General features: G+C 64.3%; 53 protein-coding genes and 1 pseudogene (2 of these 54 running past the window's edge). 43 read left to right on the top strand and 11 right to left on the bottom strand.

The features are described from left to right. From surE to rlmD, 4 genes are all read left to right on the top strand, one after another. Positions 1-477, top strand: the 3' portion of a protein-coding gene (surE, locus tag ACLBKS_RS04950) for a 5'/3'-nucleotidase SurE (RefSeq protein WP_410191685.1). It extends 324 nt beyond the left edge of the window; only the last 477 of its 801 coding nucleotides appear in the window; the start codon falls outside the window, past its left edge; its stop codon occupies positions 475-477. Next, complete coding sequence (locus ACLBKS_RS04945; RefSeq protein WP_410191684.1) at positions 474-1,373, top strand: protein-L-isoaspartate O-methyltransferase family protein; 900 nt, start codon at positions 474-476, stop codon at positions 1,371-1,373. The genes surE and ACLBKS_RS04945 overlap by 4 nt, the downstream gene beginning before the upstream one ends. A gap of 98 nt (positions 1,374-1,471) precedes the next feature. Next, complete coding sequence (locus ACLBKS_RS04940) at positions 1,472-2,452, top strand: peptidoglycan DD-metalloendopeptidase family protein (protein ID WP_410191683.1); 981 nt, start codon at positions 1,472-1,474, stop codon at positions 2,450-2,452. Positions 2,453-2,459: 7 nt separating this feature from the next. Further along, positions 2,460-3,941: a 23S rRNA (uracil(1939)-C(5))-methyltransferase RlmD gene (rlmD, locus tag ACLBKS_RS04935; RefSeq protein WP_410191682.1), complete on the top strand. Its 1,482-nt coding sequence runs from the start codon at positions 2,460-2,462 to the stop codon at positions 3,939-3,941. A gap of 177 nt (positions 3,942-4,118) precedes the next feature. Here the strand turns inward: rlmD and ACLBKS_RS04930 are convergent, their stop codons facing one another. After that, entirely contained in the window at positions 4,119-4,535 is a 417-nt protein-coding gene (locus ACLBKS_RS04930; RefSeq protein ID WP_410191681.1) for a hypothetical protein, read from the bottom strand. An 81-nt stretch (positions 4,536-4,616) separates the two neighbouring features. Further along, positions 4,617-5,303: a Bax inhibitor-1/YccA family protein gene (locus ACLBKS_RS04925; protein ID WP_410191680.1), complete on the bottom strand. Its 687-nt coding sequence runs from the start codon at positions 5,301-5,303 to the stop codon at positions 4,617-4,619. Positions 5,304-5,577: 274 nt separating this feature from the next. Here ACLBKS_RS04925 and ACLBKS_RS04920 point away from each other — a divergent pair, with 274 nt between their 5' ends. From ACLBKS_RS04920 to ACLBKS_RS04880, 9 genes and pseudogenes are all read left to right on the top strand, one after another. Next, the gene (locus ACLBKS_RS04920) at positions 5,578-5,985 is read left to right on the top strand and encodes a GlcG/HbpS family heme-binding protein (RefSeq protein ID WP_410191679.1); all 408 of its coding nucleotides are present in this window, start codon (positions 5,578-5,580) and stop codon (positions 5,983-5,985) included. A 168-nt stretch (positions 5,986-6,153) separates the two neighbouring features. Then, positions 6,154-8,088: a threonine--tRNA ligase gene (thrS, locus tag ACLBKS_RS04915; RefSeq protein ID WP_410191678.1), complete on the top strand. Its 1,935-nt coding sequence runs from the start codon at positions 6,154-6,156 to the stop codon at positions 8,086-8,088. A 97-nt stretch (positions 8,089-8,185) separates the two neighbouring features. Beyond that, a complete protein-coding gene (gene infC, locus ACLBKS_RS04910; protein WP_410191928.1) occupies positions 8,186-8,794 on the top strand; it encodes a translation initiation factor IF-3 in 609 nt (202 codons plus the stop codon). A 221-nt stretch (positions 8,795-9,015) separates the two neighbouring features. Continuing rightward, positions 9,016-9,219 carry a 50S ribosomal protein L35 gene (gene rpmI, locus ACLBKS_RS04905; RefSeq protein WP_006296830.1) on the top strand — a complete coding sequence of 68 codons (204 nt, stop codon included), beginning with the start codon at positions 9,016-9,018 and terminating at the stop codon, positions 9,217-9,219. A 25-nt stretch (positions 9,220-9,244) separates the two neighbouring features. Further along, on the top strand, positions 9,245-9,604 hold the full coding sequence (gene rplT, locus ACLBKS_RS04900; RefSeq protein ID WP_006296828.1) for a 50S ribosomal protein L20: 360 nt from the start codon (positions 9,245-9,247) through the stop codon (positions 9,602-9,604). Positions 9,605-9,727: 123 nt separating this feature from the next. Further along, positions 9,728-10,837 carry a phenylalanine--tRNA ligase subunit alpha gene (gene pheS / locus ACLBKS_RS04895; RefSeq protein WP_410191677.1) on the top strand — a complete coding sequence of 370 codons (1,110 nt, stop codon included), beginning with the start codon at positions 9,728-9,730 and terminating at the stop codon, positions 10,835-10,837. 35 nt (positions 10,838-10,872) lie between these two features. Then, the gene (gene pheT, locus ACLBKS_RS04890) at positions 10,873-13,332 is read left to right on the top strand and encodes a phenylalanine--tRNA ligase subunit beta (protein ID WP_410191676.1); all 2,460 of its coding nucleotides are present in this window, start codon (positions 10,873-10,875) and stop codon (positions 13,330-13,332) included. A 41-nt stretch (positions 13,333-13,373) separates the two neighbouring features. Beyond that, positions 13,374-13,697, top strand: coding sequence for an integration host factor subunit alpha (locus tag ACLBKS_RS04885; protein ID WP_410191675.1), 324 nt, complete (start codon positions 13,374-13,376; stop codon positions 13,695-13,697). A 106-nt stretch (positions 13,698-13,803) separates the two neighbouring features. Then, positions 13,804-14,077 (top strand): annotated as a pseudogene (locus ACLBKS_RS04880) (MerR family transcriptional regulator); the annotation flags it as partial. 375 nt (positions 14,078-14,452) lie between these two features. Here the strand turns inward: ACLBKS_RS04880 and ACLBKS_RS04875 are convergent. From ACLBKS_RS04875 to ACLBKS_RS04865, 3 genes are all read right to left on the bottom strand, one after another. Beyond that, positions 14,453-14,659, bottom strand: coding sequence for a hypothetical protein (locus ACLBKS_RS04875; RefSeq protein ID WP_410191674.1), 207 nt, complete (start codon positions 14,657-14,659; stop codon positions 14,453-14,455). A 72-nt stretch (positions 14,660-14,731) separates the two neighbouring features. Further along, positions 14,732-14,914: a hypothetical protein gene (locus ACLBKS_RS04870; protein WP_410191673.1), complete on the bottom strand. Its 183-nt coding sequence runs from the start codon at positions 14,912-14,914 to the stop codon at positions 14,732-14,734. A 182-nt stretch (positions 14,915-15,096) separates the two neighbouring features. Beyond that, entirely contained in the window at positions 15,097-15,663 is a 567-nt protein-coding gene (locus ACLBKS_RS04865; RefSeq protein ID WP_410191672.1) for an NUDIX hydrolase, read from the bottom strand. 93 nt (positions 15,664-15,756) lie between these two features. On the opposite strand from ACLBKS_RS04865, the gene ACLBKS_RS04860 reads away from it, so the two are divergent. The 7 genes from ACLBKS_RS04860 (at position 15,757) to ACLBKS_RS04830 (ending at position 23,857) form a co-directional block, all read left to right on the top strand. Then, positions 15,757-17,697, top strand: a complete 1,941-nt coding sequence (locus ACLBKS_RS04860) for a propionate--CoA ligase (protein WP_410191671.1) — start codon at positions 15,757-15,759, stop codon at positions 17,695-17,697. 143 nt (positions 17,698-17,840) lie between these two features. Continuing rightward, positions 17,841-18,302, top strand: a complete 462-nt coding sequence (locus ACLBKS_RS04855) for a (2Fe-2S)-binding protein (RefSeq protein ID WP_410191670.1) — start codon at positions 17,841-17,843, stop codon at positions 18,300-18,302. Next, positions 18,299-20,548 carry a molybdopterin cofactor-binding domain-containing protein gene (locus ACLBKS_RS04850; protein ID WP_410191669.1) on the top strand — a complete coding sequence of 750 codons (2,250 nt, stop codon included), beginning with the start codon at positions 18,299-18,301 and terminating at the stop codon, positions 20,546-20,548. Before ACLBKS_RS04855 ends, ACLBKS_RS04850 begins: the two co-directional genes overlap by 4 nt. A gap of 57 nt (positions 20,549-20,605) precedes the next feature. Further along, positions 20,606-21,592: a helix-turn-helix transcriptional regulator gene (locus ACLBKS_RS04845; protein ID WP_410191668.1), complete on the top strand. Its 987-nt coding sequence runs from the start codon at positions 20,606-20,608 to the stop codon at positions 21,590-21,592. 286 nt (positions 21,593-21,878) lie between these two features. Then, complete coding sequence (locus ACLBKS_RS04840) at positions 21,879-22,739, top strand: TIR domain-containing protein (RefSeq protein WP_410191667.1); 861 nt, start codon at positions 21,879-21,881, stop codon at positions 22,737-22,739. 300 nt (positions 22,740-23,039) lie between these two features. After that, positions 23,040-23,453 (top strand): hypothetical protein, encoded by a 414-nt coding sequence (locus ACLBKS_RS04835; RefSeq protein WP_410191666.1) that lies wholly within the window; start codon positions 23,040-23,042, stop codon positions 23,451-23,453. Positions 23,454-23,497: 44 nt separating this feature from the next. Further along, positions 23,498-23,857 (top strand): ASCH domain-containing protein, encoded by a 360-nt coding sequence (locus ACLBKS_RS04830; protein WP_410191665.1) that lies wholly within the window; start codon positions 23,498-23,500, stop codon positions 23,855-23,857. A 204-nt stretch (positions 23,858-24,061) separates the two neighbouring features. Here the strand turns inward: ACLBKS_RS04830 and ACLBKS_RS04825 are convergent, their stop codons facing one another. After that, positions 24,062-24,469 (bottom strand): hypothetical protein, encoded by a 408-nt coding sequence (locus ACLBKS_RS04825; RefSeq protein WP_410191664.1) that lies wholly within the window; start codon positions 24,467-24,469, stop codon positions 24,062-24,064. Positions 24,470-24,768: 299 nt separating this feature from the next. Here ACLBKS_RS04825 and ACLBKS_RS04820 point away from each other — a divergent pair, with 299 nt between their 5' ends. Then, complete coding sequence (locus ACLBKS_RS04820; protein WP_410191663.1) at positions 24,769-25,161, top strand: YciI family protein; 393 nt, start codon at positions 24,769-24,771, stop codon at positions 25,159-25,161. Positions 25,162-25,182: 21 nt separating this feature from the next. On the opposite strand, the gene ACLBKS_RS04815 is transcribed toward ACLBKS_RS04820, so the two are convergent. From ACLBKS_RS04815 to ACLBKS_RS04800, 4 genes are read right to left on the bottom strand one after another with little or no spacing between them, the layout of a single operon-like run. Next, complete coding sequence (locus tag ACLBKS_RS04815) at positions 25,183-26,019, bottom strand: GntR family transcriptional regulator (protein ID WP_410191662.1); 837 nt, start codon at positions 26,017-26,019, stop codon at positions 25,183-25,185. Continuing rightward, positions 26,003-27,205, bottom strand: a complete 1,203-nt coding sequence (locus ACLBKS_RS04810; protein WP_410191661.1) for an amidase — start codon at positions 27,203-27,205, stop codon at positions 26,003-26,005. Before ACLBKS_RS04810 ends, ACLBKS_RS04815 begins: the two co-directional genes overlap by 17 nt. After that, positions 27,202-28,125, bottom strand: a complete 924-nt coding sequence (locus tag ACLBKS_RS04805; RefSeq protein WP_410191660.1) for a polysaccharide deacetylase family protein — start codon at positions 28,123-28,125, stop codon at positions 27,202-27,204. Before ACLBKS_RS04805 ends, ACLBKS_RS04810 begins: the two co-directional genes overlap by 4 nt. An 11-nt stretch (positions 28,126-28,136) precedes the next feature. Next, complete coding sequence (locus ACLBKS_RS04800; RefSeq protein WP_410191659.1) at positions 28,137-28,541, bottom strand: nuclear transport factor 2 family protein; 405 nt, start codon at positions 28,539-28,541, stop codon at positions 28,137-28,139. Positions 28,542-28,765: 224 nt separating this feature from the next. Here ACLBKS_RS04800 and ACLBKS_RS04795 point away from each other — a divergent pair, with 224 nt between their 5' ends. From ACLBKS_RS04795 to ACLBKS_RS04745, 11 genes are all read left to right on the top strand, one after another. Then, on the top strand, positions 28,766-29,965 hold the full coding sequence (locus tag ACLBKS_RS04795; RefSeq protein WP_410191658.1) for an ABC transporter substrate-binding protein: 1,200 nt from the start codon (positions 28,766-28,768) through the stop codon (positions 29,963-29,965). A 98-nt stretch (positions 29,966-30,063) separates the two neighbouring features. Then, positions 30,064-30,942 carry a branched-chain amino acid ABC transporter permease gene (locus ACLBKS_RS04790; RefSeq protein ID WP_410191657.1) on the top strand — a complete coding sequence of 293 codons (879 nt, stop codon included), beginning with the start codon at positions 30,064-30,066 and terminating at the stop codon, positions 30,940-30,942. Between the two features lie 67 nt (positions 30,943-31,009). Next, positions 31,010-33,685, top strand: coding sequence for an ATP-binding cassette domain-containing protein (locus tag ACLBKS_RS04785; protein WP_410191656.1), 2,676 nt, complete (start codon positions 31,010-31,012; stop codon positions 33,683-33,685). 314 nt (positions 33,686-33,999) lie between these two features. Further along, a complete protein-coding gene (locus ACLBKS_RS04780; protein WP_410191655.1) occupies positions 34,000-36,888 on the top strand; it encodes a 2-oxoglutarate dehydrogenase E1 component in 2,889 nt (962 codons plus the stop codon). Positions 36,889-36,985: 97 nt separating this feature from the next. Further along, positions 36,986-38,248, top strand: coding sequence for a 2-oxoglutarate dehydrogenase complex dihydrolipoyllysine-residue succinyltransferase (gene odhB / locus ACLBKS_RS04775; RefSeq protein ID WP_410191654.1), 1,263 nt, complete (start codon positions 36,986-36,988; stop codon positions 38,246-38,248). Between the two features lie 20 nt (positions 38,249-38,268). After that, the gene (locus tag ACLBKS_RS04770; protein ID WP_410191653.1) at positions 38,269-38,583 is read left to right on the top strand and encodes a PspC domain-containing protein; all 315 of its coding nucleotides are present in this window, start codon (positions 38,269-38,271) and stop codon (positions 38,581-38,583) included. 25 nt (positions 38,584-38,608) lie between these two features. Then, a complete protein-coding gene (lpdA, locus tag ACLBKS_RS04765; RefSeq protein WP_410191652.1) occupies positions 38,609-40,036 on the top strand; it encodes a dihydrolipoyl dehydrogenase in 1,428 nt (475 codons plus the stop codon). A gap of 138 nt (positions 40,037-40,174) precedes the next feature. Further along, positions 40,175-41,275, top strand: a complete 1,101-nt coding sequence (gene zapE, locus ACLBKS_RS04760) for a cell division protein ZapE (protein ID WP_410191651.1) — start codon at positions 40,175-40,177, stop codon at positions 41,273-41,275. Positions 41,276-41,295: 20 nt separating this feature from the next. After that, positions 41,296-41,826, top strand: a complete 531-nt coding sequence (locus ACLBKS_RS04755) for a hypothetical protein (protein WP_410191650.1) — start codon at positions 41,296-41,298, stop codon at positions 41,824-41,826. A gap of 11 nt (positions 41,827-41,837) precedes the next feature. Next, the gene (locus ACLBKS_RS04750) at positions 41,838-42,053 is read left to right on the top strand and encodes a YdcH family protein (protein WP_410191649.1); all 216 of its coding nucleotides are present in this window, start codon (positions 41,838-41,840) and stop codon (positions 42,051-42,053) included. A gap of 43 nt (positions 42,054-42,096) precedes the next feature. Next, the gene (locus ACLBKS_RS04745) at positions 42,097-44,193 is read left to right on the top strand and encodes an ATP-dependent DNA helicase (RefSeq protein WP_410191927.1); all 2,097 of its coding nucleotides are present in this window, start codon (positions 42,097-42,099) and stop codon (positions 44,191-44,193) included. A 60-nt stretch (positions 44,194-44,253) separates the two neighbouring features. On the opposite strand, the gene ACLBKS_RS04740 is transcribed toward ACLBKS_RS04745, so the two are convergent. Further along, positions 44,254-45,084, bottom strand: a complete 831-nt coding sequence (locus tag ACLBKS_RS04740) for an outer membrane protein assembly factor BamD (protein ID WP_410191648.1) — start codon at positions 45,082-45,084, stop codon at positions 44,254-44,256. An 81-nt stretch (positions 45,085-45,165) separates the two neighbouring features. Between ACLBKS_RS04740 and ACLBKS_RS04735 the strand changes: the two genes are divergently transcribed. The 11 genes from ACLBKS_RS04735 to ACLBKS_RS04685 form a co-directional block, all read left to right on the top strand. Next, positions 45,166-46,281, top strand: a complete 1,116-nt coding sequence (locus tag ACLBKS_RS04735) for an RluA family pseudouridine synthase (RefSeq protein ID WP_410191647.1) — start codon at positions 45,166-45,168, stop codon at positions 46,279-46,281. Positions 46,282-46,392: 111 nt separating this feature from the next. Beyond that, entirely contained in the window at positions 46,393-47,115 is a 723-nt protein-coding gene (gene scpB, locus ACLBKS_RS04730; protein WP_410191646.1) for an SMC-Scp complex subunit ScpB, read from the top strand. Next, on the top strand, positions 47,112-48,470 hold the full coding sequence (locus tag ACLBKS_RS04725) for a pseudouridine synthase (RefSeq protein WP_410191645.1): 1,359 nt from the start codon (positions 47,112-47,114) through the stop codon (positions 48,468-48,470). The genes scpB and ACLBKS_RS04725 overlap by 4 nt, the downstream gene beginning before the upstream one ends. A gap of 165 nt (positions 48,471-48,635) precedes the next feature. Continuing rightward, the gene (gene ndk / locus ACLBKS_RS04720; protein ID WP_006298357.1) at positions 48,636-49,061 is read left to right on the top strand and encodes a nucleoside-diphosphate kinase; all 426 of its coding nucleotides are present in this window, start codon (positions 48,636-48,638) and stop codon (positions 49,059-49,061) included. A 35-nt stretch (positions 49,062-49,096) separates the two neighbouring features. Next, positions 49,097-50,302 (top strand): 23S rRNA (adenine(2503)-C(2))-methyltransferase RlmN, encoded by a 1,206-nt coding sequence (rlmN, locus tag ACLBKS_RS04715; protein ID WP_410191644.1) that lies wholly within the window; start codon positions 49,097-49,099, stop codon positions 50,300-50,302. Next, positions 50,299-51,141: a type IV pilus biogenesis/stability protein PilW gene (pilW, locus tag ACLBKS_RS04710; protein ID WP_410191643.1), complete on the top strand. Its 843-nt coding sequence runs from the start codon at positions 50,299-50,301 to the stop codon at positions 51,139-51,141. Before rlmN ends, pilW begins: the two co-directional genes overlap by 4 nt. Then, positions 51,134-52,399 (top strand): helix-turn-helix domain-containing protein, encoded by a 1,266-nt coding sequence (locus ACLBKS_RS04705; protein WP_410191642.1) that lies wholly within the window; start codon positions 51,134-51,136, stop codon positions 52,397-52,399. Before pilW ends, ACLBKS_RS04705 begins: the two co-directional genes overlap by 8 nt. Beyond that, entirely contained in the window at positions 52,399-53,706 is a 1,308-nt protein-coding gene (gene ispG, locus ACLBKS_RS04700; protein WP_410191641.1) for a flavodoxin-dependent (E)-4-hydroxy-3-methylbut-2-enyl-diphosphate synthase, read from the top strand. The genes ACLBKS_RS04705 and ispG overlap by 1 nt, the downstream gene beginning before the upstream one ends. Positions 53,707-53,718: 12 nt before the next feature. After that, positions 53,719-55,059, top strand: a complete 1,341-nt coding sequence (gene hisS / locus ACLBKS_RS04695; protein ID WP_410191640.1) for a histidine--tRNA ligase — start codon at positions 53,719-53,721, stop codon at positions 55,057-55,059. 13 nt (positions 55,060-55,072) lie between these two features. Continuing rightward, positions 55,073-55,786 (top strand): YfgM family protein, encoded by a 714-nt coding sequence (locus tag ACLBKS_RS04690; protein WP_410191639.1) that lies wholly within the window; start codon positions 55,073-55,075, stop codon positions 55,784-55,786. Then, on the top strand, positions 55,786-55,830 hold the start of the coding sequence (locus ACLBKS_RS04685; RefSeq protein ID WP_410191638.1) for a PQQ-binding-like beta-propeller repeat protein. Its footprint extends 1,314 nt past the window's final position; the window shows 45 of its 1,359 coding nt (coding positions 1-45); the start codon lies at positions 55,786-55,788; the stop codon falls past the right edge of the window. Before ACLBKS_RS04690 ends, ACLBKS_RS04685 begins: the two co-directional genes overlap by 1 nt.

Raw genomic sequence — 55,830 nt, 5'->3', positions numbered from 1 at the left:
GCGATGGAAGGCTATCTGTTCGGCATTCCCGCGATCGCCTTCTCCCAAGTGCAAAAAGGCTGGAAACACCTCGACGCTGCGGCAGAGCGAGCACGCAAGCTGGTGCAACAACTGCTTGCGCACCAAACGCCAAAGATCAAACCGTGGTTGCTCAACGTCAATCTGCCCAATTTGCCGCGAGAGGAGCTCAAATCCGCGAAGGTTTGCCGTTTGGGGCGTCGACACGCGGCCGAATCTGTCATCACGCAGACCAACCCGCGCGGTGAAACCATGTACTGGATCGGCGGTGCTGGCCCCGCACTGGACGACAGTGAGGGAACGGACTTCCACGCTGCGGCGCAAGGCCACGTCACGATCACGCCACTGAAGGTGGACTTGTCCGACCACGAGGCGCTGAGCTATTGGGCGCAATCGATCGGGCATCTTTCCGCCGCCACCGATGCGCCCGCATCGCCCGCGCTCGGGGCGGGCGCATGAGTCGCGCGCGCCCCGGATTTCCTGTGCGTCTGGACCGCGCGGTTGGCACTCCGGCGGTCGGTGGTCTGTCCGGCGCAGATCTGGCGCGTGGGGCGCAGTCTGCCCAAGCCCAACCTTCGGTGGGCCATTTGACCCGCGCCGCTCGGGCAGCATCTTCCACTCACGGCTTGGATTCCCAAGCTGTGCGCCAGGCCATGGTCAAGAAGCTCGCTGCCCAGGGCATCCGCGATGCACGGGTGCTCCAGGCCATGGGCCGGGTGGAGCGGCACCGCTTCGTGGACACGGCATTGGCGCCCCAAGCCTACGAAGACACCAGCCTGCCCATCGGCTTGGGGCAGACAATTTCCAAACCGAATGTCGTCGCGCGCATGATCGAGCTGCTGCTGGACTGCCCGGCATTGGCGGATGCAATAGCCAAGTCCGCGCAAGACAACGAGCGCAGCCATGGTCCCAAGCTCGGGGTCGGGGCGGGGCGTGTGCTGGAGATCGGTACGGGCTGCGGCTACCAAGCAGCCGTGCTGTCCTGCGTGGCGCGTGAGGTTTACAGCATCGAGCGCTTGCGTGGCCTGCACGAAAAAGCCCGCGAGAACCTGCGCGGCTTGCGCTTGCCCAATGTGCACCTGTTGTTTGGTGATGGCATGGCCGGGTATCCGGCTGGCGCGCCCTATGCAGGCATCATCGCCGCGGCGGGTGGGGAGGCCGTGCCGCAAGCCTGGGTGGATCAGTTGGCCGAGGGAGGCCGCCTGGTCGCGCCCGTGCTGGCCACGGCAGGGCACGGCGGAGTCAGCGGGGCTTCCGCGCAGGCCCTGCTGGTGCTCGACAAGACCGCCGATGGGTTGCGTCAAACCCTGTTGGAGGCGGTGCATTTCGTCCCCCTAAAATCGGGGATCGCTTGAATCGTGGTCCCGAGCGGTGGCGATTGCCTCCCGGGGGCACTCTCTTACATCGGGTTTGCTTGTTGCAATCCATCCATTTCTCGAAGGATTTTGAACTGATGACCTCTGCGGATGCCATGCCAACGCGACCCTATCCCACTCAGTTTGTGTTTTGCAAGCACCGCGTGGGGCTCATGGTTGTCATGGCGATGGTCGCGGGATTGGCCGCTTGCGCTACGGGCAACGGTCGCGCTCCCGTGGAGGCCCGAGAGGTGGCCGTCAATCGCCCCACTGTTGAATCGCCCAGCTATCCGCAGCGGGCCACTGGCGCGTCCAATCCTGCCCGCGCCTCGACCGGCAACGGTGGCGCTCGCCCTGCCGCCAGCAACAGCGCCAGTCCAGCGGCCGTGGTGACGCCTGTGCCCTCGTCTGCGATTGAGGCCGCAGGCGGTACCGACAAGCCTGGGTACTACACGGTGAAGCAGGGCGACAACCTTTACCGCATTGGTCTGGAGACGGGGCAGCATTGGAAAGATTTGGCGCGTTGGAATGGCCTGCCCGATGGTCATCAGATCGCCGTCGGTCAGGTGCTGCGCGTGATTCCTCCCGGCGAGACACCGCAGCCGGATGACGATGCGGGCGACAAGACCCCGAGCGCACCGCCAGCAACTGGCACACCAACTTCGCGTCCGGTCACCAGTGTGGTGGTGGGCGGCGACGCAGCCTCGTCGGGCGGCTTGACGTGGATCTGGCCGGTGTCCGGCCCGGTGATCGCCAGCTTTGACGGTTTGAAGAACAAGGGCCTGGACCTCGGTGGCGCGGCGGGCGAGCCCGTGCTTGCTGCAGCGGATGGTCGCGTGGTCTATGCCGGGTCCGGCCTGCGTGGATACGGCAATCTGATCATCATCAAACACAACAACACCTACCTCACGGCCTACGCGCACAACCGCGCGCTGATGGTCAAGGAAGACCAAGCCGTCAAGCGCGGCCAAAAAATCGCCGAGATGGGCAATAGCGATGCCGACCGCGTGAAGTTGCACTTCGAAGTGCGCCGTCAGGGCAAGCCGGTCAATCCGGCCCAGTACTTGCCCAAGCGCTGAAGCTGTCATGTCCACCCTGTTCATTTCCGAGGCCGAGTCCTCGTCGGCCAGTTCGGTGTCGCCGGATTTTCCCGCCGACGCCTTGCACATCGAATCACTGGACATCGAAGCCCAGGGCATCGCCCATCGCCGCGACGGTGATGTTGGTCCCGATGCCAAGGGCAAGGTGGTGTTCGTCGATGGCGCACTCCCGTTCGAAGTCGTCAGTGCCAACATTCACCGCCGCAAGAACAACTGGGAGCAGGGCGTCGTCACGGCCATCCACCGCGAGTCGTCCCAGCGCGTGCGGCCCGCTTGCCCGCATTTCGGTCTGCATGCCGAGGCTTGTGGCGGCTGCAAGATGCAGCACCTTGAGCCTTCGGCCCAGGTAGCGGTGAAGCAACGCGTGTTGGAAGACAACCTTTGGCATCTGGGCAAGGTACGCCCCGAAGTGTTGTTGCGGCCCATTGAGGGGCCCGCTTGGGGTTACCGTTATCGTGCGCGCCTGTCGGTGCGCCACGTGCGCAAGAAGGGTGAGGTGCTGGTGGGTTTCCACGAGCGCAAGAGCCGCTACGTCGCCGACATCAAGACCTGCGCCGTGCTCCCGCCGCATGTCAGCGCCATGCTGGTGCCTTTGCGCGGGTTGATCGCGTCGATGGAGGCGATTGAAACTTGCCCGCAGATCGAATTGGCCTGCGGCCTCAACTTGGTTGGCGAATTGGTGACCGCGCTGGTGTTGCGACATCTGGAGCCATTGAGTCAGGGAGATTTGAACAAGCTGCGTACGTTCGCCAGCGCGCACGGTGTGCAGTGGTGGTTGCAGCCCAAGGGGCCTGATACGGTGCATCGGCTGGATGAGCAGGATGGCACAGCGTCCTTGGCCTATGGCTTGCCTGAATTCGGCATCGAGATGCCTTTCAGGCCCACAGATTTCACCCAGGTCAACCCGCACATCAATCGTGTCTTGGTGACGCGAGCCTTGCGGCTGCTGAATGTGCAATCGGATGAGCGCGTGATCGACTGGTTCTGCGGCCTGGGCAATTTCACCTTGCCTTTGGCCACTCAGGCGCGCGAGGTGCTGGGCATCGAGGGCAGTGAAGCGCTTGTCGCGCGTTCTCGAGAAAACGCTGTCTACAACGCACAGCGGCGGGCGGCGCCTTGGGCGCCGCTGGCGCCAACCCGATTTGAAGCCCGCAATCTGTTCGAATTGGATCCAGCGGACCTGATGCGCTACGGCGCAGCTCAAAAGTGGCTGGTCGATCCACCCCGAGAGGGTGCGTTTGCCCTGGCCAAAGCCTTGGCTGACTGCGTCCAAATGCCTGAACGCGCGCCGGGCTACGTCCTGCCGCGGCGCATCGTCTACGTCAGCTGCAATCCCGCGACACTCGCGCGCGATGCGGGCTTGCTGGTGCACCAAGCAGGCTATCGCTGCACGGCTGCGGGGGTGGTGAACATGTTCCCGCACACTGCGCATGTGGAGAGCATCGCTGTTTTTGACGTGCAGGCGTAAGTGCCTCGGCGCGGGACCTGAGCCATCCGCGTTCGTGCTTGTCGAAATACTCCTTGCCCGGCGTGCTTGAGCGAGTCGAGAACGGTATCGAGGGGTTGCGGTTTCATCCGCCCATGAAAAAACGCACCCACGGGTGCGTTTTTCTCAAAGAAGCGCTCGGTGCTTCAGAGTGGGGGCTCAGAGCCTGATGCCAGACTTTTTGTCCGCCGCAGCCTTGCTCTTGCTGCCTTCGGTGTTCTTGACCTCCGGACCTGTCTGACCTTGCGGGTGCAGAGGTGCCTTGGCCTGAGCTTCGGCCGGTGCGCCAGCTTGACCTTTGATGTCGTTTTCACGCATGTATTGGTCCATCTCGCGCCAACCTTCCAGGATGGCCGTCTTCAGGGCCTTGGGGTTGTTCGCGTAGCACTCTTCCAGGCCGCGCAAAGCGTAACGGCAGGCATTGCCGATGGCCTTGCTGTCCGCTTCCCGCATGGCAATGCGCGGATCGGGTGCGACGCCCGGGATGTCGCAGGCCGCGAGCAGCAGGGCTGCGGTCGAAATGGCCAGGACGCGTAAGGAAAAGCGCAGCTTCATGACGGGGGCGATACGTGACATTGTTTCTTGTATCGGCAGAAGCTGCGCTGGCTTGAGTAGGAAATCGCAGGCGCTTGAAAGCCAGCCCGCGATTCCATGCCCTTATTCGCGTTCGCCGCCCATCAGGCCGAGCAAGGCCAGCAAGCTTTGGAACACGTTGACGATGTCCAGGTACAGAGCCAGGGTGGCGCTGATGTAATTGGTTTCACCGCCGTCGATGATGCGCTTCAAGTCGTAGAGCATGAAGGCGCTGAAGATGCCGATGGCCAGCACGGAAATGGCCATCATGCCCGCGGACGATCCGACGAAGACATTGATGATGGAGCCCACCATCAGCACGATGGCGCCGATGAAGAGCCATTTGCCCATGCCCGACAGGTCACGCTTGATGACCGTGGCCAGGCTGGCCATCACGAAGAACACGCCCGCAGTGCCCGCGAAGGCGGTCATCACCAGATCGGCACCGTTCTTGAAGCCCAGCACCATGGCGATCAGGCGTGACAGCATCAAGCCCATGAAGAACGTGAAGCCCAGCAGCACGGGCACGCCCGCGGCGGAATTCTTGGTCTTCTCGATTGCATAGATGAAGCCAAAGGCGCCACCGAGGAACACGACCAGGCCCAGGATGCCGTTGAGGTACATCGTGATACCCGTAGCCACGCCGATCCAGGCACCGGCCACCGTGGGCAGCAGACTGAGCGCAAGCAGCCAGTACGTGTTGCGCAACACCTTGTTGCGCTCGACGGCGGGCAGGGCCGCGCCGTAATAGCTGGGGACGCGTTCGTTCATGGTCAGCTCCTTCAAATGTTCTGTGAGGTTTAAATGGGTCTCGATGGCCGGAATTCTAGGGTCAAACCCACGAGCGCATCCCAATCCATCACGGTGCCTGTTGGTATTGGAGCCTGGATGCCCATGTCCGATTCCGTGCATTTTTCTCAAGGCTGTTTTGCCGGAAGGCATGGGTCGAGAGCGGGATGGCTCGCTTCAAAACACCGGCTCGCGCGTTATGCTGCGGACTGTTGTTTTTTCATCATCATTCTTTTCTGCTTTTCAAGGCCTAGCCATGCAAACCCGATCCGCACTCGAACTGGAAGACATCAAGAAAATCGCCGCCGCCGCCGAGGCCGAAGCGCGCAAGAACAATTGGGCTGTGACCATCTCCATCGTGGACGAGGGCGGGCATTTGTTGTGGTTGCAGCGTTTGGATGGTGCCGCGCCGGTCTCAGCCCATATTTCCCCTGCCAAGGCGAGAACCGCTGCCCTGGGGCGGCGCGAAAGCAAGGTCTACGAAGAGGTGATCAACGGCGGGCGCCATTCGTTCCTGAGCGCTCCGACGCTGGAGGGCATGCTCGAAGGCGGCGTGCCCATCCTCAAGGATGGCCACTGCCTGGGGGCGGTGGGCGTCAGTGGCGTGAAGTCGACGGAAGACGCGCAGATCGCTCACGCTGGCATCGCGGCCATTGGGCTTTGAGTGCTGAGGGCGTCGCCGCTCGCGCAATCTGAGTGCGGCAAAGGTTGGTTTCGGCGGTCAGGGCCGTTGCCCGCCGTCGTCAGGCCCTAGAATCGAGCGCAGTTTCATCCCCACGAAAACAAGGCGCGGTGAATTTCACCGCGCCTTGTTGATTTTCAAGACGACAACATGGTCCAGATCACGCTTCCAGACGCTTCGCAACGCCAGTTCCCCGGCCCGGTGACCGTGGCCGAGGTGGCTGCCTCCATTGGGCCGGGCCTGCTCAAGAACACCGTGGCGGGCAAGGTCGACGGCCGCTTGGTGGACGCCAGCGATCTGATTGACCATGACGCCAAGCTCCAGATCATCACCCCCAAGGACCCCGAGGGCGTCGAGATCATTCGTCATTCCTGCGCTCACCTGGTGGGGCATGCGGTGAAGCAGCTGTATCCGACGGCACGGATGGTCATTGGTCCGGTCATCGACGAAGGCTTCTATTACGACATCTCCTACGAGCGACCCTTCACGCCCGAGGATGTGGCAGCCATCGAAGCGCGCATGAAGGCGTTGATCGCCCAGGACTACGACGTGGTCAAGAAGATGACACCTCGCGCCGAGGTCATCGAGGTGTTCAAGAAGCGAGGCGAAGACTACAAGCTGCGCCTGATCGAAGACATGCCCAACGAGACCGCCATGGGCTTGTACTACCACCAGGAGTACGTGGACATGTGCCGTGGTCCCCACGTGCCGAACACGCGCTTCCTCAAGGCCTTCAAGCTGACCAAGCTGGCCGGTGCCTACTGGCGCGGTGACTCGAAGAACGAGCAATTGCAGCGCATCTACGGTACCGCCTGGGCGGACAAGAAGGATCTGGACGCGTACATCCTGCGCATGGAAGAGGCCGAGAAGCGTGACCACCGCCGTCTCGGGCGCGAGCTGGACCTGTTTCATCTTGACGAGCATTCGCCCGGCACCGTGTTCTGGCATCCCAAGGGCTGGACCGTCTGGCAGGAGGTCGAGCAATACATGCGACGTGTTTACAGAGACAACGGGTACCAGGAAGTCAAAGGCCCTCAGATCCTGGACAAGAGTCTCTGGGAGAAAACCGGCCATTGGGACAAGTACCGCGAGAACATGTTCACGACGGAAAGCGAAAAGCGCGACTACGCGCTCAAGCCCATGAACTGTCCTGGCCACATCCTGATCTACAAGCAAGGGGTCAAGAGCTATCGGGATCTTCCGCTGCGTTACGGTGAGTTTGGCGCCTGTCACCGCAACGAGCCGACCGGTGGCTTGCACGGCATCATGCGCGTGCGCGCCTTCACGCAGGATGATGGCCACATCTTCTGCACGGAAGATCAGATTCAAGGCGAGGTGAAAGCGTTCACGTCGTTGCTGCAAAAGGTCTACAAAGACTTCGGCTTCACGGAGATCATCTACAAGCTCTCGACCCGGCCGGAGAAACGCATCGGCTCCGAGGAGAGCTGGGACAGGGCGGAGAGCGCATTGGCCGAAGGGCTGCGGGCCAGCGGTTGCGAATTCGAATACCTGCCAGGCGAAGGTGCGTTCTATGGTCCGAAGATCGAGTACACGCTCAAAGATGCGCTAGGCCGCCAATGGCAGTGCGGCACGATACAGGTGGACCCCAACTTGCCCGAACGGCTGGATGCGGAGTTCGTCGGCGAGGACGGCAGCCGCCATCGCCCCATCATGCTGCATCGCGCGATTGTGGGCAGTTTGGAGCGTTTCATTGGCATTCTGATCGAGCAGCATGGCGGCGCGTTGCCTGTCTGGCTCGCGCCGACACAGGTCGCTGTGCTGAATATCACCGACGCCCAGGCCGATTACTGCCAGGAAATTGCTCAAAAACTGCGCAAAGCGCTGCCGAATCAAGAACTTAGGGTCGAGACCGATCTGCGCAACGAGAAAATTACGTATAAAATACGGGAGCATTCGATGCAGAAGCTGCCTTTCATCCTGGTCGCGGGCGACAAGGAAAAGGCGGCAGGTGCCGTCGCGGTGCGCGCCCGAGGTAACAAAGACCTCGGCGTGATGTCGCTGGAAGCGTTCATTCAGTTGATCGCTCAAGACATTGCCCACAAGACTGCCGATCACGCCGTGTGACGTTTCGCGTTGTGCCAGGTGTGCTGAGTTGATTTGTGCGCGCGTGCCGAGACGGTTGAGTCGTTTTTGACGACGATTTTTGTGAAGGATTTGAGCCATCGCTACTGAATTTCGTGATCGCCGCCAGCGCGAGGAGCGTAAGCACCGCCTGAACCGTGAAATCATGGCCCCCGAGGTTCGCATCTCCGGGCCGGACAATGAGCCGATGGGGGTGGTGAGCTTGGCGGAGGCCTTGCGCCTAGCTGGGGAAATGGACGTTGACTTGGTGGAAATAGTTCCCACCGCCTCTCCTCCAGTGTGTCGTCTGGTGGACTACGGCAAGTTCAAGTACCAAGAGCAGAAGAAGGCCGCTGAAGCGAAATCGAAGCAGACGGTGATCGAGGTCAAGGAAGTCAAATTCCGCCCGGGTACCGATGATGGTGACTACAACATCAAGCTTCGCAACATCAAGCGCTTCCTTGAGGAGGGTGATAAGGTCAAGATCACCTTGCGCTTCCGGGGGCGCGAGATAACGCACCAAGAGTTGGGCATGGCCATGCTGGATCGCATGCGTGCCGATCTCGCCGACCTCATCGTGGTCGAACAGATGCCCAAGCTAGAAGGCCGGCAAATGATCATGATGATTGCCCCAGGCAAGAAAAAGGTCGGCGGTGGCGATAAGGCTGCTGCGCCTAAGCCTGCAGCCGAAGCGGCAGTGCAGGGTTGAGGAGTTTCACCGCCGGTTGAAAAACCTGTGGGAAATGTTGGGAGATTGAGTTCTCCCGGCGTGATGGGTGGCTTCAAGCCGCCCATCTCGACAGCGACGGGTCGCAAGGTCTGTCGTGTCAAAGTGGAGGGTTCATCCTTCCGCACAAGTGGCTCGGGGCCATCAAGTCCGCGATCGGTTTTCGCGGCGCCTCACGAGCACAAAGCAATAGGAGCATGAAAATGCCCAAGATGAAGACCAAGAGCGCGGCGAAGAAACGCTTCCGCGTTCGTCCCGGTGGTACCGTCAAGCGCGGTCAAGCCTTCAAGCGTCACATCCTGACCAAGAAGACCACGAAGAACAAGCGCCACCTGCGCGGTGCGGTGAATGTGCATGCGACCAACATGGGTCACATGGCGCAGATGCTGCCCGGCCAAGGCCTGTAATCAACGACGAACAAGGAGTTAGAACATGCCTCGCGTCAAACGTGGTGTAACGGCCCGTGCCCGTCACAAGAAAGTCCTGAACCTCGCCAAGGGTTTCCGCGGTCGCCGCGGCAATGTGTTCCGCATTGCCAAGGAAGCGGTGATGAAGGCGGGCCAGTACGCCTACCGTGACCGCCGTGCCAAGAAGCGCGTCTTCCGTCAGCTGTGGATCGCCCGTATCAACGCCGCTGCGCGTCAATGCGGTCTGACCTACAGCCAGTTCGCCAATGGCCTGAAGAAGGCCCAGATCGAGATCGACCGCAAGGTGCTGGCCGACATCGCCGTCAATGACATGGCGGCTTTTGCCGGCATCGTGGAGAAAGTCAAGGCCAAGCTGGCTGCTTGATCTGCATGCGCCGTGCGTGCCCGGTTCCAGACCGGGCCGCGCGGTTCAGGAAACAAGGGCTGGAGCTTGAACAAGCTTTGGCCCTTTTTCTTTTCTGTTTCCCCCTAGCTTTAAAACCCCATCATGAGCGACATTCCGGCTGACCTTGACGCCATCGTTGGCAGCGCGCGAGACGCCTTCGCGCAGGCCATCACCCCCGCCGATCTGGAGAACGCCAAGGCGCGTTTTCTTGGCAAGGCTGGCCAGATCACCGAATTGATGAAGGGCATGGCCGCATTGTCCGTCGACGAGAAGAAGACTCGCGGCGCTGCCATCAACCAAGCCAAGCAGGCCATCGAGACCGCGCTCAATGCCCGTCGCCAGGCCCTCGCCGATGCCGAACTCGCCGCGCAGCTCAAGGCCGATGCGCTGGACGTCACCTTGCCCGGTCGCGTGCGCGGCGGCGGCGCCAACGGCATGGGCGGCGGCCTGCACCCGGTGTCGCTCACGACTGAACGCATCGAGTCCATCTTTGCCTCCATGGGTTTTGCCGTGGCCCAGGGCCCGGAAATCGAGGCCGACTGGTACAACTTCACCGCGCTCAACACGCCCGAGGACCATCCCGCGCGTTCCATGCATGACACCTTCTACGTGGAAGGTGCGAACGGCGTGACGGATGCCAAGGCGCCCAATCTGTTGCGCACCCACACAAGCCCGGTGCAGGTGCGCCATGCGCTGCAGCATGTGGCTGCCCAGGAGGCCGCGAAGCAGGCGGGGCGACGCGCCGCCGATCAGCCTATGCCCGAAATCCGCGTCATCGCCCCGGGCCGCACGTATCGGGTCGACAGCGACGCCACCCACTCGCCCATGTTCCACCAGTGCGAAGGCCTGTGGATCGGCGAGAACGTGAGCTTCAAGGACCTCAAGTACCTATTCACTGAGTTCTGTCGTACCTTCTTCGAAAGCGATGACCTGGTGCTGCGCTTCCGGCCCAGCTTCTTCCCCTTCACCGAACCCAGCGCGGAGATTGACATCCAGTTCCAACACGGCCCCTTGGCGGGTCGTTGGCTGGAAGTGGCGGGTTCGGGTCAAGTGCATCCGAACGTGGTGCGCAACATGGGCCTGGACCCCGAGCGCTACATCGGCTTTGCCTTTGGGATGGGCTTGGACCGCTTCACCATGCTGCGGTACGGCGTGAATGACCTGCGCCTGTTCTTCGACGGTGACCTGCGCTTCCTGCGCCAGTTCCAATGAAGCCGCTCGTTCCCGCCCACGATTGAGATAAGTCCATGCAATTCCCCGAATCCTGGTTGCGCGAGTTCTGCAACCCGCCGCTTTCCACCCAACAACTGGCCGACACGCTGACCATGGCCGGTCTGGAAGTGGAGGAACTGACCCCCGTCGCGCCGCCTTTCACCAAGGTGGTGGTGGCCGAGATCAAGGAGGCAGTGCAACATCCCAATGCCGACCGTCTGCGCGTGTGCCAAGTGGACATTGGGGCTGCTGGGCAGGGCACGCTTCTGAACATCGTCTGCGGTGCGCCCAACGCTCGCCCTGGCATCAAGATTCCCTGCGCTCTCGTTGGCGCTGAACTTCCGCCCGCTGATGACGGCGATGGCAAACCTTTCCAGATCAAGCTGGGCAAGCTGCGTGGCGTGGAAAGCCAGGGCATGCTGTGCTCCGCCCGTGAGCTCAAGCTTTCGCAGGATCACGGGGGCTTGCTGGAGTTGCCGGCCGACGCGCCCCTGGGCCAAGACATCCGTGACTACCTGAAGCTGGACGACATGCTGTTCACGCTGAAGCTCACGCCGAATCTTGCACATTGCCTCAGCATCTACGGCGTCGCACGTGAAGTTGCCGCCTTGACCGGCGCGCCGCTCAAGACCCCAGCCATTCCTGCCGTGGTGCCGAAAATCCAAGACGTGCAGCCGGTGAAGGTGAGCGCGCCCGACCTGTGCGGCCGCTTCTCGGGACGCATCGTGCGCAACCTCAACACCCGGGCTGCCACGCCGCAGTGGATGGTGGACCGCCTCGCGCGTTGCGGGCAGCGCAGCGTCACGGCCCTGGTGGACATCTCGAACTATGTGATGTTCGAATACGGTCGTCCCAGCCACATCTTCGACTTGGACAAGATCCACGGCACCATGGACGTGCGCTGGGGCAAGCCAGGCGAACAGCTCAAGCTGCTCAACGGCAATACCGTCACCGTGGATGGCGACGTCGGTGTGATCGCCGACGACCGTGCGTTGGAATCCTTGGCCGGCATCATGGGCGGTGACGCCACCGCCGTGTCCGACGACACGAAGAATGTCTACGTGGAGGCGGCCTTCTGGTGGCCGCGTTCAATAGCAGGCCGTTCGCGCCGCTACAACTTCGCCACCGACGCCGGACATCGTTTTGAGCGCGGCGTGGACCCTGAGTTGACCGTCGCGCACATTGAGCGCATCACTCAGCTCATTCTCGAGATCTGTGGCACTTCCGAAACTGTCTGCGGCCCGATCGACGATCAGCAACCCCGCATGCCCGTGGCTCAGCCCGTCAGATTGCGCGTGGCGCGCGCGGCCAAGGTGATTGGTATGCCGCTGACCCAGGCGCAATGCGTGGATGCTTTGAGGCGCCTTGGCTTATCCCTGGTGGAAGGCGAGGGCGTCATCACGGTGACTCCCCCGCTGTACCGCTTTGACTTGCAGATCGAGGAAGATTTGATCGAGGAGGTGGCTCGACTGATTGGCTATGAGCGGCTGCCGCACACGCCGCCGCTGGCACCCGTGACACCGCAGTTGCGCCCCGAGGCGCAGCGCAGTCCGCATGCGGTGCGTCGTCTGTTGGCGGCCCTGGGTTACCAGGAGACCATCAACTACAGCTTCGTCGAGGAACGCTGGGAGCATGAACTGGCAGGCCAAGTCCAACCCATCAAGCTGCTCAATCCCATTGCCAGCCAGATGAGCGTGATGCGCTCCTCGCTGCTGGGTTCGCTGCTGCAGGTGCTCAAGTTCAACCTGGACCGCAAAGCCCCGCGCGTGCGCGTGTTCGAGTTGGGCCGCGTCTTCCTGCGCGACGCCAGCGTGCAGGACAGCCACGTCAGCGTGGCCGGCTTCGACCAGCCCATGCGCTTGGCTGGCCTGGCCGCCGGCCCGGTCGATGGTCTGCAGTGGAATGGCACCACGCGCGCCGTTGATTTCTATGACATGAAAGGCGACGTGGAGGCCTTGTTGGCGCCGCGCCAGGCCGTGTTCGAGCCTGCCGAGCATCCGGCCTTGCACCCCGGTCGCAGCGCGCGCGTGCTGCTTCAGGGGGCCCAGGGTCTTGAGTCGATCGGCTTCATCGGAGAACTGCACCCGCGCTGGAAGCAGGCGTACGAGCTGTCCATGACACCGGTGCTGTTCGAGCTGTCGCTCGACGCCGTGCAAGCCCGTGACGTGCCGGCGCTCAGGCCCATGAGCAAATTCCAGGCGGTGGAGCGCGATTTGGCCTTCATCGTTGCGCAGGACGTGACGCATGCCGCCTTGATGCGCGCCATCCAGGCCGCGTCCACGGCTGGATTGCTGCGCGATGCGGTATTGTTCGACGTCTACCGCGCCAAGGCGGGTCAAGTGTCCGCCGGACTGGCCGAGAATGAGAAGAGCCTGGCCGTGCGCCTGACCTTCAACGGCATGGAGGCCACGCTCACCGACGAGCAGGTCGACACCGCCGTGCAGGCCGTGTTGGCTTCCTTGCAGCAACAGGTGGGCGCACGCCTGAGGGCGTGAGATGGGTCACTGATTGGTAGTAGAAGCGCGAAAGATCGACCATGGACATTGCCGTCGAAAGCCTGGAAAGCCCCGCCTTGACCAAGGCGCATCTGGCCGAGTTGCTGTTCGAGCAGATTGGCCTGAACAAGCGCGAGTCCAAGGACATGGTCGATGCCTTCTTCGATCTGGTGGCCGAGCGCCTCACGCAGGGCCACGATGTGAAGATTTCAGGCTTCGGCAACTTTCAGATCCGCACCAAGGCGGCGCGGCCCGGTCGCAACCCGCGCACTGGCGAGGCGATTCCGATTGAGGCGCGCAAGGTGGTCACCTTCCACGCCAGCCACAAACTCAAGGAACAGATCCAGGCTTGGACTGACAGCTGAAGCCGAGGCGTGAAGTTCGGTGGCCCCAAGCTTGGAAAGCTGCGGGATTTGGGGTACCTTCACGTTTCGCGCCTTTTCACACATTCAGTCACCGACCTGCGATTTCATGGAGTCCCCGCTACCGCCCATTCCCGCCAAGCGCTACTTCACCATCGGCGAAGTCGGCGAGTTGTGCGGGGTGAAGCCGCATGTGCTGCGCTATTGGGAGCAGGAGTTCACGCAGCTGCGCCCTATGAAACGGCGCGGCAACCGCCGCTACTACCAGCACCACGAGGTGCTGATGATTCGCCGCATTCGGGACCTGCTCTATGACCAAGGCTTCACCATCAGCGGCGCACGCAACAAGATGCAAGAGCTGCTGGCGGTCGAGCGCGACAAGAAGCGCGGTGCCGATCTCGCTTTCGACCTCACAGAAGGTGATCCCAGCTTGGACTCTGAGGACGCGCCTGTCCAAGCATCTGCCACTGAAGCATCCGGGGGATCGGTGGGTGACGGGCCTGGCACGGCGGTCGTGGTTGCGGCGCCTGCCCATTCTGCGCGCACTGGCGCGCCGACATCGATGGGCGTGGGCCCTACAAACTCGATCGACCTCTTGAAGGACCCGCTGGCCCCTGTGGGCGTGCCTGCATCGGCGCAAATGCATCAAGTTCGGCGCGAACTGATCGCGATCCGCGAGTTGCTCTCAGGAGATTGGTGAGAAAGGCCTGCCAAGGCAGCAGGTTGGCCAGGGCCATCAGCCCGGCACCAGAGCTCGGTCAGTGCGTGCGACTGAGCGGAATGCGGGTCGGCTCCAGCTCAACCTTGTCGGCATTCACCGAAATATTGGCTTCTTTGAGGTGAACCAGCAAGTCGTAGCGCTGGATGATGATGTGATCCACCACCTCGGGCTTGCCGTGGTACATCACTGGGGTGCCTGGGCGAAAGAGCGGCAGGACAGCGGCGGGTTGTTCAGCGTTGGACACTTTGGAGCACGCAAAAACAAGGTTGATGACTGTGCGCTGGGCCGACCTCTGCCCTTGCGCACCCGGCTTGACTCAGAAATTGATCGTCGGGAAGCCTGCAAGATACCACAGAACCAAGACCGAGATAAAGAGGGGCAGGCCAATGCCAAGGAAGGTGACGGCCATCAGCACAAACAGGCCAATCTGCGCGAACCAGTCCTTGAACAGGACGACCAGGTCGACATCCCAAAAATGCTCTTCGTATTTCTTGTTCATGGCGGTCTCCGTCAGTAACGGTCAATGGGGCAACAAGCCTCCACTGGCGCCGCGCTCGCATCGCCTGCGCATGGCCCATGCGTGCGGCGTGAGAAGCAATCTACTCCGATTTCCCGGTTTGTAAAGTCGGGGGAAACATAGGCCAGACGGGAGTCATGGACTCGCCGTCCTCCACTCAGAGCTCAGCCCAGGCTGAAATCGCGCACCGGATAGGGTGTGGCGCTGGGGCTGCTGGCTTGTGCCTGGCTGTCCGCGAAATAAAGCTTCAGCGTTTCGCTGACGGTGCGGAAGGCGATCTCGTCCCAGGGAATCTCGTGCTCGGCGAACAGGCGCGCTTCCACGGTTTCCGGTCCGGGTGCAAGGTGCGTGCTCAAAAGACGCGCTCGGTAGAACAGATGCACCTGCCCAACACGGGGCACGCTGATGATGGTGTACAGCCCCTGCATCTCGATCTGCGCCCCAGCTTCCTCGTCCGTTTCGCGCGCCGCGCCTTCAGCCGCTGTTTCCCCCAGTTCCAGAAAACCCGCAGGCAAGGTCCACTTGTTGCGGCGAGGTTCGATGTTGCGCTTGCACAGCAGCACCTTGCCGTCCATCACGGGAATCGTCCCGACGACGTTGAGGGGGTTTTCGTAGTGGATGGTGCCGCAGGCGGGGCAGACCGCGCGTTCGCGCGTGTCGCCGTCGTCGGGAATGCGGTAGACCACGAGGGTGCCGCAGTGGCGGCAATGCTTGATGGGGCTGCGCAGCATGGGTTAGGGCGATGGAGTGTCAGTCTGCTGCAAGTCCTGGACCAATAATTATCAGCCGAATTGCCAACCATAAATATTCGAGGAGATACCACCATGTCCAGCACGCGCAGTCATGCCCCATCCAGCTACGCGGCCTTCCACCAGCGCTCCATCACTCAGCGCGATGCCTTCTGGGCCGAGCAGGCCAGCCTGATTGACTGGCAAACCCCGCCCCAGCAGATCTGCGACTACAGCAACCCGCCATTCGCCAAGTGGTTTGTCGGCGGAACGACCAACCTCTGCCACAACGCGGTGGACCGCCACCTGAAGGACCGTGCCCAGCAGCCCGCCTTGATCGCCGTCAGCACCGAAACCGGTCGGGAACAGGTCTACACCTTCGCCGACCTGCACCTCGAAGTGCAGCGCATGGCCGCCGCCCTGTTGAGCCTGGGCGTGGCCCAGGGCGACCGGGTGCTGATCTACATGCCCATGATCCCCGAGGCGGTCTTCGCCATGCTGGCGTGCGCGCGCATCGGCGCGATCCACTCGGTGGTCTTCGGCGGCTTCGCTTCTGGCTCGCTGGCCACGCGCATTGATGACGCCGAACCCAAGGTCATCGTCAGCGCGGACGCCGGCTCGCGTGGCGGCAAAGTCACGGCCTACAAGCCGCTGCTGGACGAGGCCCTGCGCCTGTCCCGCCACCAGCCCGCCTCGGTGCTGCTGGTGGACCGGCAACTGGCGCCCATGCCCCTGGTGCCGGGGCGTGACCAGCTCTGGAGCGCGCTGCGTGAAGCGCACCTGTACACCCCCGTGCCCGTGGTCTGGCTCGACGCCACCCACACCAGCTACACGCTCTACACCAGCGGCACCACGGGCAAACCCAAGGGTGTGCAACGCGACACGGGCGGTTACGCCATGGCCCTGGCGGCGAGCATGAAATACATCTACGAAGGCCAGGCGGGCGAGACCTATTTTTCGACCAGCGACATTGGCTGGGTCGTGGGCCACAGCTACATCGTCTATGGACCGCTGATCGCGGGCATGGCCACCATCCTCTACGAAGGCCTGCCCATCCGCGGCATGGATGGGCAGCCGGACCCGGGCATCTGGTGGCGCCTGGTCGAGAAATACAAGGTCACGCGCATGTTCTCCGCGCCCACGGCCGTGCGTGTGCTCAAGAAGCAGGACCCGGCCTACCTCAAGCGCCACAACCTCTCCAGCCTCAAAGCGCTCTACCTCGCGGGCGAGCCGCTGGACGAGCCCACCGCGCAGTGGATCAGCGACGCCTTGAATGTGCCCATCATCGACAACTACTGGCAGACCGAAACCGGCTGGCCCATCTTGAGCATCGCCAACGGCGTCGAAAAGGCATCGAGCAAGTTCGGCAGCCCGGGCCTGCCCATGTACGGCTACGACGTCAAACTCATCAGCGAAAGCACGGGCGAGGAACTGACCGGGCCGGACCAGAAAGGCGTGGTCGCCATCGAAGGCCCGCTGCCGCCCGGTTGCATGCAAACCGTCTGGCGCGACGATGCGCGTTTCGTCAACACCTACTGGAAGAGCATTCCGGATCGGCTGATCTACAGCACCTTCGACTGGGGCGTGCGCGACCAGGACGGCTACTTCTTTATCCTGGGTCGCACCGACGATGTGATCAATGTCGCCGGGCACCGCCTGGGTACGCGCGAGATCGAGGAATGCATCGCCAGCCACGCCAACGTGGCCGAGGTGGCCGTGGTCGGCGTGGCCGACGCGCTCAAGGGCCAAGTGGCCCTGGCCTTCGTGGTCGCCCGCGACGCCAGCGCACTCGACGAAGCCCAAGCCCGCCTGCGCTTCGAGGGCGAGCTGATGCAGGTGGTGGACCGGCAGCTCGGCGCGGTGGCTCGCCCATCGCGCGTGCTGATCGTGCAACTGCTGCCCAAGACCCGCAGCGGCAAGCTGCTGCGTCGCGCCCTCCAGGCCGTGGCCGAAGGGCGCGACCCGGGCGACCTGACCACGTTGGACGACCCAGGGGCGCTGCAGCAGGTGCGGGAGTTGTTGGCGGTGAAGGCCTGAGGGGAGGGCGCCTGCGACTGCGTTGACGCCAGCGTCAAGCGCGCGCAGGTTCAGCCGCGACGGGTCACGCGCCCCATCTGGCGCATTCGTTCTATACACCGGCCTCGTGCAAGTGGATGCTCAGGCAACTTCAAGGAGTTGCCATGGATTTGCACATCAACGGCCAGCGTCACAGTGTGGCCCCGGAGTGGCGGGACGAATCGTTGCTGCAGGTGCTGCGCGAGCACCTGGGCCTGGTCGGCACCAAGCTTGGCTGCGGTCAGGGCCAGTGCGGCGCCTGCACGGTGCTGCTCGATGGCGCGGCGGTGCGCAGCTGTCTGCTGCCGGTGGCCAACGTGGGAGCCTTGCCCGTCACCACGGTGGAAGGCCTGGCGTCGGCGGCCGGCAAGCTGCACCCATTGCAACAGCTCTGGCTGGACCATCAGGTGCCGCAGTGCGGTTATTGCCAGGCCGGGCAGCTGATGTGCGCGGCGGGCTTGCTGCGCCGCGCGCCCCGGCCCACGCCCGGGGACATCGACGCGGCCATGGGCGGCAACCTCTGCCGTTGCGGCACGCAGCACCGCATCCGGCATGCGCTCAACACGCTGGCGAAGGAGGGCGCATGAACCGGCCCGACGCTTCCTCTTTTTCTTCCACTTCTACGGCTAGCACTGTGCTCTCGCGCCGCCGTTTTCTGAGCTTGGCTGGTGGCGGCCTCACCGTCGTTCTTTTGCCCGGCTGCGCCTTGCCCGTGATCCCTAAACGCCCCACGCCCGATCTGGATGCCGCCCTGGGCTGGATCAGCCACACCGAGGGGCGCTACACCCTGTGGCTGCCCCGCGTCGAGATGGGGCAGAACATCCTGACCGGCCTCAAGCAGATCGCCTGCGCCGAGCTGGGCGTGCCCTGGACGCAGGTGGACGCGCGCCTGCCTTCCACGCGCGACATCACGCGGGTCAAAGCCACCGTGGGCAGCGATTCCATGCGTGAATACGCCGTGCCGCTGGCCCAGGCTTGCGCGCTGTTGCGCGAGGCCGTGGCGCGCGGCGGTTTCACGCAGGCGCAGAACTCACCTGTTTCCGTGTCTGAATCCACGCCCGTACCCGCGCCACAATCACTGCGCCTATTCCAGCCTGGCGGCCTGCCGGCCGCGCTGCGGCGTGTGCCGCTCGAACAAGGGCCGGCCATCGTGACCGGGCAAGCGCTGTACGCGGCCGATGTGCGGCGGCCGGGTTTGGTGTACGGGCGCGCGCTGTATGCGCCGCTGTCCTCGGAACTCTCAGCCGCGCCTGGCCGCATGAACGAAGCCGCCGCCCGCGCGCAACCGGGTTTTGTCGCCCTGGTGCGTGACGAAGCCTTCACCCGCGGGCGGGCGACCGGTCTGGGCATCGTGGCGCGCACGCCCGGCGCGCTGGACCGCATCGAACAGGCGCTGGCCGTCGAATGGCGGACGGAGGCGGGGAAGGCGGGCGATGCGCAAACCCAAACCAACAACCCAACCCAAACCACAACGTGGCAGGAACAGCTGGACATAGACCGAGCCCTCGCACGCCGACCCACCTTGCCCCACGCCGTGCATGACGACCGCGTGCCACAGGCAGGCGAGGGTGAAGCAAAAGGAGAGGGCGCAAACAGCTGGGACCTGGACCTGCGCTTCGACATCCCGCCCGCCGCGCACGCCGCCATCGAGCCCCGCGCCGCCGTGGCCGAGTTCGAAGCGCAAGGGCGCTTGCAGCTCTGGGTGGGCACCCAGGATGTGTTCTACGTGCGCGACGTGGTGGCCAAGCAACTGGGCCTGGACGAGGACGCCATCACCCTGCACGCGCAGCGCGTGGGCGGCGCCTTCGGCGGCAAGACCATTTGCACCGTGGAGCTGGAAGCCGCGGCGCTGGCGCGCGCCGTGCGGCTGCCCGTGAAAGTGCAATGGACCCGTGCGCAGGAGTTCCGCCAGGCCTTCCACCGCCCCCCGTCCAGCCACCGCGTGCGCGTGCGCCTGCGCGAGGGGCGGCTTCACCACTGGTGGCACGCCTTCACCAGCGGGCACATCCTGCTCACCAACGCGGCCGCGCCGCCCTGGCTGCAAAGCGTGAGCACCTTCATCGGCGACCGTGGCGTGGCGCGGGGCGCCGCCTTGCCCTACCGCGCCCACGCGCGCGAGACCCGCTATGACCTGGTGCGCCTGCCCGTGCTCAGCGGCCCTTGGCGCGGCCTGGGCGCGGGGCCCAACCACTTTGTCACCGAATCGGTGGTGGACGAATGCGCCCACCGGGCCGGGCAGGACCCGCTGGCCTACCGCCTCGCGCAGATCGAGGACGCGCGCCTGGCCCGCGTGCTGCGGCACGCGGCCCAAGCGGCGCGCTGGGGCGAGCCACTTGGTGAGGCGCGTGGGGAACCACGTCGTCCGGCCGCGTCCGCCTCGGCCAGCCTGCGCCAGGGCCGAGGTCTGGCCTGCGGTATCTACAAGGAGATGAGCTACGCCGCCGTGGTGGCCGACGTGGAGGTGGACCCCACCGGCGCCGTGCGCGTGACCAAGCTCTGGTGCGCCCACGATTGCGGGCGCGTCATCAACGCCGAACAGGTGCGCGCCCAGTGCGAAGGCAATCTGGTCTGGGGTCTGGGCATGGTGCTGCGCGAGGGCCTGCGTTTCGAGCAGGGCGCCGTGGTGGAGGGCAGCTTTGCCGAGTCCCCCATCCCGCGCTGGGACGACGTGCCCGAACTGGAGGTGCTATTGATCGACGAAGGCGAACCGCCCACCGGCGCCGGTGAAACGGCCATGGTGGCGGCGGGCGCGGCCATCGCCAACGCCATCCGCGCGGCGACGGGCGTGCGCTTGTTGACATTGCCCTGCGCACCCGAGATGTTGAGGGCCTGAGCCGCAACAAGCCTGAAAGGCAGAATGCCGCATCGTCCACCCGGCCCTGCAGCAAACGTGCCCGCACCACGCCCCCGTTTCGAAGGTGACTTCGCCAGCGCCGCCATGCTGCGCGTGCTGCGCCAGGGCCTGCTCGATCTGGGCTTGCCGCCCCCGCCTCCGGGCCCGCCTGTGCAGGGCGCGGTCGTCAGCCTGGACGGCAAGCGCGCCGTGCTCGCGCACGCGTTGCAGGTGGGCGGCCTGGCCTGTCTGCCCTTGCTAGGGCAGGGCCTGCACCGCTTCACCCACGAACCCACGCACAGCGCCCTGGCCGCCGCGCGCGACGCGCAAGACCTGCTGCAGCGTTGGGGCCGCCTCGAACGCTACATCCACTCGCGCCACCGCGTGCGCCTGCTGTCGCTGAGCGCCACGGGCGTGGACCTGGCGCATGTGGCGCTGCAACCCCACCCGGCACCGCTGCCGGCCGAAGACCTGGTGGTGCTGGGCGTGCTGCTGGCCTTGCTGCAGGCCTGCGGCTACCAAGACTTGTCTTGCACCGTAGGGGTTGCCGCAGCCTATCCGCAGCCCGACGCCCAGGCGCTGGAACAGGCCTGCGCGCGTGGGCACAGTGCCCAGTGGCACATCCGCTGGACCCGCCTGCTCCCACAGGCAGAAAAAGCAGCACCAGCAGCAAGAGCAACGAGCCCACACACCGCGCAGGACCTGGTGCGCGACGAACCCTGGCCAGGCTGGATCAAACAAGCGTATGGCTTGGTGGCCACCCGCCTGCCCGCGCCGCTCGATCTGGACGCCCTGGCCCATGCCCTGGGCCAGTCACGGCGCAGCCTGCAGCGCGGCCTGAAAGAAGCGGGCCTGGGTTTTCGGCCGCTGCAGGCCGAAGCCCGCTACCGCACGGCGGGCTGGCACTTGATGCAGGGCGACGCCGCGCTGGCCGAGATTGGTTTTCTCTGCGGCTACGCCGACCAATCGCACTTCACGCGGGAGTTCAGGTTACGCAGCGGATTGACGCCGGCGGATTTTCGGCGGGAGTTTGGGGTGGGGTGAATGGGGATTCGTGCTTCGGCTAGTGATACTTAGACTTCCGTTCACGGCCAGAAGCGGTCATAGGCCTAGTGGCCCAGAAGCAGGCGCCAAATTGCCTAATTTGGGGATAGGCTTTGGCTGAACTGGTATGCACAATGGGCTTCAACAGTCTGCAGTATTTCATCGATTGCGAAGCCGTGTTGCAAGCCAACTTCAGAGGGATCTGATGTCCAGAATATCGAGCACACGCAAGTTTATAGAGCAGGTTTTGCTCTATACATTACGTTAGGCCTCTCAATCAACGATCATGGCGACTCGAAAACCTACCCCTAAGCCAGTTGTCGGCGCCCCAGAAATTGCGCCTGCGGACGCGATCAGGCTCCTAAATCAACAGATTCAGCGCGCGGAAGAGCTTCTTTCCAATCGCCCGGTCAAATCTGATGCACTGAGCGGTTGGGAATTGCTCACCAAGAATTTCCTTACGAAGGCTTTCGGGAACTTCTCCCCCAACGTAAGCGCGGTCATCGATATTGGCAAGTACGGCAGCTTTCCCATGAATGCCGGGCCGGATTGGTGGGAGAACCACAACGCCAAGTCGCTTCAATCGAAGATCAGTCGCCTACGAGGGCTGGTAGAGCTTCTTGAAACCGAATTGGCGCTGACCGGAGTGAGCCCGCAACTAGAGGCACCGCAGCGGCATCTGGAGGCACTCCAGACTCCGAGCCGCCGAGTCTTCCTAGTGCACGGCCACAATGATGGCCTCTTGCACGAAGTTGCGCGATATCTGGAAAAGCTCCAGCTTCAACCAATTGTCCTTCGCGAGCAACCAAGCTCCGGACGAACAATCATCGAAAAGTTCGTTGACTTTGCCGACGTCGGTTATGCCGTTGTGCTGCTTACGCCCGACGACCGAGGCGGAACAATGAAGGCATCATTTGAAGAACAACTTCCTCGCGCCAGACAAAACGTGATCCTTGAGCTCGGATACTTCCTCGGCAAACTCTCACGCAATCGGGTAACTGCTCTGCACATGGGTGGCGTTGAGATCCCCTCCGACTACTCTGGCGTTGCTTTCGTCGCGGTTGACGATAGGGGGGCATGGCGCCTTGAGCTTGCGCGCGAACTAAAGGCTTCCGGCATCGATATCGATATGAACCTTGCACTGTGACAGAGATGCCTAACCCTTCGCCCGAGCGAATCTCCACCGGCTTGGCCCACGAGGCTCCTGTAGTTCATCATCCGCCTCGCGGGCCAAGCCGGTAGCTGCTCGCTCAACTCAAAGGTTAAACGACTGCTTTCATAGATTCTTGATCGTCTGCTATGGGTCAGGGCGGAACTCGGTATCGGGCAGACCAGACCGATAGAGGACATCTCGGACTTCCGTCAAAAGCCGTTGCTAGACGCATTGATATCTCACTGCGAATAGGTCTCCAGAGTCTGCCTGAATTGCTCATTAGCTACGTCCATCATGACTTGGCACATTTACATCCTCGTCGCTCTTATCAGTGTTCTCGGTGCTTTTTCGGTTCAGCGATATGTCGCATTCCGCAATGCAGCCGCGAAGTTCCGCTCTTCGGTCCTGACCGCGCTTCTTGGCATCTATCCGCCAACAGAGAGGTGGAAGGAGGACGTCTCTACCTCACTCGTAGCTACCCTTCCGGCAGTCAAGTCCGCTTGTGTCGAATTCCACCCCAACGTCAGCCGCTTCAAGCGTAAAGCGTTCGCCAAGGCCTGTGCCGAGTATGAAGAACATTGCCGCCAGAAAGATCCATTTACGTTTCTATTGGCTCACGCGCTTGATCCAGCTACGTTCCCAGAAAACCCACAAACCATTTTTTGTCGTCATGTAGAACTTCTCTTGTCGTTCGCACATGACGCATAACCTTGGGTGCAGGTCACAGGTTCTTCAATATCACGTTGAAATCAATGACAAAGCATCTGGCGTTATCGATTGTTGCTCCTCACGGCGAAAACATCGCTCGTGGAATCAAGACACTGGAGGTCAGATCATGGCAACCTGCCAGTCTTCCTCTCAAGAACATTCTCATCGTAGAAAATGAGCGTTACTTGAATGCGGAGGGGGATGTCGATCCCAATGGCAGGGCTGTTGCCATTGTGGATGTTTCGCATGTTGAGCCATGGTTGCCCACAGAGGTTGAGGCAGCCTGCTCAAGCGGTTGGCAGCCAGGTTTCTTTGCCTGGCGCCTCGAGAATGTGAGACCAATCTTGGGCAATCACCGGGTTATTGCTGCACGAAAACTGTACGAAGTTGAATTTTCGGATTGAGAATTCTGAAGAAAAGTCCAGTCGTTAAGCCTGCCGGTGAATAGCTTGGATTTTTTGATTCCTTCTGTGCCACGCGATTCGGTGAACCTTTCATTCAAGGTTGAACGGTCGCTTGCCAGTTCTGATGGCCCACCCCAGTGGATCGAGAACCTAAATCGTCTTCGAAATTGTTATTTAGGAGAAATACAAAATAGGGCTCGCTGGTCAGGCGATCTTCTCCGTTGCGATGCTCAGCATTACTGAAAGATTGATCAAGGCATGTGGAATCGCTGCGGCTATGAAAGCCTGTTGGTATGAATGTTTGCGCCACGCAATGAATGCGCACGAAAAAATGAAAAAGCTCCATACCGTACCGAAAAACCAAAGCCATCCTACGAGACCGTGAAGCACACCCCATAAAAAAGCTGCAGCGGTCGCGGTAACCAAAGGACGTGGGGTCATCTTCGCAAACAAACTTAGTGTGAGGCCCAAGAGCCAAGTTTCAGAGAGTGGGGCGATCACGACGGAGCCGAAGATTTCTCTGAGGGATGACGTACGCGGCGGTGCTTTGATCAACTCGGTGTTAATACCGATGGCTGAAAAAATCTCCAACGCGATGGCAGAAAGTGCCACTGAGGGGACGAGCGCGATGGGAAACATGAATAGACAGTAGCGCCATAGCGAAATGCTCGGACTCAGAAGGAAAGACAGAAACATCATTTTGGTGGTGGTTAAGCATCAATGAAATCGACGACCTTCATGGCGGAGTCTCGGCTAACTAGGTCAAGGATATTGTCAAACGACCAGCATCATTTCAGTCGTTGAATTCATTGATTACGTGCCCCCTATCGTAGTCGCCCCGTCGGCTGATTTTGGTGCGTCTGTGCCCAGTAGAGTCGAGCCGATACAGTCACCCAATCAACCCCTTGATCATGAAGAACCACTACTTGGTCATCTCACGCGGCAAGTGGGACGCGACCGCGAAACAAGAAGATGTCCAGCAAGCCATCGACCGGTTCTACGCGTGGTACGAAGGCCATCTGGAGTCCGGGCGCATGCTGGAAGGCAGTCGCTTGCAGGTCGATGGCAAGGTCGTGTCCGGGTCAGGCATCACCGATGGCCCTTTTGCGGAGGCCAAGGAACTGGTGGGGGGCTACTGGTTCATTGTCGCCAGCAGCCTTGATGAAGCCGCCGCGCTGGCCGCTGAGAACCCGTGCCTGGCCTTTGGCCTGTCGTTGGAAGTTCGCCCTTTAGAGCCGGCAAAGGCGCAGGCGAGCGAGACCAGCAACGAAACCCCTGATGCCTGGCGCGCCCAAGCGCATTGAGCACATTCGTGAGCGCCAGCCTCACCCCAAACCCAACAATTTCGCCAGACTCTTCTCATCCCCTGGCGACTCCAGCATCAGGTGTTCTTCCAGATCACGCAGGTGCTGGTCCATGAGTTTCACCGCGCTTTCGGCGTCGCCCTGGGCGATGCAGTCCACGATGCGTTCGTGTTCGTCGTGTTCACAGGCCGCGTTGCCGGGCGGTTGGTGCACGGCGACGATGAGGGAGCAGCGCGAGACGATTTCGGCCAGGTAGCGCTGCAATATCTCGTTGCCCGAGAGTTCCGCCAGGCGCAGGTGGTAGGCGCTCGCCAGGCGTGCCCACGCGGGCTGGTCGAAGCGGTGCATGGCTTCGTGTTCGGCGCGCAGCTGTTCGCGCAGGCCTTTGAGGTCGCGTGCGGTGGCGCGTTCGGCCACCAGGCGCACCACGGCGGCTTCGAGTGTGCGGCGGGCTTCGAAGATCTGGCGGGTTTCCTCGCGCGTGGGCACGGCCACGATGGCGCCCCGGTTGGGGCGCAGCTGCACGATGTGGTCATGCGCGAGCTTCTGCAGCACTTTGCGCACCACCGAGCGGCTGACCTGGAAGAGTTCACACAGCGGCGCCTCGGGCAGTTTGGTCCCGGGCTTGAGGCGCTGGCTCATCACGCTGTCGAAGACGGCCTGGTAGATGCGCGCCTCGATGTCGGCGCTGTCGTCGCCGGGTGCGTCCGTGGTGGTGTCGGGGTCGAGCACCGGGGCGGCGGCGGGGCGGCGGCCCTTGGCAGCGACGGTGACGGGAGGGGTGCCCACCGCGCGCGTGGCGCGGCGGGTGCCTGCTGCCTTGCTGGCAGAGGCGCGAGGCTCAGTGGATTTGGGCATGCAGGCTGCGTGCGATACGGATCAAGGCCAGGTCGCTGCCGGCGGGGCCGAGCAGGGAGAGGCCCAGCATATCACCGGAGGCCGTGCGCACCGGCAGGCTGATCTGCGGCAGACCGCAGAGGCCCGCGATGCAGGTGATGGCCATGGTGCGCAGGCGCACCGCGTCCACGGCGGCCTGGTCGGCATCCCGTAGCGGGGGCAGGCTGGCGGCCGAGGGCAGCAGCATCAGGCCGTCGTTGCCCAGCAGCTCGCGCACCTGGGCGCGAATCTGCGCCTGCGTGGCGCGCGCTGTGGCAGCGGCCTCGGCGCTGACCTGGCTCGCGGCCTGCCAGCGCTTGGCAATGGCGGGGGCGAAGGTGGGTTGCGCTTCGGCGATCCATGCGCCATGCACTTGCCAGCCCTCGAAGGCACCCGCGGTCACATAGGTCTGGCGCCATGCGGGCAGGCCGGTCTCTCCTGCGATGCGCAGGTTCTCGGGCACGCAGGCCAGCGCTTGCGCCAGTGCCTCGCGCGCCTGTCGCAGCGGCGGGGCGAAGATGTCATCGGCCAGTTCCCAGGCGTCCAGGGGCAGCAGCAGGCGGCGCGGTTTGTACGGCGTGTCGGGCAGCAGCACGCGGCCCACGCGCTCGAACACATCGCCACTGGCTGCCAGCCAAGTGGCGGTGTCAAAGCTGGGGTGCAGGGGCACCAGGCCGGTGGTCGGCACCAGGCCGTGGGTGCTGCGCAGGCCCCAGAGGCCGCAGTAGCTGGCGGGCACGCGTGTGGAGCCGCCGGTGTCCGTGCCCAGCGCGAAATGCACCAGGCCGGCCGCGACGGCCGCCGCCGAGCCGCTGGACGAGCCGCCGGTGACGCGCGCGGGGTAGAGGCTGTTGATTGGCGTACCGTAGTGCAGGTTGTCGCCGTGCAGGCTGTAGGCCAGCTCGTCGGTCAACACCTTGCCCATGAGCGTGGCCCCGGCTTGCAGCAACTGAGCGACGACGGCGCTGTGTTGCGTGGGCACGGAATGGGTGGCCAGCCATGTGGGGTTGCCCGCGCCCGTGGGCTGGCCGGCGACGTCGAACAGGTCCTTGGCGGCGAACGTCAGGCCCGCCAGTGGGCCATCAGCCTGGCCCGCGATGCTGAATTTGCCGTGCGGCACCCAGGCGCCAACAGTGTCTTGAATAGGAAAGGGCAGGGGAGCGTTCATGCGGTGGTCTCGGTGCGGGTGTGGGCCAGGCGGTCCATGTGCGTGCAGATGGCGCCGGGCGTGGTGAACCAGACCTCGCCACGCTCTCGCGTGGCGGCCAGGTGCTGCAGGGCGCGGCGCAGGTGGCGCAGGCGGTAGGGTTGGCCCACCAGGTAAGGGTGCAGGGCGATGCCCATCACCAGCGGCTGCTGGCGTGACTGTTCGAGCATCTCGTCGAAGTTGTCGACGATCATCTGGGCGAAGTCTTTGCCGTCCAACTGGCGGCCCACGATCATGGGGATGTCGTTGAGTTCCTGCGGGTAGGGAATGGCCCACAGGCCCTGCCCGTTGCGCGTCTTCATGCGCACGGGCTGGTCGTCGTGGCACCAGTTGAGCGTGTAGCGGTAGCCGGCCTCGGCCAGCAGGTCGGGCGTGAGCTTGCTTTCGGAAATCCAGGGCGAGAGCCAGCCCGCGGGCGCCGTGCCGCTGCGCGCGCGCATGCGGTCGCGGCAGAGCGCCAGCAGCTCGCGCTCGGCCTGCTCGTCCAGCACGCCCTGGCGCTCGGCATTGCTGTGGCCGTGGCCCACCAGCTCGTCGCCGCGCGCGGCGCAGGCCACCACCACTTCGGGGCAGTGGTCGTAGAGCGCGGTGTTGATCAGTGCGGCGGCGGGCAGCTTCAGTTCGTCGAAGAGTTCCAGGCAGCGCCAGACGCCCACGCGGTTGCCGTACTCGCGCCAGCTGTAGTTCAGCACGTCAGGCTGGGGCGAGGCCGGGCCGATCATCGCGCCCAGGCCTTCACCAAAGGCGAAGTGTTCGATGTTCAGCGCCAGGTAGACGGCCAGGCGCGCACCGCCGGGCCAGCGGAAGTCAGCGCGGCGCGTGATGGCCTGGTAGGGAAAGCGCCCGTGGTCGGGAAGGGGGCCGGGGTAGAGGGCAGGCATGGGGCTGTACCTCACAAAGCGGCCAATCCCGCGCGCACCAGCAGCCATTCGGCACTGTCGTTCCACACGTCCATCTGCGTGATCAGGCCCTGCTTCACGACGTAGCGGTCCACGTAGCGATTGCCTTCAAAGGGGGTGCCGTCGGGCCACACGCCGTACAGCGTGCCCAGGCTGTAGACCACGGTGTGCTCGGGCGTGCCGCCAGCCACGGTCTCGGTGGCTTCCACCTTTTTCTTGACCCACTGGTAGCGCGTGGCGTTGAAGGCCGCGCATTCGGCGGGTGCCTTCATGGCGCGGCCGCCTGTGAAGCGGATGCGCAGTTCGGGCGCGATGAATTGGCTGGCGGCGGCCGGGTCCGGAATCATCAGCAGGCGCAGGTATTCGTCGACGATGGCTGCGGGGGTGGACGGGTTCATGGGTGGATTCCTCTCATTCGTCCCTGTTTTGGTGCTGGGTGCACCAGGAGATCTAGGGTGGGACGTCTCAAAATCGTGCTCGCAAAAGACATGCCATATTGTTGACAATATGTTTGTCTTATTGAAAACAAGAAAATTATGAAATTGGCGACATTGGCACGTCGCTTGCATGACTGGGGCGAGCCCGCGGGGCCGTCCCTTCCCATCCTCACCTGGAGTCATTCATGAACCGCTTTTCCTTTTCCCTCGGTCGCCGCGGCCTGCTGGCCGCCGGCCTGAGCCTGGCTGCTGCCGCCCTGTCGGCGCCCGCATTGGCCGCCGAACCCATCAAGATCGGCCTGGTCACGGCGCTGTCGGGCCAATCGGCGCTGGCGGGCGAAGCCATCACGCGTGGCATGCAGCTGGCGATCGACGAGATCAACGCCAAGGGCGGCCTGCTGGGTGGGCGCAAGCTGGAGTTGGTGCGCCGTGACGACGAAGCCAACCCGGCCAAGGGCGTGGTGGCCGCGCGTGAGTTGATTTATCGCGAGAAGGTCGCGGTCATCTTCGGCGGCCTGGACACACCGGTCTCCATGGCCATCGTGCCGTTGATCAACCAGGAGAAGGTGCCGTTCATGGGTCCCTGGGCCGCGGGCACGGGCATCACCAAGAACGGCGCCAATCCGAACTTCGCCTTCCGCGTCTCGGCCGTGGACGAGATCGTGGACGTGGGCATGCTGGCCTACGCGCAGAAGACTTTCAAGACGGCCAAGCCCGGCCTGATTCTTGTCAACAATCCTTGGGGCGAGAGCAACGAAAAAGGCCTCAAGGCCGCCATGGCCGCCAAGGGCGTGACCCCGGCGGGCGTGGAGAAGTACGAAGCCAATGACGTGGACATGGTGCCCCAGCTCACGCGCCTGAAGGCAGCGGGCGCGGACACGCTGTTCCTGGTCGGCAACGTCGGCCCCTCGGCCCAGGTCGTGAAGTCGCTGGAGCGCATGGGCTGGAAGGTGCCGGTGGTCTCGCACTGGGGCCCGGCCGGTGGCCGTTTCACCGAGCTGGCCGGTCCGAACGCCAAGGACGTGCATTTCGTGCAGACCTACAGCTTCTTCGGCAAGCAGTCGCCCGTGGGCGAGCGCGTGATCAAGGCCATGATGGCCAAGTACCCCAACGTCAAGGGCCCGGGCGACATCACGCCGGCCGTGGGCGTGGCCAATGCCTACGACGGCGTGCACCTCGCGGCGCTGGCCATCCAGGCCGCAGGCTCGACCGAGGGTGACGCCGTGCGCCAGGGCTTCTACAAGATCGGCAAGTACGAAGGCCTGATCAAGACCTACAACAAGCCCTTCAGCCCCGAGGTGCACGACGCGGTGCAAGCCGAGGACTACGTCTGGGCGCAGTTCATCGACAACAGGATCGTGCCGGTGGGCGTGACGGTCAATTGAGTCCGGTTGCGTGACGCTGCTGACGGCCCCTGGCTGGAGCCGTCTGTCCAAGGTGGTCCGGTGACGGACCCCTTTGATTTTTTTGGAGAGGAAGAATCATGCTGGTGTTATCCGCGCTGGTCAGCGGCCTGGGCCTGGGCAGCATGTACGGGCTGATGGCCCTGGGCTTTTACGTGACCTACGCCGTCAGCGGCACGGTCAACTTCGCCCAGGGCAGTTCCATGATGCTGGGCGCGGTGCTCACCTACACCTTCGCGCAGACCCTGGGCTGGCCGGGCTACGCGGCCGTGCTGCTGGCTCTGGCCTTGTGCGCGGTCTACGGCCTGCTGGTGGAACTGCTGGCCGTGCGGCCTTTCGTGAACCGCGGCTCGGACGCTTGGCTCATGGCCACGGTCGCCCTGGGCATCGTGCTCGACAACGTGGTCATGGCCACCTATGGCAAGGAGCCGCGCAGCCTGCCTTCGCCGCTGGCGCAGTCGCCCATCGAGGTGGCGGGCCTGGGTCTGGGCGTGTACCCGCTGCAACTGCTGATTCCGCTCGTTGGTCTGGCGCTGGCGGCGGTCTTGCACGTCGTGTCGCGGCGCACGCGCTGGGGCACGGCCATGTTGGCCGTGGTGCAGAACCGCGCGGCCGCGCGCCTCATGGGCATCCCGATCCGTCGCGCGGTCGCGCTGGCTTTCGCGCTGTCGGCCTTGTTCGCGGGCATCGCCGGTGTGTTGATCGCGCCGCTGATGAATGTGCATTCGGACATGGGCACGCTGTTCGGCCTCAAGGCCTTCGCGGTGGCCATCCTGGGAGGCATCACCAGCGCTTGGGGCGTGATGATCGCCGGACTGCTTTTCGGTCTGGTCGAAGCGACCATCACCACCACGCTGGGTTCGGGCTACACGCAGATCCTGACCTTCGCGCTGGTGATCGCGGCGCTCGCCTGGCGCCCGAACGGCCTCTTCGGCCGCGCGGAAGTGAAGAAGGTATGAGCGTCGCTCGTCCGCTCGGCCACCTGAAGACGCATTGCATCGCAACGCGCAGCATGGAGATGACCCCATGAGTTTGAAGAACAAAAATGGCGCCGTGCTCGGCCTGGGCACGCCGCTGCAGATCGCGGCCTTCGTGGCCGTGTTGGCCTTGGGCGCGGCCCTGGCGCTCTCGCTCAATGGCTATTGGGTGTTTGTGCTGGCCCAGGTCGCCTTGCTGGCCATCGTGGGCGTGGGCCTGAATGTGCTGATCGGCTTGACGGGTCAGATGTCGTTTGGCCATGTGGGCTTCTACGCCATCGGCGCCTACACCGTGGCCATCCTGACCAGCAAGGTGGGCCTGAGTTTCTGGCTGGCGTGGCCGCTGGCGGCAATCATCGGCGCGGCTGCTGGCGCGCTGCTGGCGCTGCCCGCGTTGCGCGTGAAGGGGCCATACCTGGCGATGATCACCATCGCCTTCGGTTTCATCGTGGAGCACGGCATCGTCGAGGCCGGCGCGCTTACGGGCGGGCAAAACGGCATCATGGGCATCACAGGCCCCGCGCTGGGCGGGCTGGCCCAGGGGGAACGGGCCATGGCCTTGCTGGCCATCGCGGCGGCGGGCCTGGCCTTGGCCGTGTACGCCTGGCTGGCGCGCGGCACCTGGGGCGCGGCCATGCGCGCGGTGCGCGACGCCGAGACGGCTTCCGAATCCATAGGCCTCAACCCGCTGGTGATCAAGACCGTGGCCTTTGCCGTGTCCGCGCTCTGCGCGGCGGCGGCGGGCGCGGTGTTTGCGCCGCTCTCTGGTTTCGTGACGCCGCACACCTTCGGTTTTGTGCAGTCCATCCTCTTCGTTCTCGTCGTCATGTTGGGTGGCGCGGGTTCGGTCGCGGGCCCACTGGTTGGCGCGGTCATCGTGGGCCTGCTGCCCGAACTGCTCTCCGGCCTGGAGGAGTACCGCCTGCTGTTCTTCGGTGTGCTGCTGCTGGTGGTGCTCTGGGCCGCGCCGGATGGTGTGGCCGGGATGCTGCGCCGCCTGCGCTTGAGGTTGTGGCCGGTTCATGCCGTGTCGGACCAGGCAGGTTCAGCGTCGTCCGAGCCGGCTGGCGTTTCGATGGATGCGGTCCCGGTCTTGGCGCAGCGTGCGCGCCTGCCACTGGCGGCCCACGGCCTGAGCATGCAGTTCGGTGGTGTGCGGGCTGTGTCCAGTCTGCATTTCGAGGCGCCTGCTGCGGCAGTGACCAGCCTGATCGGCCCCAATGGCGCCGGCAAGTCCACGGCGCTGAACATGCTGAGTGGCTTCTATCAGCCCAGCGAGGGCGGCTTCACGCTCGGGGGCGAAACCCTGACGGGTCTGGACGCGATGCGCATTGCGCGCCGGGGCGTGGCCCGCAGTTACCAGACTTCGCAGCTTTTCGGCTCTTTGAGCGTGTTGGACAACGTGGTGCTGGCCGTGCACCGGGGCCGACTCGGGCCGCTGTTGGGCGCAGGCCGTCGAACCAGGCCCGTGCTGACGTCGCGGGCGCTGGAGCTGATCCGCTGGTGCGGCTACAGCGGGCATGCGGACACGCTGGCCGCGGACTTGCCGCATGTGGACCGGCGCCTGGTCGAGATTGCGCGTGCCTTGGCCGCCGACCCCGAGGCCCTGCTGCTGGACGAGCCCGCGGCTGGTCTCTCACGCGAGGACAAGGAGCGCCTGGGCCAGCTGCTGCGCCGCATCGCCGACGCTGGCGTGACCGTGCTGCTGGTGGAGCACGACATGGCCCTGGTCATGGGCATCAGCGACCAGGTGGTGGTGCTGGACGCAGGAGTGCGTCTGGCCGTGGGTACGCCCACCCAGGTGCAGGCCGATCCTGCGGTGCAGCAGGCGTATTTGGGCGAATCCCTGGACATTGTTGACCCCCACGCTCCACCGTTTCACGGGTCGCTGCCTCCCGAGGGGGCTGCCTCCCCTGGGGGCGGCCCGGCGGCGAGGCGCGCCGAGCCGAGTGCTGCTGACCCGTCCGAAGTTGCGTTGCGGCCCGAAATGCTGGGCGTCGGCGCCCTGGTGGCCGGTTACGGCGCCGAGCCCGTGCTGCATGGCATCGATTTGCAGGTTCGCCAGGGTGAAGTCGTGGCCTTGCTGGGCGCCAATGGCGCGGGCAAGTCCACGCTGATGAAGGCGCTGGCGGGGCTGCACCGGCCAGTGCAAGGCGGTATCCACCTCGAAGGCCGTGAGCTCAAGAACATGGGCGCCGAGCAGGTGGTAGCCCAGGGCGTGGTGTTGGTGCCCGAGGGGCGCCAGGTCTTCCCTGAACTCAGCGTGCTGGACAACATCCGCCTCGGCGCGTTCTTGCAGCCTGCGGACCTTGAGGCGAGGGTGGAAGCACAGCTGCGGCGTTTCCCGCGCCTGCGTGAACGCCTGCACCAGCGCGCTGGCCTGCTGTCAGGCGGGGAGCAGCAGATGCTGGCCATCGCGCGTGCCTTGATGTCGCGTCCGCGCATCCTGCTGCTGGACGAGCCTTCGCTGGGTTTGGCGCCCAAGGTGATCGCGGAGCTGTTCGCCGCGCTGGACCAGTTGCGCCGCGAGGGCATGACGCTGCTCCTGGTGGACCAGATGGCGGGTCTGGCGCTGGCGCTCGCCGACCGCGCCTATGTGATCGAGGGCGGTCGCATCGTGGCCCAGGGCACGGCGGCCGACATTGCGGCGGACGGCGCGCTGGCCCAGGCCTACCTGGGGCAGCAGGCTCATTCGCCGCGGATGCCTGCTCGAAGCGCGCCGTAACCCTGTGAAACCCCCATGAAGACGTGCTCGGAGGCGGTTTTTCACGCGCGTGCATGCCTGCGGCGTGGCGATCTTGGCGCGCGGCCGACCACCGAGGCCGCATATTTTCATGCTCTGTGAATTCGTTCCCCTCTGCTTGTGTTACGACTCTGTTTCGGTGGCACAATCCCGTCCGTACTGAGGGGCGGGGTATCCACATGGAGCCGCCCTTGGGCCCTTCCAGCCACAGTCGCATCCGCTAACCGGTTCAGCCGTGCCGCGGAAGGTTTCTTAAACCAGTCAAAGTTTCCTGCAGGGAAACGGAGGTCAGCGCAATGAGCGAATCCAACGGCTCCGCGTCGTCTGTCTATCAGACTTACCGCGATAACACTTATCTGTTCGGTGGCAATGCCCCGTACGTCGAAGAGATGTACGAGAACTACCTCGCCAACCCCGGCAGCGTCCCCGACAACTGGCGCGATTACTTCGACGCGCTGCAACACGTGCCCGCCGTCGACGGCAGCAACACGCGCGACGTGCCGCACCTGCCGGTGATCAACGCCTTCGCCGAACGTGCCAAGCAGGGCGTCACCCAAGTGGTGATGGCCACCGGCGCCGACTCCGAAATGGGCCGCAAGCGCACCGCGGTGCAACAGCTCATCGCCGCCTACCGCAACGTCGGTGCGCGCTGGGCCGATCTGGACCCGCTCAAGCGCACCGAGCGCCCCGCGATCCCCGAGCTGGATCCCGCCTTCTATGGTTTCACCGACGGCGACCAGGAAACCGTCTACAACACCAGCAACACCTTCTTTCCTGGGGAGACGATGTCGCTGCGCCAGCTGCTCAACGCGCTGCGCGAGACCTACTGCGGCACCATCGGTGTCGAGTACATGTACATCACCGACCAGACGCAAAAGCGCTGGTGGCAACAGAAGTTGGAAAGCACCCGCGCCAACCCCAACTTCACCGCTGAGCAGAAGAAGCAGATCCTGGACCGCCTGACGGCCGCCGAGGGTCTGGAGCGTTACTTGCACACCAAGTACGTGGGCCAGAAGCGCTTCTCGCTCGAAGGTGGCGAAAGCTTCATCGCCGCCATGGACGCGCTGATCCAGCAGGCCGGCGCCAAGGGCGTGCAGGAAGTGGTGATCGGCATGGCCCACCGCGGCCGTCTGAACGTTCTCGTGAACACCCTGGGCAAGATGCCCAAGGATTTGTTCGCCGAGTTCGACCACACCGCGCCCGAGGAACTGCCCGCCGGTGACGTGAAGTACCACCAAGGCTTCAGCTCCGACGTGACCACCCCTGGCGGTCCGGTCCACCTGAGCCTGGCCTTCAACCCCTCACACCTGGAAATCGTCAACCCCGTGGTGGAAGGTTCCGTGCGCGCGCGCATGGACCGTCGTGGCGACACCGAAGGCAAGCAGGTGCTGCCGGTGCTGGTGCACGGTGACGCCGCCATCGCTGGCCAGGGTGTGAACCAGGAAACGTTGGCCCTGTCCGAGACCCGCGGTTACACCACGGGCGGCACGGTGCACATCGTCATCAACAACCAGATCGGTTTCACGACCAGCGACCCGCGCGACAGCCGCTCCACGCTGTACTGCACGGACATCGTCAAGATGATCGAAGCGCCGGTGCTGCACGTCAACGGCGATGATCCCGAAGCCGTGGTGCTGGCCACCCGCCTGGCGCTGGAATTCCGCATGGAGTTCCACAAGGACGTGGTGGTGGACATCGTCTGCTTCCGCAAGCTGGGCCACAACGAGCAGGACACGCCGGCTCTGACCCAGCCGCTGATGTACAAGAAGATTGGCGCGCACCCCGGTACCCGCAAGCTGTACGGCGACAAGCTCGTCACGCAAGGCATCTTGCCAGCTGACGGCCCGGACGAGTACGTCAAAGCCTACCGTGCCGCCATGGACGCGGGCAAGCACACGGTGGACCCGGTGCTGACCAACTTCAAGAGCAAGTTCGCGGTGGACTGGTCGCCCTTCCTGAACAAGAAGTGGACCGACGCCGCCGACACGGCGCTGCCGCTGGCTGAGTGGAAGCGTCTTGCTGAAAAGCTGACCACCATCCCCGACAGCGTGACGCCGCACCAACTGGTCAAGAAGGTGTACGACGACCGCGCCGCGATGGGTCGCGGCGACATGCCCGTGGACTGGGGCATGGGCGAGCACATGGCCTTTGCGTCCTTGGTGGCCGCGGGCTACCCGGTGCGTCTGTCGGGCGAGGACTGCGGCCGTGGCACCTTCACGCACCGTCACGCGGTCATCCACGACCAGAAGCGCGAGAAGTACGACGAAGGCACCTACATCCCGCTGCAAAACGTGGGCGAGGGCCAGGCGCCGTTCACCGTCATCGACTCCATCCTGTCCGAAGAAGCGGTGCTGGCCTTCGAATATGGCTACGCCTCCAATGACCCGCACACGCTGGTGATCTGGGAAGCCCAGTTTGGTGACTTCGCCAACGGCGCCCAGGTCGTGATCGACCAGTTCATCGCCTCGGGCGAGGTGAAGTGGGGCCGCGTCAACGGCATCACGCTGATGCTGCCGCACGGCTACGAAGGCCAGGGCCCGGAGCACAGCTCGGCACGCCTGGAGCGCTTCATGCAGCTGGCCGCCGACACCAATATGCAAGTGGTGCAGCCCACCACCGCCAGCCAGATCTTCCACGTGCTGCGTCGTCAGATGGTGCGCCCGCTGCGCAAGCCGCTGGTCATCATGACGCCCAAGTCCCTGCTGCGCAACAAGGACGCCACGTCGCCGCTGTCCGAGTTCACTAAGGGCGGTTTCCAGACCGTCATTGGCGAGCAGAAGGAGATCGCGGACGACGCCAAGGTCAAGCGCGTGATCTGCTGCTCGGGCAAGGTCTATTACGACCTGGTCAAGAAGCGCGAGGAAAAGGGTCTGGACGACGTCGCCATCCTGCGCGTCGAGCAGCTCTATCCCTTCCCGCACAAGGTCTTCGGCGCGGAACTCAAGAAGTACCCGAACGCCACCGAGATCGTGTGGTGCCAGGATGAGCCGCAGAACCAGGGCGCTTGGTTCTTCATTCAGCACAACATCCACGAGAACATGCTGGACGGCCAGAAGCTCGGTTACGCGGGTCGCGCCGCCTCGGCCTCCCCGGCCGTGGGTTACGCCCACTTGCACCAAGAGCAGCAAAAGGCCCTGGTGGAAGCCGCGTTCGCCAAGCTCAAGGGCTTCGTGCTCACCAAGTAAAGACACCGTCTGAGGCGAAGGCCAGCAGGATTCGTTCTGAATTCGTGCTGGTCTTTCGCACACCCCTCCAAACGCAAACCCATAACGGAAGAATCAAATGGCTATCGTAGAAGTGAAGGTTCCGCAGCTGTCCGAATCGGTGGCGGAAGCCACCATGCTGCAATGGAAGAAGAAGGCTGGCGATCTGGTCGCCGCCGATGAAATCCTGATCGAAATCGAGACCGACAAGGTCGTGCTCGAGGTGCCCGCGCCCGCAGCGGGCGTGCTGTCCGAAGTCGTGGTTGGCGACGGCGGCACGGTGGTGGCGGATCAGCTCATCGCCAAGATCGATACCGAAGGCAAGGCTGGCGCGGCGGCCCCCGCTGCTGCGGCAGCGCCCGCGGCAGCCGCTCCCGCTGCGGCCCCTGCCGCTGCGGCGGCTGCGGTGTCCGCCTCCAAAGCAGGCGTGGCCATGCCCGCCGCCGCCAAGCTGATGGCCGACAACAACCTGGCCGCCGGCTCCGTGGCGGGCTCGGGCAAGGATGGTCGCGTGACCAAGGGTGACGTGCTGTCGGCCGTGGCCGGTGGCGCCAAGCCCGCAGCCGCTGCCATTCCCACCGGCGCACCCACCAAGGCCCTGCCGCAAGTGGCCGCGCCCAGCAGCTCTCTGCACCTGGGCGAGCGCCCCGAGCAGCGCGTACCCATGACGCGTCTGCGCGCCCGCGTGGCGGAGCGTCTGCTGCAGTCGCAGGCCACCAACGCCATCCTGACCACCTTCAACGAAGTGAACATGGCCCCGGTCATGGAGCTGCGCAAGAAGTTCCAGGATTCCTTCACCAAGGAACACGGCACCAAGCTGGGCTTCATGTCCTTCTTCGTCAAGGCGGCCGTGCATGCCCTGAAGAAGTACCCCGTGCTGAACGCCTCCGTCGATGGCAATGACATCGTCTACCACGGCTACTTCGACATCGGCATCGCCGTCGGCTCGCCGCGCGGCCTGGTGGTGCCCATCCTGCGCAACGCCGACCAAATGAGCTTCGCCGATATCGAGAAGAAGATCGCTGAGTTCGGCAAGAAGGCGCAAGAAGGCAAGCTGGGCATCGAAGAGATGACGGGCGGTACCTTCTCCATCTCCAATGGCGGCACCTTCGGCTCCATGATGTCCACCCCCATCATCAACCCGCCCCAGTCGGCCATCCTCGGCGTGCACGCCACCAAGGACCGCGCCGTGGTCGAGAACGGCCAGATCGTGGTCCGCCCGATGAACTACCTGGCCATGAGCTACGACCACCGCATCATTGACGGCCGTGAAGCCGTGCTGGGCCTGGTGGCGATGAAGGACGCGCTGGAAGATCCGTCGCGTCTGCTGTTCGACATCTGATCGACACACGGGTGACCCAGATGTCGCTTGCCGACGAACTGCAGAAACTCGAGGAGCTGCGCCAGCGCGGCGCCTTGAGCGAAGCCGAATATGGTCAGGCGAAGGCAAGGCTGCTGGAAGTGCCCTTGAGGGCGCATGCCACCGGGATGGAAGCCATCAATGGCTTCCGTCTCAGTTCGTCGGATCGCTGGATCGCTGGCATCTGCGGCGGGCTGGCGGTGTCTACAGGGCTGGCCAGCTGGATCTGGCGCCTGATTTTTGTGTTGCTGTTCTGCTTCGGCGGCTTCGGTCTCCTCAGCTATTTTCTACTCTGGGTCGTCGTGCCGCGCGACTGATCGCGGACTCAACTCACTGAACATCATGTCCAAACAATTCGACGTTATCGTTATCGGCGGTGGCCCCGGTGGATACATCGCTGCCATCCGTGCCGCCCAACTGGGCTTCAACACCGCTTGCATCGACGAGTGGAAGAACGAGAAGGGTGGCCCTGCGCCGGGCGGCACCTGCACCAACGTGGGCTGCATCCCGTCCAAGGCGCTGCTGCAGTCGTCCGAGCATTTCGAGCACGCCAACAAGCACTTTGCCGAGCACGGCATCACGGCGACCGGTGTGAAGATGGACGTGGCCAAGATGATCGCCCGCAAGGACGCGGTCGTGAAACAGAACAACGATGGCATCCTCTTCTTGTTCAAGAAGAACAAGGTGTCGTTCTTCCATGGTCGCGGTTCGTTCGTCAAAGCCGTTGACGGTGGTTATGAAATCGCCGTCAAAGGCGCGGCGAACGAGACCCTGGTGGCCAAGCAAGTCATTGTGGCCACCGGCTCCAACGCGCGCGCCTTGCCGGGCGCGCCCTTCGACGAGGAGAACATCCTCTCCAACGACGGCGCGCTGCGCATCGGCGGCGTGCCCAAGAAGCTGGCCGTGATCGGCTCCGGAGTGATTGGCCTGGAAATGGGCTCGGTCTGGCGCCGCCTGGGCGCGGACGTGACCGTGCTGGAAGGTCTGCCCACCTTCCTGGGCGCGGTGGACGAGCAGATCGCCAAGGAAGCCAAGAAGGCCTTTGACAAGCAGGGCCTGAAGATCGAACTCGGCGTCAAGATCGGCGAGGTCAAGTCCTCCAAGAAGGGCGTGACGATCGCTTATGCCAACGCCAAGGGCGAAGCGCAGACCCTGGAAGCGGACAAGCTCATCATCTCCATCGGCCGCGTGCCCAACACCATCGGCCTGGGCGCTGAGGCCGTGGGCCTGAAGCTGGACGAGCGCGGCGCCATCGTGGTGGATGATCTGTGCAAGACCAATCTGCCGGGCGTCTGGGCCGTGGGCGACGTGGTGCGCGGCCCCATGTTGGCGCACAAGGCGGAAGAAGAAGGCGTGGCCGTGGCCGAACGCATCGCGGGCCAGCACGGGCACGTGAACTTCAACACCATCCCCTGGGTCATCTACACCAGCCCCGAGATCGCCTGGGTCGGCAAGACCGAGCAGCAGCTCAAGGCCGAGGGCGTGGCTTACAAGGCCGGCACCTTCCCCTTCCTGGCCAACGGTCGCGCGCGTGCCTTGGGTGACACCACGGGCATGGTGAAGTTCCTGGCCGACGCCAAGACCGATGAAATCCTGGGCGTGCACATGGTCGGTCCGCAGGTGTCTGAGCTGATCTCCGAAGCCGTGGTCGCCATGGAGTTCAAGGCCAGCAGCGAGGACATCGCGCGCATCTGCCATGCCCACCCGTCCTTGAGCGAAGCCACCAAAGAAGCGGCCCTGGCCGTGGACAAGCGCACGCTCAATTTCTAAGGCATGACGAGGCCCCCGCGCCTGCCCAAGGCGTGGGGGTCGCTCCCGCCCAGAGCCGCCGTGCGCTGCGCGCCTCCTGGGTTTGATGCCGCAGCCGCCCGCAGGCGGCTCGCTGGCGCTTGGTAAAGGTTTTCTCACGTGGCATCGGTACTCGAGGCGTACGAGTCGGAACTGAAGACGCGGGGTTACCGCAGCGATCCCGCCCAGCTGCGCGCCGTGCAGGCGCTGGAACGCTGCGCGGGTGAATGGTTCCTTTACAAGAACAAGCGCTCCAACGCCTTCAAGAAGCTGATCAACCACCCGGACATCCCGATGGGGGTGTACATGTTCGGGGGCGTGGGTCGCGGCAAGAGCTTCCTGATGGATTGCTTCTACCAAGCCGTGCCGCTGCGTCGCAAGACGCGTCTGCACTTCCACGAGTTCATGCGCGAGGTGCATCGTGAACTCGCCGACCTGCAGGGCACCGTCAACCCGCTGGACGCGCTCGCCGAGCGCATCGCCGAACGCTACAAGCTGATCTGCTTCGACGAGTTCCACGTCGCCGACATCACCGACGCGATGATCTTGCACCGCCTGCTCTCCGCGCTGTTCCAGAACGGCGTGGGCATGGTGATGACCTCCAACTTCAAGCCCGACGATCTGTATCCGAACGGCTTGCACCGCGACCGTATCCTGCCCGCCATCGCGCTGCTGAACCGGGAGATGGAGGTCATCAACGTGGACAACGGCACCGACTACCGGCAGCGCACGCTCGAACACGTGCAGCTCTACCATCAGCCGCTGGGCCCCGAAGCCGACGCCGCGATGGAGCAGGCCTTCAACGATCTGGCCGAGGCGCGCGACGAAGACCCGGTGCTGCACATCGAGTCGCGTCAGATCCGCGCGCGGCGCAAGGCGGGGGGCGTGGTCTGGTTCGATTTCAAGACGCTTTGCGGTGGTCCGCGTTCGCAGAACGACTACCTGGAAATTGCCTCGCAATTCCATACTGTGTTCCTGAGCGACGTGCCGCACATGCCGGTGCGCATGGCTTCGGAGGCACGTCGATTCACCTGGCTGATCGACGTGCTCTATGACCGGCGGGTCAAGCTCATCCTCTCAGCGGCGGTGCCCCCGGAGGAGCTGTACACCGAGGGGCCGCTGGTGCACGAGTTCCCGCGCACCGTGTCGCGCCTGAACGAAATGCAGTCACGCGAGTTCCTGGAGCAGGAACGCCGGGTGGTGGACACGCGTTTGACATGAGCAGCGTACAGTGCCGGTCCATGAAGTCGTTTACCGTCTTTTCTCCTTTAGCCCATCGGCGCGCTGCCTGGCGTTTGACCGTCACGGCGTGGGCGGTGTTCTTGCCCGTGGTCATGGCCAACGCCCAAGACCAGAGCCCTCAGCCGACGCAGCCCCCTGCGCAGGTCGTGGACCCCGGGCGGGTGGCGGAGCCCGCGCCTTACGACGCCGAGCTTGATGCCCGTGAGCGAGTTCGCATTCGTCATGAGCGCGAGCGGGGGGAGGCCGAGTACAAGCAGGCGCAGGTGGATTGCTACCAGCGCTTCGCCGTGAACTCTTGTCTGCGTGAAGCGCGCCGGGCGCGGCGCGTCGAAACCGACCGTTTGCGCAAACAGGAGATCGCTCTCGACGACTCGAAGCGCGCGGCCGAAGTTCAGTCGCGCAAGCAGGCCCTCGAGGCGCGCCAGGCGGAGCGAGCCCGCCAGGACGCGGCGCGCGAGCAAGAGGAGGCCGCTCGTGCGCGCAACCGCGCTCCATCCCGTGGCAACGCAACCGAGCCGACGGTCCGGTGAGCGGAGGTCCGGTGGAAGTCAATCTTCATTCCCCGCAGCGCCGCCTGATCGAGCTGCGCATGGAACACGCCGATCTGGACGCCATGATCGACCGCATGGGCGAACAGTTTGGCGTGGCGCAGACCAACGACGAGTTGTCCTTGCGCCGCCTGAAGAAGCGTCGCCTCGCCTTGCGTGACGAAATCGCCCGCCTGGAACGCGAGCTCACGCCCGATGAGCCTGCCTGAGGCCGCCGAAGGTCATCGGCCGATGCCATCGCCGCAGGCCGCGATGTCCGATGGCCTGCACGCGGAAGTCGCCTCCGCTTTCGCAGAAGGGGGCTTGCTAGCGCGCGGTTTTCCCTCGTTTCGTTCGCGCGAGGGGCAAACCGAAATGGCGCTCGCCGTGGCCGACGCCTTGTCCCGCCGCGAGGCGCTGGTGGTCGAGGCGGGAACCGGCGTCGGCAAGACCTACGCCTACCTGGTGCCCGCGCTCATGAGCGGTCAGCGCGTCTTGCTGTCGACGGCCACCAAGACCTTGCAAGACCAATTGCATGGACGCGACTTGCCTCGCCTGCTTGAGCTGCTGGGCTTGCCGCTGCGCACCGCCTTGCTCAAGGGGCGTGCCAGCTACCTGTGCTTGCATCGCCTCGAGCAAGCTCGCCACGGCGCGACCTCGGGGCATGCCGCCACAGGTGCTGCAGCGCACGCCTTGTCGCGCATCGAGCAATGGAGCAAGCAGACCCGCACCGGGGATTTGGCCGAATTGCCGGGCCTGGATGAGCGTTCGTCGCTGATCCCGCTCATCACGTCCACCCGTGACAACTGCCTGGGGCAGGACTGCCCACGCTACCGGGAGTGCCACGTGAACCTCGCCCGCCGAGAAGCGCTGGCCGCGGATCTGTTGGTGGTGAATCACCATCTCTTCTTTGCCGACTTGGCTGTGCGCGAGTCCGGCATGGCCGAACTGCTGCCGACGGTGGACGCCGTGATCTTCGACGAAGCGCATCAGCTCAACGAAACCGGCGTGCAGTTCCTCGGGCGCCAGCTGTCCAGCAGCCAGGTGTTGGAGTTCGCGCGTGACTTGCTCGCCACCGGGCTTCAGCAGGCCCGCGGTCTGGCCGACTGGCAGCAATTGGCGGGTGGCGTCGAGCGGGCCTTGCAGGACTTGCGTTTGTGCGCGGGGCGCGCGCCCAGTGGGGGTCTGCGTTTGACCTGGAACGAGACGACCCCGGAACGCCTCAATCCCGATGCTTGGTCGGCGGCTCTGCAAGGACTGCAGCAAGCGTGCGAGGACGCGCGTGCTGCCTTGGCCCATGTGGACGAGCTGGGGCCGGATTTCCTGCGCCTGGCGGATCGCGCCCGCGACCTGGTCGCGGCCACTGCGTTTTTCAGCGTGCCCGCGTCGCCCGAAGCCGTGCGTTGGCTCGAAGTCGCTCAGCAGATGCGTCTGGTCGAATCGCCCCTGGACATCGCCGACACCGTGCGCGCGCGCTTGATCCCGCCGCTGAGCGGGGAGGAAGAGCAGGGGCAAGACCACGAGTCGGACGCGTCGCGCCGCTCCGCGCGCAAAGCCTGGATCTTCACCTCCGCAACCTTGGGCGACGACGAGACCTTGCGCTGGTTCACCGAACCCTGCGGCTTGCAGGACGCGCGTGTGCTGCGCGTGCGCAGCCCCTTTGACTACGCCCGCCAAGCGGCCCTGTACGTGCCAGCGACCTTTCCCAAGCCTGGCGAGACCCGCCATGCGGAGGCAGTGGCCACCTTGGTGGCGCGATTCGCCCCGGTGCTGGGTGGGCGCACCCTGGTGCTGACGACCACCCTGCGCGCTTTGCGTGAGATCGGAGATCGTCTGCCCGAGCTGCTGGCGGATTCGGCCGGTGTTGAGGAACTGGGAAATGCGTCGGTCACCGGCGTGAGCCGGCTGGAGGTGCTGTGTCAGGGGCAGCGCCCCAAGCGCGAGCTGCTGGATCGCTTGCGGCGTGGCGCCGCATCGCCCACCCAGGGCTGCGTGCTGGTGGCCTCGGCGTCTTTCTGGGAAGGGGTGGACATTCCTGGTGATGCCCTGCAGTTGGTGGTGATCGACAAGCTGCCTTTCCCTCCACCAGGAGATCCACTTGTGCAGGCCCGCAGCCGCAGGCTGGAGAGCGCGCAGCGCAGTGCCTTCAACGACTACCACCTGCCCGAAGCCGCCGTGGCGCTCAAGCAAGGTGCTGGACGCTTGATTCGCAGTGAATCAGACCGGGGCTTGCTGGTGATCTGCGATCCGCGGCTGGCTCAGATGGGGTACGGGCGCCGTCTCTTGGCGGGTTTGCCGCCGATGCAGCGGCTGAGCACGGAGGCCGAGGTTCTGGCCTGGCTCTCCGTACTGCGAGCGGGCGCGGATTGAACGTTCAGCTTGGCGTTGCGCCACGCAGCGACGTGAACGCCAGCATGGCGTTCCTATGAATCACCAGAGTTTCCACCAAGGGCTGTCTGGCGCGCTGGACCCTTCGTCGGCGCCGACCTTGATGCCCTTGAGGTAGGGGCTGTTCGGGAAATTCGTCGCGAGCACGCGCCGTGCGTCGTCGCGCAATTGCGGCATGTTCAAAGCCTCGTAGGAGTCGACCAGAATCTGCAGCGCATCCTCCAGCGCCGGGGCGGTGCGGTAGTCCGCGATGGCCTGCTGGGCGCGGTTGATGGCGGCGACATAGGCGCCGCGCTTGAAGTAATAGCGCGCCACGTGGACTTCGTAACGTGCCAGGGTGTTGACGATGTAGACCATGCGCGCTCGCGCGTCCGTGCTGTAGCGAGAGTCTGGAAAGCGCGTGACCAGCTCGTTGAAAGCCGTCCAGGATTCCTTGGCGGCGAGTTGGTCACGCTCCGACAAGTCCTGGCGCGTGATGAAGGAGAACAAGCCGAGGTCTTCGTTGAAGTTCACCAGTCCCTTGAGGTAGAGCGCGTAATCGATGGCGGGGCTCGCAGGGTGCAGGCGCATGAAGCGGTCCAGCGTGGCCACGGCTTGCGCGGGCTGGTCATCTTTGTACTGGGCGTAGGCTTTTTCCAATTGCGCTTGCTGGGCCAGCGGCGTGCCAGCGGCACGGCCCTCCAGCTTTTCGAACAAGGTCACTGCCTGCGTGTATTGGAAGTTGCGGACTTCCTCGCGCGCTTGCTCGAGGATCTCCTCCGGTTTCATCTTGGCCGTGGGGTCGTCGGGCGTGCTGGAGCAGGCCGACAGCAGGGCGGCCAGCGTGAGTGGCAGCAGGCAAGAAAGTACACCCGATAATTTGGCGCGCAGCATCAAGGAAAACCGTTGAAATCAAAGGCAGGGATTATAGAAGTCACCCCCGCGCGGCCCGCTTCTCCGCGAGCCGAGCAGGTCATGTCCGCGTTCAATGAGGAGGACGCGGGCACGACGGCGGACGACGGTGAAGCCGGTGACGCTGGCGAGGCCGAATTGGAGCGCCGCCCCTGGCGCATTCCCCCGGAGTTGCACGGTCAACGGCTGGACCGCGCTTTGAGCGAGTTGGTGCCCGAGTTTTCGCGCAGTTATCTGCAGCAACTCATTGAGGCCGGCGCGGTGTCACTGGGTGCGCAGTCCAATCAGCTTGTGTTGCGCAAGTCCGCTCACAAGGTCCGCGCTGGGGAGGAGGGGACGATCGAATTGCGCCCGACTCCGCAAAGCCAAGCCTTCAAACCCGAGGTCATGGCCCTGGACATCGTGCACGAGGACGCGCACCTGCTTGTCATCCACAAGCCAGCGGGCCTGGTGGTGCACCCCGCCCCTGGCAATTGGAGCGGCACTTTGCTGAATGGCCTGCTCGGACGCGACCAAGGGCATGGAGAAGCAGCGGCTCAATTGCCGCGCGCCGGCATCGTGCACCGCTTGGACAAGGACACCAGCGGCTTGATGGTCGTGGCGCGCACGCGCGTCGCCATGGAGGCGCTGGTGCGCATGATCGCGGCTCGCGAAGTGAGCCGGCAGTACTTGGCGCTGGCGCATCGGGTGTGGAGCGGCCCTGTGCTGCGCGAGGTCGGGGGCACGGCGCAGGAGGGCATCGGTCGTGATCCCGCCAATCGCTTGCGCATGGCGGTGGTCGATCTGGCGCGACACCCAGGCAAGACCGCGCTGACCACCTTCGAGTTGCTGAGCAACGCCACGCCGCCGCCAGACCTGGGTCTGGTCCAGGGGGCTTGCCTGCTGCGCTGCACCTTGCACACGGGGCGCACCCACCAGATCCGCGTGCACGCTGCCTCGATCGGCCATCCGCTGCTGGGTGATGGCCTTTACGGCGGAGCGCCCGTGGCTGGGTTGCGGCGGCAGGCGCTACACGCTTGGCGCTTGGCTTTGCGCCACCCGATCAGTGGCGAAGACTTGGTGTTCCATGCGCCGCCCCCCAATGACTTGCTTGGGGTCTGCGCCGCCTTGGGGCTGGACTACAATGCCGCGCAGGAAACACCGAAATCGCCCTTGTCCCGAGGGCCGAAGGAAGCGTGAGAGCCGTGCCACGACGATGCATCGGCTGCTGGTCGGTACCGCCGCGCTCCTCCCTTATCTCTTCTTGATTCTTCTTTTCGTGCACCGTGACGGTGCCGGTTGCCCTTTGACATGAATACATCTCTGGCCAAGCGCGTTCTCGAAACCGCCTTGATTTGCGCGCAGCAGCCCATGCCGCTGCGCGACATGGGTCAGCTGTTTGAGGGGACCCTGAGCACCGACACACTCAAGTCCTTGCTGGAGGAGTTGCAGCAGGAGTGGGCCCAGCGGGGCGTGGAGTTGGTTTGCGTGGCCTCGGGCTGGCGCTTCCAGAGCCGCCCTGAGATGCGCGAGTACCTGGATCGCCTTCATCCTGAAAAGCCACCACGCTACACCCGAGCCACGCTGGAGACGCTGGCCATCATCGCCTACCGCCAGCCGGTGACCCGGGGCGACATGGAAGACATCCGTGGCGTGACGGTCAATTCGCTGATCATCAAACAGCTCGAAGACCGTGGCTGGGTCGAGGTGGTGGGTCACCGCGAGGCGCCGGGGCGCCCCGCGCTGTACGCGACGACGCGGCAATTCCTGGATGATCTCGGCCTGGCGTCCATTGACCAGTTGCCTTTGATGGAAACGCCCCAGGGTCAAGACGGTGTGTTGGACATGCTGTCGGAACTCTCGGCGGACCCGCCCCAGTCTGCGTCCACCGAACAGGTCGCGCCAGCTTCGGGTGACGCGACGGTCGTGGCGCTTGTGGCGCCGGCGACCCCGCAGACGGAAGAAGGCGCCTCGACCACCACGGACTCGGCGGGTCCAGCCTCCAGCGCAATGACAGAGGAACAACAGGGATGAATACCGAAGGCATGAATGACGAGGGACTGAATCCACCGACGCAGCCCCAAGCGGCGCAAGGTCAGCAAGCATCGCCAGCGACTCGCCCCGAACCCGCGCCGCGAGACCCAACCGTCACGCCAGCCGTCACTGAGGCTATCGAGGCTACCGAGGCCACGCCGGAGGACCGTTTCGCCGCCGTGGTCTCCGGTGCCTTTGACGCGGACGAGGCATCAAGCGAGGTGCCCGCGCCGTCCAAGCGTGTGCTGCAACCCCAAGCCGAAACCCCCAAGCTGCACAAAGTGCTGGCCCAGGCCGGCATGGGATCGCGCCTGGAGATGGAGCAGCTCATCATGGAAGGGCGCATCTCCGTCAACAACGAGCCCGCGCACATCGGCCAACGCATCCAGTTCGGTGACCAGATCAAGGTCAATGGCAAGCCGATCCGTTTTCGCATCGCGCCGCCGCCTGCGCGGGTGATTGCCTATCACAAGCCGGTGGGCGAGGTCGTCACGCACGATGACCCGCAAAACCGGCCCACGGTGTTTCGTCGCCTGCCCAAGCTACCCCAGGGCAAGTGGCAGTCGGTGGGGCGGTTGGACCTCAACACCGAGGGCCTGCTTCTGTTCACCAACTCCGGCGATCTCGCCAACCGGCTCATGCACCCGCGCTTTGGCCTGGAGCGCGAGTACGCCGCGCGCGTGCTGGGTGCTCTGAGCAACGAGGAGAAGCAGCGGCTGCTCGACGGTGTGCCACTCGACGACACCAAAGCCCAGTTCGGCAGCATCGAAGAAGGTGGAGGCGAAGGCTCCAACCTCTGGTACCGCGTCACGATCTCTGAAGGTCGCAACCGCGAGGTGCGTCGCATGTTCGAAGCGGTGGGGCACGCGGTCAGCCGCCTGATCCGCATCCGTTACGGCGCCATGGTCTTGCCGCGCGGGTTGAAGCGGGGGGCGTGGATGGAGCTGGACGAACGCGACATCCGGGCTTTGATGCAGGCGGCAGGCGGCTCCGTGGAGTCGGCGGAACCCAGGGGCGCGTCCGCCCGTGGACGCCCTGGCTCTGGCAAGGCAGGCGGCTTCAAGAACGGGAATGCTCGCCCGGCCGGGGCGCAGCAGCGCCAGGGGAATGGCGCGGGCAAGTCAGGCAAAGCGGCGGGCAAATCCGGCCGGGGCGCTGGGGGGCAGGGCGCCCAACCTGATCCGATGAAGACGTCTCAAGGCTACATCGGTCACGACAGTTTCATCCGGCAGCGCCAGGACAAGGGCTCGGGTCGTCCGGGCGGGCGGAGCGGTTTTGGTGGGGGCGGGGGAGCCGCTGGACGCGGTGACCGCAAGACCGGCGGCGGACGTGGGGGAAACGGCCGAGGCCGTTGATTCAGCAAGGATTTTTGCCGTGTCCCGGGTGAAAACCCGCTGCTGAGCGGTTAAAATGCGCGACTTTGCCTGATTCGGCTGCTTCGCTTGCTGCGGACGCGGCGCATCACTGCAGGAATAAAACCTCAATTACAGCCTAAAGCCCCCATCACAGGAAGAACGAACATGGCCATCCAGCGCACCCTCTCCATCATCAAGCCCGACGCCGTTGCCAAGAATGTCATCGGTCAGATCTATGCCCGTTTTGAAGCCGCGGGCCTGAAGATCATCGCGGCCAAGATGGTCCATCTGTCCCAAGCCGACGCGGAGGCCTTCTACGCCGTGCACAAGGCGCGCCCCTTCTTCAACGACCTGGTGAAGTTCATGATCTCCGGTCCGGTGATGATCCAGGTGCTCGAGGGCGAGAACGCCATCCTGAAGAACCGTGACCTGATGGGCGCGACCGACCCCAAGAAGGCCGACAAGGGCACCATCCGCGCTGACTTCGCCGACAGCATCGACGCCAACGCCGTGCACGGCTCCGACGCGCCCGAGACCGCCGCAGTCGAAGTGGCGTTCTTCTTCCCCGGCATGAACGTCTACAGCCGCTGAAACTCGCGCGCGCCAGCCTTGCGCGCCCTCACCTCATGACAACGGCCAATCTGCTTGACTTCGATCTCGACGGATTGGCCGTTTTTTGCGAACGGCTCGGTGAGAAACGCTTCCGCGCGACCCAGCTGTTCCGATGGATCCACCAGCGGGGCGCAAGCGACTTCGATCAGATGAGTGATCTGGCCAAGTCGCTGCGCGCCAAGCTCAAGACCTCGGCGCGTATCGAGTCCTTGCCGGTCATTACCCAGCAGGAGTCCGCGGACGGCACGATCAAGTGGCTGTTTGACGTGGGCGGAGGCAATGCCGTCGAGGCGGTCTACATTCCCGAGGACGACCGAGGCACGCTCTGCGTTTCGTCCCAAGCCGGTTGCGCCGTGGGCTGCCGTTTCTGCTCCACCGGTCACCAGGGGTTCAGCCGCAACCTGAGCACCGGGGAGATCGTGGCCCAGCTCTGGTATGCCGAGCACTTCCTGCGCGCCCGTCGGCAGCGTCCGCTACAGCCTGGCGAAGACCATCGCGTGATCACCAACGTCGTGATGATGGGGATGGGTGAGCCACTGCAGAACTACTCGGCCTTGGTGCCGGCCTTGCGCGTCATGCTGGACGACCATGGCTACGGTCTTTCGCGTCGGCGCTTGACCGTGTCCACCTCGGGCGTGGTGCCGATGATCGAGCGTCTCAGCGAAGAGTGCCCCGTCGCTCTGGCGGTCTCTCTGCACGCGCCCAACGACACGCTGCGCGACGGCTTGGTCCCGCTCAACCGCAAGTACCCGATCCAGGAGCTGCTGGACACTTGCCTGCGCTACCTGGTGCACGCGCCGCGCGACTTCATCACCTTCGAATACTGCATGCTCGATGGCGTCAATGACCAGCCCGAGCACGCGCGCGAATTGCTGGCCCTCATGCAGGTGTTCCGCCAGCGCGCAGCCGATTTGGGGCACGGTGTGGGCTGCAAGCTCAACCTGATTCCCTTCAACCCCTTTCCCGAGTCCGGCTTGAAGCGCTCCCCCAGCGACCGGGTGCAGGCCTTCGCCAAGATCTTGCTGGATGCCGGCATCGTGACCACGGTGCGCAAGACCCGCGGTGACGACATTGATGCCGCCTGTGGCCAACTGGCGGGTGACGTGCAGGACCGTACCAGTGTCGATGCCCGCATGGCGCGCCAGCGGCAACTGCTCCAGCCCCTCCAGCCTATGCGGTCCTTGGATGCCGGGCCGTCCTCCGGGAGCGCGCGGGCATGAGCGGCTTGGAGGCGCGCCTGTTAGCCCATCCGCAGTTCGCGCAGCGCGCGTTCTGGACTTGGCTGTCCTTGCTGATGCTCGCGCTTGTCTTGCCAAGCCTGCACGGGTGCGCGCAGCGCGCAAGCGATGGCGGCGACATCGTCACCGCGTCGGATGAGCCCGAGCAGCGCCATCGGGCGCGGCTGCGCCTGCAACTGGCCTTGGGGTACTACGAACGTGGTCAACACACGGTGGCGCTGGACGAAACCAAGCAGGCCCTGGTCATCGACCCTGCCTTCGTGGACGCCTACAACCTGCGTGGCTTGATTTACATGCAACTCGGCCAGCCGCGATTGGCGCAGGACAGTTTTCGACGTGCCCTGTCCTTGGGCGGTGACAATCCGGATGTGCTGCACAACCTGGGTTGGCTGCAGTGCCAGCAGGGCGAGTTCGCCCAGGCGGCGCTGTCGTTTGAGCGAGCTCTGGCGCAACCGGCTTATTCCCAGCGTGGCAAGACCTGGCTGAGCATGGGGCTTTGCCAGATCAGGTCGGGGCAGCCCGTGGCGGCTGAGCAGAGCCTGCTCAAGGCGCACGCGCTGGATGCGGAAAATCCCGTGATTGGCTACAACTTGGCGCAACTGCTGTACGCGCGTGATGCGACGCCTGAGGCTCGCTTGTACATTCAGCGCATCAACAGCAACGGTGCGCTGGTGAATGCCGAAACCCTGTGGTTGGGTGCGAAGATTGAGCATCGCCTGGGAAATGCTCAGGCACGGGATCGCCTGGGTGGCCAGTTGCGTGTGCGTTACCCAGGCTCCAAAGAATTGGATTCCTATGATCGGAGAGCGTTCGATGAATGAAGAGAACAAGCAAGAAAAGACGCAGGCTGAAGCAGTGAGCGTTGCTGCGGGGGGCGTGGCGCCGGATGAATCGTCTTCCGGTCCCGATTCGGTCTTCCAAAATTCATTTCAACCGTCCACGCAAGGCAGCGTAGGCACGAGTGCGGGGGCCATGCTGCGCCACGCGCGCGAGACGGCCGGCGTGGATCTGTCTTCGCTGGCTCTGGCGCTGAAGATCTCTGTCAAGAAGCTGGAGGCGCTCGAGGCCAATCGCCACGACGAGCTGACGGATTCCGTGTTCATCCGCGCGCTGGCCTCCAGTGTCTGCCGCACCCTCAAGATCGATGCGGCTCCCATCCTCGCGCGCCTTCCCAAGTCGAATGCCCCTAAGCTGGTGGCCAACGACGAAACCGGTTTGAACGCACCGTTCCGCACCCCCGCCGACGTCGCCAAGACGCCGTTCTGGGAGCACCTGTCCCGGCCTGCGGTACTGGCCGCCTTGGTTGTGTTGCTGGCTGCCTTGATCCTCATCCTCTTGCCGTCCAGCAAGAACACGACGGCTGCGAACTCGACGGGGACGCCTGCGCCCAGCAATACGGTGCCGTCCAACGAGTCGACCGAGCGTGCCGAAGACGCGTCCAAAGAGGCTGTGGCCGAGACCAATGCCAGCTCGCCGGCTGCAAGCGTCGCCGCTTCGCAAACCGCCATCCCCGCTGCGCCCTTGGTGACTGCCCCGATGAACGCTCCCGGCACGGTGCAGGCGAGTGCCGCTTCGCCATTCTCCAATTCCGCCGGCGCGAGCCGTCCCGCGCCCGTTGCGGCACCCGCCGCCGCTGCGCCCGCAGCCCTGTCTCCGGCCGCGACACCGTCCATCCTGGCGCGGGGTACCGCGCCGAACGGTGCGGCCACCAACCTGGCGACCGTGCCCGCGCGCGCACCCGCGCCCGCCGTGGCGTCTGCGGCTGCGCAACCTGCCGCCGCGGCCCCCGCCCCACAGGCGCCGGTTGCCGAGGACGACGATGAACCCAAGTTCGCCCGCTCAGGCGCCGTCGTTTTCCGCCTGCGCGAGCCGGGCTGGGTCCAAGTCACGGACGCGAGCGGGACGATCCGCATCAACCGAGTGCTTGAAGCCAACAAGCCGGTGGGCGTGGTCAATGGTCCCTTCCCGCTGACCGTGGTGGTGGGGCGTCCCGAGGTGACCGACGTGCAGGTGCGTGGCCGTCCCTTTGATCTGACGCCGACCGTCCAAAATGGTCAGGCCAAGTTCGAGGTGCAGTGATGTCCTTGGATCGCCAGTCCGATCCGCAGGCCTTCGGCGTACTTACGCCGGGGCCGATCCCGCAGGCCGCGCCGCGCGCACGTCGCAGCCGCCAAGCCCGCGTGGTCTGGGGAGCGAACGTGGTCACCGTGGGTGGCGACGCCCCGGTGCGTGTGCAGTCCATGACCAACACCGACACGGTGGACGTGATCGGCACCGCCATCCAAGTCAAGGAGCTGGCCCAGGCTGGCAGCGAACTGGTGCGCATCACGGTCAACACGCCCGAGGCGGCCCAGGCCGTGCCGCATATCCGCGAACAGCTGGACCGCATGGGCATCTTGGTCCCCTTGGTGGGTGACTTTCACTACAACGGCCACACCTTGCTGACGCAGTATCCGGCCTGCGCCGAAGCGTTGAGCAAATACCGCATCAACCCCGGGAACGTGGGCAAGGGCGACAAGAAGGACCGCCAGTTTGGCCAGATGGTCGAGGCTGCCTTGAAGTGGAACAAGCCCGTGCGCATCGGCGTCAACTGGGGCAGCCTGGACCAGGAATTGCTCGCGGGTTTGATGGACACCAACAGCCGGCGCGCCCAGCCCTGGGATGCCAAAGCCGTGATGTACGAGGCGCTCGTCACGTCCGCGATCGAATCCGCGCAACTCGCGGTTGAACTCGGCATGGCGCCCGAGCAGGTCCTGTTGTCCTGCAAGGTCAGCGGCGTGCAGGACCTGATCTCCGTCTACCGCGAACTGGCGCGCCGTTGCGATTTCCCGCTGCACCTGGGTCTGACCGAAGCTGGCATGGGCACCAAGGGCACGGTGGCGTCCGCGGCGGCCATGTCCGTGCTGCTGCAAGAAGGCATCGGCGACACCATCCGGGTGTCCTTGACACCGCAGCCGGGTGAGTCGCGCACTCAGGAGGTGGTCATCGCTTCCGAAATCCTGCAATCCCTGGGACTGCGCGTGTTCGTGCCCAGCGTGACGGCCTGCCCTGGTTGCGGACGCACCACGAGCACCACGTTCCAGGAACTGGCCAAGCAGATTGACGACTTCCTGCGCATGCAGATGCCGGTCTGGCGCAAGCAGTACCCGGGCGTGGAGACTCTGAAGGTGGCCGTGATGGGCTGCATCGTCAATGGCCCAGGCGAAAGCAAGCATGCCGACATCGGCATCAGCCTGCCCGGCACAGGGGAGTCACCGGCTGCGCCGGTGTTCATCGATGGCGAGAAAGCCTTGACCCTGCGCGGCGACAACATCGCCAATGAATTCCACAAGATCGTCGAAAACTACATCGAAAAGCGTTTCGGCCGCGCGGCTGAAACTGCATGACCCAACTCTCCCATGACTGAAAAACTTGTCGCGGTAAAAGGGATGAACGACATCCTGCCGGCCAGCGTGCCGCGCACGGACAAACTCCCGGACTCCGCCCGCTGGCAGTGGTTCGAGGCGGCGGTGCGCAAGGTGCTGGCGCGTTACGGCTACCAGTACATCCTGACGCCCATCGTCGAGCCCACCGCCCTGTTCGTGCGCGGCCTGGGCGAGGTAACTGACATCGTCGAGAAGGAGATGTACTCCTTCACCGACAGCATGAACGGTGACCGACTGACGCTGCGTCCCGAAGGCACGGCCGGCATCGTGCGCGCCATGATCGAGCACAACGCCCTTTACAACGGACCGTTGCGCCTGTGGACCTTGGGGCCGATGTTCCGCCACGAGCGGCCCCAAAAAGGACGCTACCGCCAATTCCATCAACTCGACGTGGAGGCGCTGGGATTCGCCGGGCCGGACGTGGACGCCGAGATGATCCTGGTCGCTCGCGCTCTGTGGCGCGAGCTGGGCCTGATCGAAGGCCAGCATGTGCGCCTGGAGATCAACAGCCTCGGACAGCCCGAGGAGCGCCGACAGCACCGCGAGGCCTTGATCCGCCATTTCGAGCAGCACGCCACGCAACTGGACGAAGACGCCCAGCGCCGCCTGCACAGCAACCCGCTGCGCATCCTGGACAGCAAGAACCCGGCGATGCAGGCCCTGATCGAAGCGGCGCCCAAGCTCTTCGATTTCCTCGGGCCCGAATCGCTCTCCCACTTTGACGCGGTCAAGGCCACGTTGGAAGCGGCGGGTTTGGAATACCGCGTCAACCCGCGCCTGGTGCGCGGAATGGACTACTACAACCTCACGGTTTTCGAGTGGGTCACCGATCAACTCGGTTCCCAGGGCACGGTCTGCGGTGGTGGCCGGTACGACGGGCTGATCAGCCAGCTGGGCGGCAAGCCCGCTCCCGCCGTGGGTTTTGGCTTGGGCATTGAGCGCCTGCTCCTGCTTGCCCAAGACCTGAATCTGCCCATGCCGGGCGCCGCGCCCGATGTCTACGCCATCGTTCCTTCTGGCACGCCGCTGGCGCCCGTGATGACCACGCTAGAAGCTCTGCGCGCGCGCGGCCTGCGCGTGGTGCAGCACGGGGGAGGGATCGATGGTCCTGGCAGCATGAAGTCCCAGTTCAAGAAGGCCGACGCCAGCGGCGCGGCCTGGGCACTGGTCTTTGGCGAAGAGGAATTGGCTGCGGGCGAGGTGACGCTCAAGGCGCTGCGTGAGGGTTTGCAAGCTGGTGGCGCCGGCGCCCAAAGCCGCCAGGCCTTGGCCCGGGTCGAGCACTGGGCTGCCCTTCTAGAATCACAGGCTTGATGGAATTTATTGCATGGCACATTTCGACCTCGAAGAACAAGAGAAGCTTGCGCAGATCAAGCATTTTTGGAAGCAATACGGCAACCTGCTGACGGCCGTCCTGGTCGTCGTGCTGCTCGCGCTGGCGGGCTGGTGGGGGTGGAAAGCTTGGCAAAACCGCCAGGCGACGCAGGCCACGGCGCTCTACGAGGAACTGGAGCGCATCGCGTCCAACCCCGGAGCCGATCCGGATGGCGCGCGCCTCACGCGCGCTCTGGCCGACATGAAGGATCGGTTTCCTGGCACCGCTCAGGCCCAGCAAGCGGCCTTGCAGGTCGCTGCACTGCATGCTCAAGCTGGCCTGACACAGCCCGCGCGTTTGGAAGCGGCCCGCGCGGCGCTCCAGTGGCTCGCGGAAGAAGGGCGAGACCAAGGTTACCGTGCCTTGGCCCGCCTGCGCCTGGCGGGTTTGTTGCTGGACGCGAAGTCCTATGACGCCGCGCTCGCCCAGCTCAACACCGATTTCCCGGCCGAGTTCGCGGCACTCGCCGCGGACCGCCGCGGTGACATCTATCTCGCGCAAGGTAAGAAAGCCGAAGCAGGGGCCGAGTACCTGAAAGCCTGGCAAGGCCTGGAAGTGCAAGCATCGCAATCCGGTCCTGGTGGCAACTACCGTCAGGTCGTGGATGCCAAGCTGGCCGCGCTCGGCATCCAGCCGGCTGCCGCCACGCCAGCAGAGGTTCGGTGATGCAGCGAACGCGGAGTCTGCGCCGCGAGCGCGGCTGGGCGGGC

Origin of the sequence: Hylemonella sp. W303a (assembly GCF_046452315.1) — a bacterium.
In the GTDB taxonomy this organism is placed as follows: domain Bacteria; phylum Pseudomonadota; class Gammaproteobacteria; order Burkholderiales; family Burkholderiaceae_C; genus Hylemonella.
The sequence above is the reverse complement of the archived record's forward strand: the minus strand, read 5'-3'. Positions and strand labels throughout refer to the sequence as shown.

What these genes read in the sequence shown, in the direction of transcription:
- ACLBKS_RS04805 (WP_410191660.1), bottom strand. Translation starts at nt 28,125, where the DNA reads ATGCCTGCCCTCTACCCCGGCCCCCTTCCCGACCACGGGCGCTTTCCC.
- ACLBKS_RS04725 (WP_410191645.1), top strand. Translation starts at nt 47,112, where the DNA reads ATGAATACCGAAGGCATGAATGACGAGGGACTGAATCCACCGACGCAG.
- ACLBKS_RS04860 (WP_410191671.1), top strand. Translation starts at nt 15,757, where the DNA reads ATGTCCAGCACGCGCAGTCATGCCCCATCCAGCTACGCGGCCTTCCAC.
- ACLBKS_RS04795 (WP_410191658.1), top strand. Translation starts at nt 28,766, where the DNA reads ATGAACCGCTTTTCCTTTTCCCTCGGTCGCCGCGGCCTGCTGGCCGCC.
- ACLBKS_RS04745 (WP_410191927.1), top strand. Translation starts at nt 42,097, where the DNA reads ATGTCCGATGGCCTGCACGCGGAAGTCGCCTCCGCTTTCGCAGAAGGG.
- ACLBKS_RS04810 (WP_410191661.1), bottom strand. Translation starts at nt 27,205, where the DNA reads ATGAACGCTCCCCTGCCCTTTCCTATTCAAGACACTGTTGGCGCCTGG.
- ACLBKS_RS04930 (WP_410191681.1), bottom strand. Translation starts at nt 4,535, where the DNA reads ATGTCACGTATCGCCCCCGTCATGAAGCTGCGCTTTTCCTTACGCGTC.
- ACLBKS_RS04870 (WP_410191673.1), bottom strand. Translation starts at nt 14,914, where the DNA reads ATGAACAAGAAATACGAAGAGCATTTTTGGGATGTCGACCTGGTCGTC.
- ACLBKS_RS04885 (WP_410191675.1), top strand. Translation starts at nt 13,374, where the DNA reads ATGGACATTGCCGTCGAAAGCCTGGAAAGCCCCGCCTTGACCAAGGCG.
- ispG (WP_410191641.1), top strand. Translation starts at nt 52,399, where the DNA reads ATGTCCTTGGATCGCCAGTCCGATCCGCAGGCCTTCGGCGTACTTACG.
- ndk (WP_006298357.1), top strand. Translation starts at nt 48,636, where the DNA reads ATGGCCATCCAGCGCACCCTCTCCATCATCAAGCCCGACGCCGTTGCC.
- thrS (WP_410191678.1), top strand. Translation starts at nt 6,154, where the DNA reads ATGGTCCAGATCACGCTTCCAGACGCTTCGCAACGCCAGTTCCCCGGC.
- ACLBKS_RS04820 (WP_410191663.1), top strand. Translation starts at nt 24,769, where the DNA reads ATGAAGAACCACTACTTGGTCATCTCACGCGGCAAGTGGGACGCGACC.
- pilW (WP_410191643.1), top strand. Translation starts at nt 50,299, where the DNA reads ATGAGCGGCTTGGAGGCGCGCCTGTTAGCCCATCCGCAGTTCGCGCAG.
- ACLBKS_RS04835 (WP_410191666.1), top strand. Translation starts at nt 23,040, where the DNA reads ATGACTTGGCACATTTACATCCTCGTCGCTCTTATCAGTGTTCTCGGT.
- rpmI (WP_006296830.1), top strand. Translation starts at nt 9,016, where the DNA reads ATGCCCAAGATGAAGACCAAGAGCGCGGCGAAGAAACGCTTCCGCGTT.
- ACLBKS_RS04735 (WP_410191647.1), top strand. Translation starts at nt 45,166, where the DNA reads ATGTCCGCGTTCAATGAGGAGGACGCGGGCACGACGGCGGACGACGGT.
- scpB (WP_410191646.1), top strand. Translation starts at nt 46,393, where the DNA reads ATGAATACATCTCTGGCCAAGCGCGTTCTCGAAACCGCCTTGATTTGC.
- ACLBKS_RS04755 (WP_410191650.1), top strand. Translation starts at nt 41,296, where the DNA reads ATGAAGTCGTTTACCGTCTTTTCTCCTTTAGCCCATCGGCGCGCTGCC.
- ACLBKS_RS04785 (WP_410191656.1), top strand. Translation starts at nt 31,010, where the DNA reads ATGAGTTTGAAGAACAAAAATGGCGCCGTGCTCGGCCTGGGCACGCCG.
- ACLBKS_RS04830 (WP_410191665.1), top strand. Translation starts at nt 23,498, where the DNA reads ATGACAAAGCATCTGGCGTTATCGATTGTTGCTCCTCACGGCGAAAAC.
- lpdA (WP_410191652.1), top strand. Translation starts at nt 38,609, where the DNA reads ATGTCCAAACAATTCGACGTTATCGTTATCGGCGGTGGCCCCGGTGGA.
- ACLBKS_RS04925 (WP_410191680.1), bottom strand. Translation starts at nt 5,303, where the DNA reads ATGAACGAACGCGTCCCCAGCTATTACGGCGCGGCCCTGCCCGCCGTC.
- ACLBKS_RS04780 (WP_410191655.1), top strand. Translation starts at nt 34,000, where the DNA reads ATGAGCGAATCCAACGGCTCCGCGTCGTCTGTCTATCAGACTTACCGC.
- odhB (WP_410191654.1), top strand. Translation starts at nt 36,986, where the DNA reads ATGGCTATCGTAGAAGTGAAGGTTCCGCAGCTGTCCGAATCGGTGGCG.
- pheT (WP_410191676.1), top strand. Translation starts at nt 10,873, where the DNA reads ATGCAATTCCCCGAATCCTGGTTGCGCGAGTTCTGCAACCCGCCGCTT.
- ACLBKS_RS04840 (WP_410191667.1), top strand. Translation starts at nt 21,879, where the DNA reads ATGGCGACTCGAAAACCTACCCCTAAGCCAGTTGTCGGCGCCCCAGAA.
- ACLBKS_RS04770 (WP_410191653.1), top strand. Translation starts at nt 38,269, where the DNA reads ATGTCGCTTGCCGACGAACTGCAGAAACTCGAGGAGCTGCGCCAGCGC.
- rlmN (WP_410191644.1), top strand. Translation starts at nt 49,097, where the DNA reads ATGACAACGGCCAATCTGCTTGACTTCGATCTCGACGGATTGGCCGTT.
- rplT (WP_006296828.1), top strand. Translation starts at nt 9,245, where the DNA reads ATGCCTCGCGTCAAACGTGGTGTAACGGCCCGTGCCCGTCACAAGAAA.
- ACLBKS_RS04740 (WP_410191648.1), bottom strand. Translation starts at nt 45,084, where the DNA reads ATGCTGCGCGCCAAATTATCGGGTGTACTTTCTTGCCTGCTGCCACTC.
- ACLBKS_RS04815 (WP_410191662.1), bottom strand. Translation starts at nt 26,019, where the DNA reads ATGCCCAAATCCACTGAGCCTCGCGCCTCTGCCAGCAAGGCAGCAGGC.
- ACLBKS_RS04945 (WP_410191684.1), top strand. Translation starts at nt 474, where the DNA reads ATGAGTCGCGCGCGCCCCGGATTTCCTGTGCGTCTGGACCGCGCGGTT.
- ACLBKS_RS04705 (WP_410191642.1), top strand. Translation starts at nt 51,134, where the DNA reads ATGAATGAAGAGAACAAGCAAGAAAAGACGCAGGCTGAAGCAGTGAGC.
- ACLBKS_RS04800 (WP_410191659.1), bottom strand. Translation starts at nt 28,541, where the DNA reads ATGAACCCGTCCACCCCCGCAGCCATCGTCGACGAATACCTGCGCCTG.
- rlmD (WP_410191682.1), top strand. Translation starts at nt 2,460, where the DNA reads ATGTCCACCCTGTTCATTTCCGAGGCCGAGTCCTCGTCGGCCAGTTCG.
- pheS (WP_410191677.1), top strand. Translation starts at nt 9,728, where the DNA reads ATGAGCGACATTCCGGCTGACCTTGACGCCATCGTTGGCAGCGCGCGA.
- hisS (WP_410191640.1), top strand. Translation starts at nt 53,719, where the DNA reads ATGACTGAAAAACTTGTCGCGGTAAAAGGGATGAACGACATCCTGCCG.
- ACLBKS_RS04690 (WP_410191639.1), top strand. Translation starts at nt 55,073, where the DNA reads ATGGCACATTTCGACCTCGAAGAACAAGAGAAGCTTGCGCAGATCAAG.
- ACLBKS_RS04850 (WP_410191669.1), top strand. Translation starts at nt 18,299, where the DNA reads ATGAACCGGCCCGACGCTTCCTCTTTTTCTTCCACTTCTACGGCTAGC.
- ACLBKS_RS04790 (WP_410191657.1), top strand. Translation starts at nt 30,064, where the DNA reads ATGCTGGTGTTATCCGCGCTGGTCAGCGGCCTGGGCCTGGGCAGCATG.
- ACLBKS_RS04920 (WP_410191679.1), top strand. Translation starts at nt 5,578, where the DNA reads ATGCAAACCCGATCCGCACTCGAACTGGAAGACATCAAGAAAATCGCC.
- ACLBKS_RS04855 (WP_410191670.1), top strand. Translation starts at nt 17,841, where the DNA reads ATGGATTTGCACATCAACGGCCAGCGTCACAGTGTGGCCCCGGAGTGG.
- ACLBKS_RS04940 (WP_410191683.1), top strand. Translation starts at nt 1,472, where the DNA reads ATGACCTCTGCGGATGCCATGCCAACGCGACCCTATCCCACTCAGTTT.
- ACLBKS_RS04865 (WP_410191672.1), bottom strand. Translation starts at nt 15,663, where the DNA reads ATGCTGCGCAGCCCCATCAAGCATTGCCGCCACTGCGGCACCCTCGTG.